Raw genomic sequence first — 55920 nt, 5'->3', positions numbered from 1 at the left:
CGCCATGAGGAAGAACAGAGCGGCGAGGGCGCTCCCGACGGCAGATCCCTTGAGGCTGATCTTCAGGAAGTGCTTCTGGAACTCGGTCGCAACGAAGGAGCTTTCGGCGCCGACGAAATGGAGAACTTCAACGATATGCCGATTACCGGATAGCGCGCCCCGTGTTGCGAACACCACGGTCAGCACCATCGCGGAAAACACCAGCAGCAGAACGCCAGTGCCGATCATGACCGTGGTATGAGCCATGGAAACCAGCCGGTCCACCCAGGTGCGGTGATCGTCCAGCGACGATTGCGGGATATTGTCTTTCAGCAGTGCGCGCATGGCATCGAAATCGGGCGGATTGTACTCGTCGATGGTAACGATGACGAGGCGCGGAACGGGCAGCTCCTTGATATCAAGCCCGGCTCCGAGCCACGGCTCCAGCAGGCGAGCGGTTGCCGCCTCGTCGACGATCTGGGCGCTCTTCGTGCCGACGAAGGTCATTGCCGTGTCGCGCGCCTGATTGAGCGCCTTTTCCATGTCGAGACCGTCGTCCGGCTTGATCTGGATGGTGATCTCGCGGGAGATCTGGCTTTCCCAGCTGGCAGCGGTCGCGCGCACCATGCTGACGCCGCCGAGCGTCAGGCAGGCGAGGAATGCCATGATCGCGATCACCACCATGAGCGCGTTGCCCTGGATATTGGCCGAGGGCAGGATCGGGGCCGTCGGCCTCACCTTCATCTCAGCGCGCTTCGGCGCCTTCTGCGCGGATTTGGGCGATTGGAGCGGAGCGGGCTCAGTCATGGATATCAAGGTGCCCTTCCGAAAGAATCATGCGGCGGGCATCGACCTGATCCATCAGCGCCAGATCGTGAGTCGCGATCACAACGGCGGTGCCGAGGCGGTTCAGTTCCAGGAACAGGTTGAGCAGCCTGCGGGCCATCGGCGGATCGACGTTGGCGGTCGGCTCATCGGCCAGCAGGATTTCCGGCCTGTCGATCAGCGCGCGCGCAATGGCTGCACGCTGCTTCTCGCCACCCGAGAGTACGGGAGGCAGCACATTGATGCGCTCGCCGAGACCGACCCACTTGAGCAGTTCGAGCACGTCGGTTTTGTAGCTGCTCTCATCCTTGCCGCGGACCCGCAACGGTAGCGCCACGTTCTCGTAGGTCGTCAGGTGGTCGAGGAGGCGGAACTCCTGGAAGATGATCCCCACTCGGCGGCGCAGCAACGGCAGCTCGGGCCTGGGAATATCGGAGATGTCGCGCCCGAACATGCGGATGAGGCCGCGCGTCGGCTGGAGCGACAGGAAAAGCAGCCTGAGCAGCGTCGTCTTGCCGGCGCCCGAGGGGCCGGTCAGGAACTGAAATGATTTCTTCGGAATGTCGAAGGTCAGATCCCGGAGAATCTCCGGTCCCATTCCGTAGCGCAAACCGACGTTCTCGAAGTGGATCAACGGGCAGCTCAGTCTTTTGTTTGTTTCACCGCAGGACTTGTTAACCAACTCCGTTAACAAGCGGTAAATTCAGCCGGAAAGACGCCTGTTTGATGGCGATCTTTGCGAAGCATTAACCATTAAAATTTACGACTGGGCAGGATTCGTTTCAATGCCGGATTTCGTTGCCGGCCCGAAACCATGTGGACACCGGAAAGGCCGTCGTCATGACTTCCTCCTCGTTCAAACGCCAGATGCCCGGTCAGGCCTACGACTATCTGCCGCCGGAGCCAGCCAAGCGCGAAATCCGTCCCAATCGGACCGATGATATAGCCGATGCAGAGTTCGTCGTCATCGAGAGAAGCAGGCCGGAAACGGTGCGCAGCCGCGCGTTCAACGACAACCGCTCGCGGGTGAAGGTTCAGACACCGCCGGCCGGTCTGGCGCGCTCCGTGGCTTCGTCAGGCGAGGCGTGGCTGCAGCGCGCATCGACACGCAGTTTCGCGGCGCTCGTCGTTGCGGCGTGCATACTGGTCTTCGGCCTCTCCGGCGGCTTTGCCGGCTTCTCCCGGGCCGATGTCGTGAGCGATAGCGCACCGCTGCATTTCAGCCATGTCACGACGCCGCCGCGCGACGCCAACGGCATGCGCGTGCTTGTCATCAACGGCATTGTCGATAACGTCAGCCGCGTGACGCAGGTCGTCCGGCCGATACGGGCGGATCTTCTGGTTGGTGAGCAGTTGACTGCAAGCGTCATCATCAACCCGCCTGCCGACGCGATTTACAGCGGCCAAAGTCGCGGTTTTTCCACGAAAATGCAGTACGCCGGCGGAAAAATCCCGGAAGTGCGCCTTTCCTTCGTACCGTAAGGGGTGCCTCGACCCGTCGTTTGTGGTAACGGCTTGTGCTTCTTTCCATGGAGCAAGCCTTTATGCCCGTCGTGCGCGGAAAAAACATCGAGCCTCTTTTCACTGCCGAGCAGATTGCCGAGCGCAATCACGCCATCGCAAAGCAGATTGCGGGCGGCCCGACCAATGATCTTCTGGTAATCGCGATCCTCAAGGGCTCCTTCATTTTTGCAGCCGATCTCATTCGCGCTCTGCATGACAGCGGTCTGGCGCCCGAGGTCGAATTCATTACGCTCTCCAGCTACGGCACCGGCACGGTTTCGCAGGGCGTTCGCATCGTCAAGGACATCGACAGCGATGTGAAGGACCGCGACGTTCTGCTGATCGACGATATCCTGGAGTCCGGGCGCACGCTGCGTTTCGCCAAGGAGCTGCTGTACGAACGCGGCGCCAGAAACGTCACGATCGCCGTGCTGCTCGACAAGAGCGTCAAGCGTCGGGAAGAGCTGGAAGCGGATTATGTCGGCTTCGAATGCCCCGATTATTTCGTCGTCGGCTATGGCATGGACGTTGCCTACGCATTTCGCGAACTGCCATTCGTCGGCGTCGTCACCGGCGACGCCTGAGCCGGTTTCAAGACGGGTTGTTAACCATCCCGTCCATCGCTTGCCGTCGTTTACCGATCGCAAAGGAAAGTCATGTGATTTCCGATGCAGGGCATGAAACGGAGCAATGCACACCATGGCAAAAATTCTGATTACGGAAGACGAGGATTCCCTGCGCTCTTTCGTAGCCCGCGCTTTGCGTCTTGATGGTCACGAGACCGCGGAGGCCGCTGACGGTGCGGAAGGACTGGAAAAGCTGAAGGACGGGGCCTACGACCTTCTTCTTTCGGATATTCGCATGCCCGTCATGGATGGCATAGAATTGGCACACCAGGCGAAGTCTGCCTTTCCGGCGCTGAAAATCCTGCTGATGACCGGCTACGCCGAACAGCGCGAACGCGCCGACGATCTGGCTGAGAAGATTGTCGATGTCGTCTCGAAGCCTTTTGCCCTGCCTGATATCCGCAAGGCGGTCGCGAGAGCACTTGCTGCCTGATTTGATCGGGTGCCCGCAGCCGTGCGGGCCAATTCTCCTCCGACTGGCTGCTGCTTCGGGCTCCCGGCTTATTTCGGAACGAATTTTCCTTCGTAGCGGACGCGGAAATTCCGGCGGTGGAAATCCTGCTGGAAGCATACGAAGATCAGCTCGATATCGGCTGCGCTGTCGCGCTTGCTGAGCAGGCTGAGAGTTACGACCACAACACCGGCATAGCCGCGCGTCAATTTGAAAGCTGCATTGCGGATGTCGTTCGAGGCGGCGTCCTGCCTGTCATCACGGCGCTCATAGATCACCCAGAAACGGCAGATATCCCAGGTCGCCCGGAGAATTTCGGTGACTTCGGCCTGAAACTGTTCGGCGTGCATGCCGGGCGCCCAGGACAAGGTCTGCTCGCCCTCGTCGGCGATGACGTTCACATATCCGTCGAAGTCGCCTGCCGGGTCGGAGAGCGCGCTCTCGATCATTTCGAAAGCGGCGTTTTCACCGATTGCTGTCTTGAAGAGAATCGCCATCGAATCGCTGTTATCACCTATCTAGCGATGCGACATTACGAATCTTCGCGCGCCTGGGAATAGTCTCATAGTCGTGATTGAGAGCGCAGACAGCAGAGTTTCTGCGCTCAGAGGGCAAGTTTTGCCTATTGGATGTCAAGCAGGCGCTCCAGATAGCGCCGTTCCATCTCCTGCGACGGATTGTTTCCGAGCTTTTCGCGGATGGCATCCAGAATTTCACGGGCACGCTGGACGTCGATCTCGTCCGGAACCTTGACCTGGTCGCCGAAGTCGGGCCCATCGGCGCGACGCGGGCGTCCGAGCGGGTCGCGGCCGTTCTGGTTGCCTTGGCCCACCTGTCCCTGCGGTCCCTGGCCTTGGCCCTGCTGGGCCTGCATCATCTGGTTCATCATATCGCGGGCGCCCTGACGAAGCGCTTCCAGCGCCCGTCCCTGGCCCTGTATCGCAGGCTCGCCGCGACCTTGGCCAAGCTCCCGACCGGCGCCTTCCATTTCGCGCTGCGCCTGACCGAAGCCAGAACCGGGCTTGATGCCCATGTCGCCAAGACCCTTCTGAAGCTCTCCGAGCTGCTTGCCGAGCTGATCCTGACGCGACCGAAGCTGCTTCAATGCCTCGCGCAGCTGGTCGGCGGTCATCTGGTCCGACGGAGACTGTCCCTGCTGGTTCTGCTGGCCTTGCTGATCCTGCTGGCCCTGTTGCTGCTGGTCGCCCTGCTGCGGATCCTGCGGCAGGCCGTCATTGTCCATCGGCATGTCGTCAAGCAGCGGGTCGTTCATGCCCATATTGGGTTCGCCGCGCTGCATGCGGTCCTTCAGCTGCTGATCCAGCTTGAAGGTCTCTTCCATCAGCTTTTGCTGGTCACGGAGAATCTGGCCGAGCTTGTCCATCTGCTGGCGCATCTGGCTGTTGTCGCGTCCCTGCTGCTGGCCTTGCTGAGGGCGGCCTGCCTGCATGTTGTTCATCATGCGCTGCAGCTCGGACAGCATCTGCTGGGCAGCGTCGCGGTTGCCCGACCGCGCAAGGTTCTCGATCTGGTCCATCATTCGCTCGAGATCCTGCTGGCGAATCATGTTCTGCGCATTCTGGTTCGGCTGCATCGGCGCATTCTGCATGCGCTGCGCCAGTTCCTTCATGTAGTCCTGCATTGCCTTGCGCAGCTCGTCCATGAGCTTCTTGACCTCGGCGTCGGGCGCGTTTCGCTGCAGGGCGTCGGCAAGGTTTTGCTGCGCGTTCCGGAGGTTGCGTTCCGCATGCGAGAGATTGCCGTCCTCAATGCCGATGGCAATGTCCCAGAGATAGTCAGCCGTGTCCTTCAGTGCTTCCTCACCCTTGGCCAGCTTCATGCGGGCAAGCGCCGATTCCAGCAGAAGGTAGTTGGTGAGGTTCGGGATCGTTTCTTCCGGACGGATCGTCAGCGCTTCGTTCAACGCGATCGCTTCCGGCATCTTGCGGGTATCGAGTGCAAAGACCTGGCGCTCTTCTGCCACCGCGCCGGCGAGCGGCTCGTTGAAGGGGCGTGCGGGCAGCGTCATCTCGTGCGGAGGGCTACGTCCCGTCTGCCCCGCCGCATCCTTCGCGACGAGCGTGACGCGGACACGTTTGCCGGCCAGCGGATGCTCGGTCAGGTTCTTGCTCGCAAGCCCTTTCGCGTCGCGGGCGTTGCGGCGCGGTACGTCGAGCTTGTATTCCGGCAGGGGATAGAGCGGCGTTGCGGTCGGGTCGGCTTCGACCGGCAGGATCTCCGCATAGGCTTCCTGAACGCCGTAATCGTCCTTGACCGTGAAGCCGATTTCGAGCGCGCCATTGACCGTCGATTTCGGCAGGCCGTTGAAGGCGATTTCCGGCGCCTTGTCGGGAATGACGTCGAAGGCCCAGCGGCGACCATTCACCTCGAGCGTGCCGTTTTCCTCGAGCTTCATTATGTGGGTGCTGGCGGCTACGGCAGCGGCATTCGGTGCAGGGGTGGCCGTGGGCGTTGCTGCGGGTGCCGGCGCCTTGGGGTTCTCTTCCGCGGCGATTTCCAGGCGCTTTCCATCCTCGCGGGTGAAGAGGACTTTCTCATCCGTCTTTGCACCGCTGACACGGACGGTCAGGCTTGAGAGTTCGGGAATTCGGATCGGCGCCTGCTCGGTTCCAGCAGCACTCAGGTAGACCGGAGCCCGCCCGGTGTAGGAGGGTGGCGTCACCCAGGCATCGATGCGCACGGCCGGATCGCTCGTCTCTGCTACCGGTCGCGGTTGCAGGGCGTCGGCGATCGATCCGCCGCTGCTGGAGAGCGAGTAACCAAAGGCAACGACAAGCAGAAGTGCCGGGACAGCGCGCAGAGCCCAGCGGTCGTGCGCGGCAATGTCAGGGCGTGGGAATCCGGCGTCGAGGGCGGCGATCTTTTCCGCCATGCGCGTCTGGTGCTCGCGCCACAAGGCACGCGCAAACGGCGTATCGAATGCCGGCTCGTCCTCCTGAACCGCCACCGGTTGATGCGGCAGACCATTGCGTTCCTCGAGCAGCCGGTCGGCGGACGCGACGCTCGGCCAGCGCAACCGACGGAACGGATAGAGGGAACCAAGCAGCGCCAACCCAAAAGCGGCAAGCAGCACCAATCGAAACCAGTCTGGAGCCGTCCGGAAAATGCCGAACCAGGATACCGTCAGGTAGAGCGCGGCAACACACAGCAGCGGCAGAAGCAGGGGCAGGATCTGCTCTGAAAGCAGGACGGCGCGCGCCAGAAAACGCTTCGCCGCCACCAGCCGCGCCAAGGACGGCCTCAGGGCAAATGCACCATGTTTCTCCCTGCTGGAGCTCTTGTTCAATCGGGTCTCCGCGAGCTGGCGTTCGAAGGCAGAGTGCACTTACAGCGATTGCCGGGGCAATTCGCGCTCGGTCAAAGATAACATTCTTTGTGGCGAAGGCGAGGGCGAGCACCCGCCAATGCCGGTTTTTCACGGTTCTTCGCCAAAAAGTGATGCCGCCGCCCGGCGCCCGTCAGTCGAGCCAGACGGGGACGGAATCGAGGCCAATCAGCTCCTCATAGGTGCGGCGAGGGCGAATCACATGGAAGTCACTGCCTTTGACCAGGACCTCTGGGACAAGCAGGCGGCTGTTGTAGGTGCCGGCCTGCACAGCGCCATAGGCGCCAGCAGAGCTCACGGCGATTAGATCGCCTGATTTCGGCATGGCCATCTCGCGGTCGAGCGCCAGGTAGTCGCCGGTCTCGCAGACCGGGCCGACGACGTCGGCCTTGATGCGCGGGGCGTTGGCTGCCGAAATCACCACGGGGCGAATCTCGTGATAGGCCTCGTAAAGCGTCGGGCGGATAAGGTCGTTCATGGCGCCATCGACGATGACGAAGGTCTTTTCGCCGCCATCCTTCACGTAAAGCACCTCGGTCACCAGGATGCCGGCATTGCCGACGATCAGGCGGCCGGGCTCCATGACGATCTTGCAGTTCAGTTCGCGCAGCTGGTTCTTGACGATCGCGGCATAGGCGTCGGGCAGCGGCGGCGGGTTGTTGTCGTCCTTGTAGGGAATGCCGAGGCCACCACCGATATCGACATGGTGGATGTCGTGGCCGTCGGCGCGCAGCGTGCTGACCAGCTCGCGCAGCAGCTTGAAGGCGTCGTCGAAGGGCTGCAGCTCGGTGATCTGGCTGCCGATATGCATGTCGATGCCGGTGGCTTCGATGCCTTCAAGGGTGGCGGCGCGTGCATAAACGACGCGGGCACGCTCCCAGGAAATCCCGAACTTGTTTTCCTTCTTGCCGGTCGAAATCTTGGCGTGCGTGCGGGCATCGACATCGGGATTGATGCGGAAGGAAACGGGTGCCTTCTTGCCTGCCTTGATGGCGCGCTGGTTGAGGATCTCGAGCTCCGGCTCGGATTCGACGTTGAAGCAGTAGATGCCGGCCTCAAGTGCGAAATCCATTTCCCGCGGCGTCTTGCCGACGCCGGAGAACATGATGCGGGATGCAGGGATGCCGGCCGCCAGTGCGCGTCGCAGCTCGCCTTCGGAAACAACGTCGATGCCGGCGCCGAGATTGCCCAGCGTCTTCAGGACAGCCTGGTTCGAATTCGCCTTCATGGCGTAGCAGACCATGGAGTCTACATCGCTGAAGGCCGCTGAGAAGACCTTGTAATGGCGCTCAAGCGTCGCCGTAGAATAGACGTAGAAAGGCGTGCCGACCGCCTTGGCAATTTCGGGAACGGGAACGTTTTCGGCGTACAGAATGCCGTCGCGATACTCAAAGTGATTCACGTCAATGGCCTCTTAGAGAAGCGGATCGAGAAGGAAGGGCTTGTCGACGGTGCCGGGCTGTTTCGTCGGCTTGGAGGAGTCGCCGCCCTTCGTTGCCTGCGCGCTCGGCGGATCGAGATCGCCTTTGCGCCCGCATCCTGCGACGGCAAGGCCGATCACGGCGAAAACAACCGTCAGGCGGACGATCTGCGGCAAGCTCTTCTGCATGGAATTCCTCTTGGGAAGCGGCACGGGTGGACACCTTCATAGCGAAGTTTATCCACCTTGTGCACCCTGATTGTTGAGGTCAGTTGCGAGCGCGCCAGTAGGCAATCTGCTTGCGCACTTCCGAGGGCGCGGTGCCGCCAAAGCTCTTGCGGCTGGCGACCGATGCCTCGACCGTCAGGACGCCGTAGACCTTGTCCGTGATCGCAGCGTTGATTGCCTGCAGATCGGCCAGCGGCAGCTCGGCAAGATCGCAGCCCTTGCTTTCGGCCAGCGCAACGGCGCGGCCGGTCACATGGTGGGCGTCGCGGAAGGGCAGGCCTGCTTCGCGCACCAGCCAGTCGGCGAGGTCGGTGGCGGTGGAGTAGCCAGAGCCCGCGGCCGCCTTCATGCGCTCGGTGTTGATCGTCAGGTCGCGGACCATGCCGGTCATCGCGGCGATGGCCAGTTCCAGGCTCTCGGCGGCGTCGAAGACCTGTTCCTTGTCTTCCTGCATGTCCTTGGAATAGGCGAGCGGCAGGCCCTTCATGATCGTCAAAAGGGCGATCAGCGAGCCGTTGATGCGGCCGGTCTTGGCGCGCACCAGTTCGGCGGCATCGGGGTTCTTCTTCTGCGGCATGATCGAGGAGCCGGTGGAGAAGGCATCCGAAAGGCGCACGAAGCCGAACTGCGGCGTCGACCAGATGACGATTTCTTCTGCCAGACGCGACAGGTGCATGGCGCAGATCGCAGCCAGCGCCAGGAACTCGATCGCGAAATCGCGGTCGGAAACGGTGTCGATCGAATTGCGGGTCGGCTCGCGGAAACCGAGCGCCTTGGCCGTCATGTGGCGGTCGATCGGATAGCCGGTGCCGGCCAGGGCCGCCGAGCCGATCGGGCTCTCGTCCAGATGTTCGATGGCGTGGCGCACGCGCGAGCGGTCGCGGCCGAACATCTCGACATAGGCCATGCAGTGATGACCGAAGGTGACGGGCTGCGCGGTCTGCAGGTGGGTGAAGCCGGGCATCACGGTGTCGGCATGCTCCTCGGCGCGATCGAGGAAGGCCGCGATCAGATTGGTCAGCAGCTGTTCGGTCTTCTGCAGCTCTTCCTTCACCCACAGCCGGAAATCGAGCGCTACCTGGTCGTTGCGCGAGCGGGCGGTGTGGAGACGACCAGCAGCCGGGCCGATCAGCGTTGCGAGACGGGCTTCGACATTCATGTGAATGTCTTCGAGCTTGCGCGAGAATTCGAAATTGCCGCTCTCGATCTCTGACAGGATCGTGTTTAGCCCTTGAACGATCTTGTCTTTATCTTCTGCCGAAATGATGCCCTGGTGGGCAAGCATGGTGGCATGGGCGATCGAGCCGCGGATGTCCTGGGCAAACAGCTTCTTGTCGAAACCGATCGAGGCATTTATCTCCTCCATGATCGCATCGGGACCGGAGGCGAAACGGCCGCCCCACATCTGGTTGGAGGATTTGGTGTCCGTGCTGTCGGCCATGAAGATGTCTGCCTTGAAGAACGCGTGTCTCGGAGAATGAAATGACGACTAGAACGCCCCTGCGCCTGCCATCCCTGAAGCTGATCGGGATCGCGGCGGTCGCAGGCATTATTGCCGGTGCGGCAGCGGTTTACATCAGTGAAGCCGGGTCTGGCAATGGCGGGACGCAAACGGCGTCGGGCGAATGCGCCGCGACGAAGGAGATCGCCACGAAGATTGCGCCACTGCTGAAGGGGCAAGTGGCGGCCATGGTCGCTCCTGACCAGCACCGGAAACTTACCACGATCGCCTTCAAGGGTGCCGATGGTCAGCCGATGACGCTCGACAGTTTCGCCGGCAAGACGGTGCTCTTCAATCTCTGGGCGACGTGGTGTGGGCCGTGCCGCGAGGAAATGCCCGCCTTGAACGCGCTTGAGAAGGAAATGGGCGGCGATAAGTTCCAGGTCGTGCCCGTCAATATCGACACGGGAGACGACGAAAAGCCGAAGGCGTTCCTCAGTGAAACCGGGGTCGATGCACTCAAACTTTATCGCGACAACACGATTGAGGTGTTCAACAGCCTGAAAAAGGAAGGCCTGGCCTTCGGCCTGCCGGTGACGCTTCTCGTCGATGGCAAGGGTTGCCTGATCTCGGCGATGAATGGTCCGGCTGCCTGGGACAGTGAGGATGCCAAGGCTCTGATCAAGGGTGCTGTCGGCACGTGAGGTTGTGACAGGGCCGAGCGGCGAGCCAGCGGCATCCGCGAGCTACGGCTCCTTTGAGGCAGGTCGGCGAAGGCCGTGTCGAGCAGAGAAACATCTCACCCCGCCTTTACGCCAAATTTACATTGGATCCGCACAGGTCCAATCGAAAAGCTATGCCGGGGTCGGTAGCCTTCCTGGTGCGGTCAATTCCTTGATCGCACGAAAACTCATGCGGTTTCCGCGGGAAGGATCAGGCGATGTACGGGCACTGGTGGTCATATCATGCGGCGGCGAGATCGCGTCAGGCGGCTCAATCCCAGCGACCTCGGAATACCGACAGGAACGACGTCGCATTCGATCGCACCGACGATCTTTGGATATTCGCCCGACTCGGACTGGTGTTGGCGGCGTTCTTCGCCGGTGTTGGCTGCATCCTTTGGATCGCCAGCTGACAGCCCACGGAGGGAGAATGCTGCTTCCGGCAACCTACCGCGTGGGGACCGGCACTTCGCCACGATAGTCGTAGAAGCCGCGGCCGGATTTGCGGCCGAGCCAGCCGGCTTCGACATACTTCACCAGAAGCGGGCAGGGGCGGTATTTGGAATCGGCCAGGCCGTCGTGCAGGACCTGCATGATCGACAGGCAGGTGTCGAGGCCGATGAAGTCCGCAAGCTGCAACGGGCCCATCGGATGGTTGGCGCCGAGCTTCATGGCGGTGTCGATCGCATCGACGGTGCCGACGCCTTCATAGAGCGTGTAGATCGCCTCGTTGATCATCGGCAGCAGAATGCGGTTGACGATGAAGGCGGGGAAGTCTTCCGCGACCGTCACCGTTTTTTCCAGCGAGGCAACGAATTCCCTGGCGGCCGAGAAGGTGCCTTCCTCGGTGGCGATCCCGCGCACGAGTTCCACCAGTTTCATCACCGGCACCGGATTCATGAAATGGATGCCCATGAAGCGCTCCGGCCGATCCGTCGAGGAGGCGAGGCGGGTGATCGAGAGCGAAGAGGTGTTGGTGGCAAGGATCGCTTCCGGCTTCAGGACCGGACAGACGAGCGAGTAGATCTTGCGCTTGACGCTTTCGTCCTCGGTCGCCGCCTCGATCACGAGATCGGAGGCGGCGAGGTCGTTGACATCAGACGAACCCGATATGAGGGCGAGCGTGTCGGCGCGCTGGTCGTCCGTCATCTTGCCGCTCGTGACGTTGCGGGCGAGGTTGCCGTTGATGGTGGCCAGACCGTGCTCGACGCGTTCGCTGGACAAGTCGTAGATTTGCACCTTGTAGCCGGCCGATGCCGAAACCTGTGCGATGCCGCAACCCATCTGGCCCGCGCCGACGATACCAATTGTCTTCAACACCGCACTCATCTCCAAATCCCCGCACGGAAACGCCCCCGCGTCGCCGCATTTTTCTAACAAAACTGCCGGGCAAATGGTCGCCCGGCAGAAGTAGTAGCCCCTAAAAAGATAATTTTCCAGTCATTCGCAAGTGCGAAAAGCCGGCATGTTGGCGATCAAAGCGCCTTTTCCAGTTCCGGCAGGACGTCGAAGAGATCGGCGACGAGGCCGTAGTCGGCAACCTGGAAGATCGGAGCCTCTTCGTCCTTGTTGATGGCGACGATGACCTTCGAGTCTTTCATGCCGGCAAGGTGCTGGATCGCGCCCGAGATGCCGCAGGCGATATAGAGATCCGGAGCGACGACCTTACCTGTCTGCCCGACCTGCCAGTCGTTCGGCGCGTAGCCGGCATCGACGGCAGCACGGCTTGCGCCGACGGCAGCCCCCAGCTTGTCGGCGACCGGCAGGATGACCTCCTGGAATTTCTCGGCCGAGCCGAGCGCGCGGCCACCGGATATGATGATCTTCGCAGAGGTCAGTTCCGGACGGTCGGAGGCCGACAGCGCATCCTTGACGAAGGTGGAGAGACCAGGATCGGAAACCGCCGGGATCGCCTCGACGGAAGCGGAGCCGCCTTCGGCTATGGCGGCGAACGAGGCCGTGCGCACGGTGATGACTCGTTTGGCGTCGGTCGACTGCACCGTCTGGATGGCGTTGCCGGCATAGATCGGACGCTTGAAGGTGTCTGACGAGACAACCTCCGTTATTTCCGAGATCTGCGCGACGTCTAGCAGGGCTGCGACGCGCGGCAGCACGTTCTTGCCGGTCGAGGTTGCCGCCGCGATGATCGTGTCATAGCTGGCCGCCAGCGAGACGATCAGGTCGGCCAGCGGCTCGGCCAGATTGTTGGCAAGCTCATCGCTTTCGGCGAGCAGCACCTTGGAGACGCCGGATAGTTTGGCGGCCGCATCGGCGGCTGCCTTTGCGCCCTTGCCGGCGACAAGAACGGTGACATCGCCACCGATTTTGGAAGCGGCCGTCAGGGCCTTCGCGGTCTGGTCGGAAAGGCTGGCATTGTCGTGGTCAGCCAGAAGAAGAATGGCCATGGTGATGTTTCCTTTCGAACCTTAGAGGACGCCGGCTTCGGTCTTGAGCTTTTCGACGAGCTCGGCCACCGACGCGACCTTGACGCCTGCCTTGCGGCCGGACGGCTCCTCGGTCTTCAGCACCTTGAGGCGCGGGGCGGTGGAGACGCCGAAGTCAGCGGGGCTCTTCTTGTCGAGCGGCTTCTTCTTTGCCTTCATGATGTTCGGCAGCGAAGCGTAGCGCGGCTCGTTGAGACGGAGATCCGTGGTGACGACAGCCGGGAGCTTGATCTCGATCGTCTGCAGGCCACCATCGACTTCGCGGGTTACCTGGGCTTTGCCGTCGCCGATCTCGATCTTCGAGGCGAAGGTGGCCTGGGCGGAGCCGAGCAGGGCTGCCAGCATCTGGCCGGTCTGGTTGCTGTCGTCATCGATCGCCTGCTTGCCGACGATGATCAAACCCGGCTGCTCGGCGTCCGCGACACCCTTGAGGATCTTGGCAACGGCCAACGGCTCGACGGCATCGTCGGTCTCGACGAGAATGGCACGGTCGGCACCCATGGCGAGCGCCGTGCGCAGCGTTTCTTCGGCCTTTGCAGGACCGATCGACACGACTACCACTTCCTCGGCCTTGCCGGCTTCCTTCAGCCGCAGCGCTTCCTCCACCGAGATCTCGTCGAAGGGGTTCATCGACATCTTGACGTTCGCGAGCTCAACGCCTGTGCCATCAGACTTCACGCGGATCTTCACGTTGTAATCAACAACCCGCTTCACGGGGACGAGGATTTTCATGGGGGTCCTTCCTTCAACTCTTTCGCCAAGAAAATGCGCGTTTCGGCGCTGCTCCGATTGTCGAATGGCGACATGGATACGCGTTTTTCCTCCAAACACAACGCTTGCCAGTCGCAGACAGGCAAATTGATCCCCGATTATCTAACGTTTACGTTCACGTCAATATTCGGTTGGTGGCTTGTCCCAGGGAAGGCGCGGACGCGGAGGCTGTCCGGGAACGAAAATCATCGTCGGATTGGGCTTCTGCCGATCGTGCACGGCCCGCGGCATCACCACCTGCCGGTCGAACAGGGGGACGCCGCGCCGACGCATGACCACCACGAGAAGCGCGCCGGCGACGATGCCGCCAACATGGGCTCCCCACGATACGTTGCCGTCAGGCTCGATCGCCAGCATGACGAACTGCTGACCAATCCAGATCACCAGGGGAACGAAGGCGGGCAGCGGTATCGGCACTCGCATGAAGACGAGCACCCAGACGCGGACGCGCGGGTGCAGGATGACATAAGCGGCGATGACGCCTGAGATCGCTCCTGATGCGCCGATCAGCGGCGATTCGGACGTCTCGCCGATAAAGCCGTGAAAAAGCGCGCCGGATACCGCGCAGAGCACATAGAACAGCAGAAAGCGAACATGCCCCATCGCATCTTCGACGTTGTCGCCGAACACCCAGAGGAACAGCATGTTCGAGGCAAGATGCCAGAAGCTGGAATGGACGAAGGCGTAGGTGACGTAGGTCAGCGGTTCGGGAACGAGGACAAGGGCGGGCTCGAGTGTCGCATGATGAAAGGCAACCGCTGGAATATAACCGAGACCGACAAAAGTGGCCTGAGACACCGTTTCGCTGGCGACGACGCCGGTGAAGAGCCAAACGGCAACGTTTGCCACTATCAGCGTCAAGGTCACCCACTGAAGCTTGATGTATTTCAGCGTATTGGCATCATGCAGCGGTATGAACAAGACGGCCCCCGGTCTTTGCCCTTGCGAAGCGAGCTTAGCGATTCTTGCCGGGAACCCAAAGAACATCTGCGTGGCCCCGGTCATTGGCATGGCGGGCGGCGACGAACAGGAAATCGGAAAGCCGGTTTACGTATTGCAGCGCGGCGTCGCTGACGATCTCGTCTTCGGTGCGCGCCAGCGAAACCATCAGCCGCTCAGCCCGGCGTGTGATGGTGCGGGCGAGATGCAGGTGGGCGGCGGCCGAATGGCCGCCCGGCAGGACGAAAGACTTCAGGGGCTGCAGATCGGCGTTCAACTGATCGATGTCACGCTCTATCCGGGACACCTGCGTTTCGATGATGCGCAGCGGCTCGTAGGCCGGTGTCTCGCCGGTGTCGGGCGTTGCAAGGTCGGCGCCGAGGTCGAAGAGGTCGTTCTGGATCAGGTTCAGCATGGTGTCGAGAACCGGCATTCCCTGCATATGCAGGCGCGCGATGCCGATTGCCGAGTTCGCCTCGTCGATCGTGCCGTAGGCCTCCACCCGCAGATCGCTTTTCAGCCGCCGCGCTCCGGAAACCAGCGCGGTCGTGCCGTCGTCGCCGGTCTTGGTGTAGATCTTGTTCAGCTTGACCATGCATTTCCCCTTTGAGCGCCGATCAGGTCGGGCGACCGCCACCGGTCAGCCACAGCGTCAGCATGATCAGAAAGATCGCAATGGCCTGCAGCAGGACGCGCAACTGCATCAGCTTGTTGGAAAGATTGGCGTCGCCGCCCTTCATCATGTTGAAGAGGCCGCGGATCAAAACAAGGGCGACAGTTGCCATGACGATGATGGCGAGAACGTAAGTGACCGTAGACATTTTCTTGCTTTCCTGGTCAGTCTACCCAGCGCATCAGGCGGTAGAAAAGGTCTGCGGGAAGCAGTCTCTTCAACACCAAGCCCTGTTTTGCCGGCGTGGTTACGGGATAATGTGGCTTGGGTCGGCGTGAGTTCAATGCGTGCTTCAGGACGGCATAAACCGCATCCGGCCCGAGCTTGTGTCGGTTAGGCGCCCCCGATCCGTCAAGACGCGCAAGCTGACGGCGATAATCTGCCGCATGCACGGAGTTGCCGACGTCGATGTTCTCGTTGATCTTGGCAAGTGCATTGGCGGTGAAACGCGAGGCGATCGGCCCGGGCTCGATCAAGCTGACGTGAATGCCGCTTCCTTCCAGCTCCATCCGGAGCGTCACGCTCAGGCCTTCGATTGCAAACTTCGAAGCCGTGTAGGCGCCGCGATATCTGTAGGGAACGACGCCGAGAATCGACGAGCACTGGACGATGCGACCGTGCCCCTGCTTGCGCATCAGCGGGATGATTCGTCGCGTCAGCTCGTGCCAGCCGAAAACATTGGTCTCGAACTGCTCCCTCAGGACCTCCGTCCTGATGTCTTCGACGGCTCCGGGTTGCCCATAGGCGCCGTTGTTGAAGAGTGCATCGATCTTGCCTCCGCTTGCTGCCGTTACCTCGTCGATGAAGTCGACGATGGACTGGGGATTGGCGTAGTCCATGCGAAAGGCTTCGATGCCGTCAGCCTGCAGGGGAGCAAGGTCGTCGAACTTGCGGACGGTGGCAAAGACGCGCCATCCATCGCTCTTCAGGGCGCGTGCGCAATAGGCACCGATGCCGGATGAGCATCCGGTGACGATGATTGCGCGCTGATCCGTCATGGAATGATTCCTGTACAAATTCGGACTCGTTTCCCATATTCGGACTGGCGAGACAATGAAGAAAGCCGAGAGACGGAATGCTGAGAATATTTCGCATCTTCTACGATGTAGTCTACGATGCGATCTATCATTTTCTTGAGGATGACGGGTTTGCGATGGCGAGTCATGTGGCTCTTTCCAGCCTTCTCGCCGTGTTCCCGTTTCTGATCTTCGGGACGACGCTTGCGAACTTTCTGGGCGCCGACCAGTTCTCGGACCGAGCGATTCATCTGATCTTCGACACTTGGCCCGAGGCGATCGCCAAGCCGCTCGTCGATCAGGTGATTCAAGTTCTGACCGTCCCGCGCGGTGGATTGCTGACGGTGTCGGTGCTTGCCGCGGCTTACTTCGCCTCCAACGGCGTCGAAGCGCTCAGGATCTCGCTCAATCGCGCCTATCGCGTGCAGGAAACCCGTCCCTGGTACATTACGCGTCTTGCCAGCCTCGGTTATGTGCTGATCGCGGTCGTCATCTTCGCAGCGGTCAGTATTTTGCTCGTGGCGGTACCGCTTGCGCTCGACTATGCGCGTCGGTGGTTTCCGCTGTTTGCCGATACGCTTGACGTCGTCTTCAGCTGGCGCGTCTATGGAACGTTGTTCATGCTGACCGTCGGCCTCTTCGTCGTGCACCTGTGGCTACCGGCCGGTCGCCGGCGCGTCTTCGACGTTCTGCCGGGGGTGCTGATGACCTTGCTGCTCTGGCTGATCGGCGCGCTGATCTTCGCCTACTATCTGGCAACGTTCGCCAACTATACCGCCACCTATGCCGGTCTGGCGTCGGTGATGATCGTGCTCATCTTTCTCTACATGGTCGGCGTGATCTTCATCATCGGCGCGGAAATCAATGCGGCGCTCCTGAAATTCCGAGTTCGGGCGATCTTCAAACACAATTTTCTGAGCGGTCAGGGCAAGACGTCAAAGCCCGACAAGATCGCGGATATCGGCCGGTGACAGGCCGCGCTGGCGCAATGCCGCAAGCCCGGTATCGCCGCGGCTCTTGGACAGCTTGCGTCCGTCGCTGTCAGTGATCAGCCGGTGGTGATGGTAGATCGGTTCAGGCAGGTCGAGCAGGACCTGCAGGAGCCGATGCACGGTGGTCGAATGGAACAGGTCGAGACCGCGAACGACATGGGTGACGCCCTGCAGCGCGTCATCCAGCACCACCGACAGATGATAGCTCGAGGGAGCGTCGGAGCGCGACAGGATGACATCGCCCCAGACCCGTGGGTCAGCCGTTATCCTGCCCCGCTCGCCGTCGCCGGTCTCGTCCCAGAAGAGCGGCGCATCCAGTTCCTCCATCGCTCTTCTCATGTCGAGGCGCCAGGCGTGCTTGAGCCCGGACGCCAGCAGTTCGCGCCGATCGGATGCCGTTCGCCGCAGGTCATCGTCCGGGTAAAGCGGGGAGCCGTCCGGATCGCGCGGCCACGGTCGGCCTTCCGCTTCTGCCGCGGCGACGCGTGCGCGGATTTCCCCACGCGTCATGAAAGAGGGATAGACGAGGCCTCTTGCAATCAAGCCGTCGAGCGCGGCCTGATATTCACCGAGATGCTCCGACTGGCGCCGCACCTGCCACTCCCAGCCAATGCCCAGCCATTCGAGGTCCGCATAGATGCCGGTTTCGAATTCGGGTGTGCAACGGGTGAGATCTATGTCCTCTATCCGCAACAGCAGGCGCCCGGCCGAGGATGTGGCCATGTCCTGGTTCAGAAAGGCCGAGAGCGCGTGGCCAAGGTGAAGCGGCCCGTTCGGGCTCGGCGCAAAACGAAAGACGGAGCTTTGACGAGGAATCGCGGACATGCTTTCTTCTGCCACGGATTCGAGGAGATCGCGAGGAAGCATGCAGATCATCCGTAACGACGCGGATGTGCGGCAGGGATTGGAGCAGCTCCTGTTGCTCGACCCGCGGCTTGTTCCGGTTGCCGAACATGCCGGTCCGATCCCGCTTCGCCTGCGGGAGCGCGGTTTTGAGGGGCTGGCCCATATCATCGTCTCGCAGATGGTGTCGAGGGCGAGCGCCAATGCGATCTGGCGGCGTATGGTGCAAGCCAACGAGGTGCTGACCCCTGAGGCCTATCTTCTGCTTCATCCCGAAGCCTGGCGGGAGTTCGGCCTGTCGCGCGCCAAGGCGGATACTCTGTCACGGATTGCCGGGGCTGCGGCAGCCGGCGAGCTTGATCTGGAGGGGCTGTCGGAGATGCCGGCGGGGCAAGCGCTTGCAGCGCTGACGGCGCTCAAAGGCGTTGGCCCATGGACGGCGGAGGTCTATCTGATGTTCTGCGAAGGCCATGCCGACATTTTTCCGGCCGGCGACGTGGCGCTTCAGAATGCGGTTGCTGCGGCATTCGGTCTCGCTCAACGTCCGACGGCGAAAGAATTGGCGGTGTTGGCCGAGATCTGGTCTCCCTGGCGGTCGGTGGCATCCCGGCTTTTTTGGGCCTATTATGCCGTAAAGCTCGGGCGCGGCGTGCTGCCCGTCGATTGACCGCGGTCACTTTCTTCAATCCGCCTTATCTACTGAATATATTGGACTTCACAATGCCGTCACAACCGGCCTAATATAAGGATGCAGATGCCGAATCGATCAGGAGAGTCCCTTGACGATTGCAGTCTCCCCACAGGCCCTGCCCGCGCTCGTTCTGAACGCTGACTATAGGCCCTTGAGTTATTATCCCTTGTCGCTCTGGTCCTGGCAGGACGCGATCAAGGCGGTATTTCTTGACCGCGTGAATATCATCGCGGAGTACGAACACTCGGTTTCTTCTCCGAGCTTTTCGATGCGGCTTCCCAGTGTCGTATGTCTCAAGACCTACGTTCAGCCTTCCCGCAACCCCGCCTTTACGCGCTTCAACGTCTTCCTCAGAGACAAGTTCGAATGCCAGTACTGCGGTGAACACGACGATCTGACGTTCGACCACGTCATCCCGCGCGCCCATGGCGGTGAAACGACCTGGGAAAACGTGGTGGCTGCATGCTCTCCCTGCAATCTCAGAAAAGGCAGCAAGCTACCGAAGCAGGCCGGGATGTTCCCGAACCAGAAGCCTTATCCGCCGACCGTTCAGGATCTGCACAACAACGGCCGGCTCTTCCCGCCGAACTATCTGCACGATAGCTGGCTCGACTATCTTTACTGGGACAGCGAACTGCAGCCCTAGTAGCAGCCCGCTTTATCGCTCAAGCCGATTTCCGCACGCCGAAGAAGGCCACGGCCGCAAGGACGAGGCTTGCGATCACATTCCAGCCAGCGAAGGAAAGGCCGAGCACGCGCAGCGCCGCGTCCGTGCAGGATGGTCCCTTGATGGTGTTGAGTTCGGTGAGCAGGTCGCCGGCATTCTGCGTCATGCTGCCGGCAGTGGTCGAGCAGGTGGCTGGACCCGGCCAGAAGTGCCATTCAACGCCGGAATGATAGACACCCATGCCGGCGCCGACGATCATCAGAAGCCCGCCGGCGAGAAGGAAGGTGCGGCCGATCCAGTTCGGCAGGCCGAACGCCGAGCATAACGCGCCGATAAGCACGATCGGAATGCCGTAGTAGTAGGGCTGGCGCTGCATAAGGCAAAGTGCACAAGGAATATAGCCGCCTATATATTGGAAGCCGAGCGCCGAGCCGACGACCACCGCCATGCCGAGCGCCAGCAGGACCGAGTAGAGGAAAGCCGGCCGGGTAAGCGAGAAGGAGGCGGTCATGCAGGGCTCCGAAGCGTTTTTAGGGGGCAAGCAGTTTGTAGGCCAGTCCAAGGGCAATCAGGATGGCCGCGACGACAGCCGCGATCTGGCCGAGCCGCTTTTCGACGAAGTGGCGAATCGGCTCACCATAGCGGCGCAGCAGCCAGGCAAGCACCAGGAAGCGCGCGCCACGGGCGATGATCGCGGAAATTACGAAGAACCAGATATTCATATGAATGACGCCGGCAAGAATCGTCACGATCTTGATCGGCGGAAGATGGGCGAAGCCCGATGTCACGAGCAGAAGAAGCAGGATTTCCCACTCGTCGTGAATGTAGAGGCGCAGATGCTCGAAGGCATCCAGCTTGCCGTAGAATTCCAGCACCGGACGGGCAACGGCATCATAGGCGTAATAGCCGAGCGTCCAGCCGGCGATGCCGCCAAGGACCGAAGCGATCGTCGCAATGAGCGCGTAGCGGTATGAGCGCTCCGGCTTCGCGAGGGCCATGGGGAGAAACAGGACATCGGCCGGCACCAGAAAGACGGAGCTTTCGACGAAGGCGATAACGGCGAGCCAGACTTCCGCCGATTTGCGGGCAGCGAGAGACATGGTCCAGTCGTAAAGTCTGCGAAGCATTCCGGTCCTTTCCGTTTGGTGCATGAGCTTTATGGGTGGCACGGCCGCGTGTAAATGCTTGCTGTGTCGTTCATGCGGCAGCGCCGAGCAAAATTCTTCGTGATTGACCGTGCTTAGGAGGCGACCTTGGAAGGCTCGCGGTCATTCTGGCGCATGACGTTTCTCGCCGTCCGCGCACGGGCCATCTCCGTGACAGCCTGGCGCAGCGCCGGATGCTTTGCCGTGAACATGTTGAAATCGCGCCGTTCCAGCACGAGGAACTGACAGAAATCGGTGGCAACGACATCGGCCGTGCGGCGTCCGCCGCTCAATAGCGCCATCTCGCCGAAGAACGATCCCGGCTCGAGCCTGATGTCTTCTTCTGCAAGCTGAACCTCGACCGTGCCGAACGACAGGAAATACATGCCATCGCCGCGATCGCCCTTGCGGATCACGCGCTGGCCCGGCAGCGCCGATTTCGGCCTGAACAGCAGCAGCAATTCTTCCTGCGAATCCTCATCGACCTTGGCGAAAAGCGGGAAGGTTTCGATGAGTTCTTCCATCTCCAGCTGGTGCTCGCGCTCCCGCGCCTCGTTGATCGCGCGCGTGCGTTCCAGTTCTCGGCTCAGGACTTCATATTTGCTATGGCCGAAACGGGCGCAAAACGCTGCCCACCTGTGGTGGACATGTCCGTGCAGGGCCTCGGCGCCCACACAGACGAGCGGATTGAGAATGATCGAGATGATGGCCGCGGCCAGAATGATAGCCTGGCCGTCTGATGGCAGCAGGCCGAGAGAGACGCCGAGTGCGGCAAGGATGAACGAGAATTCGCCAATCTGCGCCAGGCCACCCGCCACGGTCAGCCCCATGCCGATCGGATAGCGCAGCAGGACGACCACGGCAAAGGAGATGATCGACTTGCCGACAATGATGAGGGCGAGGGCGGCGATGACGGCCATCGGCTCGCGCACGAGGATCGACGGATCGAACAGCATGCCGACCGATACGAAGAACAGGACCGAAAAGGCGTTCTGAAGCGGCAAGGAATCGGCCGCGGCGCGATGGCTGAGATGCGATTCACTCATGATGACGCCGGCGAAGAATGCGCCGAGGGCGAAGGATACACCGAATATCTGCGCCGATCCGAACGCGATGCCGAGAGCAATCGCGAGGACCGTGAGCGTGAAGAGTTCGCGTGATCCCGTCCGCGCAACGAGCGTCAGCAGCCATGGAACGATCTTGGGGCCGAGAAAGATCGCCATCAAGGTAAAGGCGCCGACCTTGACTAGCGTCAGGACGATGCTTAGCCAGAGGGGCAGCCCCGCGCCGTGGGCGGCACTTTCGGCCGCATGCCCGCCAAGTAGCTCGGCAAGCGCCGGCAGCAGGACCAGCGCCAGAACCATGACGAGATCTTCGACGATCAACCACCCGACTGCGACGCGTCCGCTCGCCTGATCAAGAAGATTGTGTTCCTCCAGCGCCTTCAGAAGCACGACGGTACTCGCGACCGAGAGGCTGAGGCCGAAGACGATGCCGGCGCCGAGCCCCCATCCCCACCATTCCGCCAGCCCGATGCCGAACAGCGTCGCGATGACGATCTGGGCAATGGCGCCGGGAATGGCAATACCGCGCACGGCGAGCAGGTCCGCGGTCGAGAAGTGTAGGCCGACACCGAACATCAGCAGGATGACGCCCATTTCCGCGAGCTGGCTGGCAAGGCTGCTATCGGCAATGAAGCCGGGCGTGATAGGCCCCAACGCGATCCCCGCCACAAGATATCCGACAAGCGGCGGCAGCCGCAGGCGGTCGGCGATGTAGCCGAAGATCGCCGCACAGACAAAGCTGACGGCTACGGTGGCGATAAGCGTTACTTCCTGATGCACGTGCTCGCATTCCCTCGTTTTGCGGGCGTCACTTTGACTGAAGTGCGAGTAAAATTAAACAGATGATTTGCGGTAGGTGGTGCCCCATGCCGGAGTCGAACCAGCACTTCTTTCGAAACTCGATTTTGAGTCGAGCGCGTCTACCAATTCCGCCAATGGGGCAACGGATACCGACGAGGCGGGTGTCTAGCATGCGTTCGCCCGCGCGCGCAAGACGGCGGGCGAAGTTCTCGGCTTGATTTATTGCGGCTTTCCGGCCCCTTGCTGGCCGGAAGCGCCGGGGCATCAGTGGGCGGTGGCTGTGGCCGGCCGATGGATGCCCGATTTCTTGAGCGTGATCGCCAGGATCGAGGCCAGCAGGCAGAAGGCGCCGGCGGTAAAGAAGGCCGGAAGGTAGCTCTGCAGCTCGGTCCGCGACCAGCCGGCGCCGTAGGCGGCGGTTGCCGCTCCGAGCTGGTGGCCGGCGAAGACCCAGCCGAACACAAGGCCGGCCTTTTCGCGGCCGAAGCGGTCGGCGGCGATTTTGACCGTCGGTGGCACGGTGGCGATCCAGTCGAGGCCATAGAAGACGGCGAAGATCGAAAGGCCGTAGAAGCTGAAATCGCTGAAGGGCAGGAAGAGCAGCGAGAGACCGCGCAGGCCGTAGTACCAGAACAGCAGCCAGCGGTTGTCGAAACGGTCGGAGAGCCAGCCGGAGCCGATCGTGCCGAAGAAATCGAAGATGCCCATGACGGCAAGAACGCTGGCGGCTGCGACGGGGACGATGCCGAAGTCGCCGCACAGGGTGACGAAATGCGTCTGGATCAGGCCGTTTGTGCTCAGCCCGCAGATGAAGAAGGTGGCGAACAGGATCCAGAACGTCGAGGTGCGGGAGATTTCCCTGAGAACGGTGATCGGGGTTGCGAGCATCGTCAGCAGGCCTCCCTGAGGCGGGACGTGCGGCGTTACCTGCTCGTCACCGAAAGCCGGCAGGTTGAGGTCGGAGGGTCGGTCGCGCATGAAGGCCAGGACCACAAGGGCTGCAACCATGATCATGCCGCAGACGAAAAAGACCGTGGCGCGCCATCCATAGCTTTCCGTCAGCTGCGCCATGAACGGCAGGAAGACCAGCTGGCCTGTGGCGGAACTCGCCGACAGCATGCCGACCACCAGGCCGCGGTGCTTGGTGAACCAACGGGCCGAAACGGTCGCAGCGAGGACCATTGCGGTCAGTCCGGTGCCGAAGCCGACGACGATGCCCCAGAGCAATAGCAGCTGCCAAAGCTCGGTCATGAATAAGGAACCGACGAAGCCGCTGGCGATCAGAAACATCGCGAAGACGATGACCTTGCGGACGCCGAAATAATTCATGAAGGCGGCGGAGAAGGGGCCCATGAGGCCGAAGAGAATCAAGCGGACGGCAAGTGCTGAGGATATCTGCGAGGTCTCCCAGCCGAACTCATCCTGAAGCGGCTTGATGAGGACACCCGGCGCGCCCATGGCGCCGGCGGTCACCAGCATGGTTATGAAGGTTGCCGCGACGACGACCCATCCGTAGTGGATGTTGCGCCGCGCCAGCGTTGAGGCAAGTGCAGTGGATACCATGTGGCCGTTCCGTCTTGAGGTTGCCGGAGACTATCGGAAGCTTTTAGATGATGGTCATCATAATTATTGCATATTGATGATGGACGTCATATAAATTGTCAAGCAGCGAATTACGGAGAAGCGAATGCGGGTCAGCCGAGAGAAATTTGCCGAGAATCGTGAGAAGATCCTGCAGGTTGCGGGGGTGCTTTTTCGCGAGAAGGGCTTCGACGGTATCGGCGTTGCCGAGATCATGAAGGCCGCCGGCATGACGCATGGCGGGTTCTACGGGCATTTCGAATCAAAGGAAGAGCTGGCGCTTGAGGTCAGCCGCGCGCTGATCGAAAAGGTGAAGATCCGCTGGAACGAGATTATCGCCTCGGCGCCGGGGCGACCCCTGGATGCACTGCTCAATCACTATCTTTCGCGTTGCAGTGTCGACGATCCCGGCGGGAGCTGCGTCTTCGCCTCGCTTGCCCAGGAAGTGAGCCGCAGTCGCGGCGCGGTGCGCGAGACCTTCAATGACGGACTTTCGATGCTTGTCGATATTCTCTCCGGTATCGTTCCCGGCGCGACGCCGGAGCAGCGCCGCGAGAAGGGATTCACGACGCTTTCGGCGATGATGGGGGCGGTCATCCTCGCCCGAGCCGTCGAGAGCCGCGAACTCTCGGACAGCTTTCTCTATACCACGCGGGACGCGCTTTCCCTCGCGAACAGGGCTGACGCCTAGCCTCTGCGGGCGATCAGGCCGCCGATCTCCACGATCTCCGCAAACGTGCCCTCGGACGAAAGCCTGGCGAGTGTCTCCCGTAGCGCGGTCTCGAAGGCTGTCGCCTTGTCGCCAAGCGCCTGCGGTGAGGTCACCGAGGTTGAAAAGGCGCGGCCGACAATATCGTCGGGGCTGAGCTTGCGTTCCCTGATGACCGAAACCCGTTCGAGGTCGTTGAAGCGTGACTGAAGCAGGATACTTTCGTGCTCGACCCAATCCGGCCCTTTCCGCCGTTCGCGGTCGGCGCTGCGTTCCGGCGCATAGGTTTCAGCGAGCGCGTTGACGGCCTGCCGCCAGTCTGGCGTTGAAGCGATATGCCGGTCGCCGAACAGGACGACACAGCCGTCGGGCATGGTGATCTCATCGAGCGCTTTCAGCGTTGCCGGGCGGTCCATCCAGTGGAAGGAGCGCCCCATGACAGTCAGCTTGAGCGGTGCGAAGCGTGGGCCGAGATCGTATGACGAGCCTTTGACGAACGTCACGTTTACACCAGCGGCGGCAGCGTCCAAGGCCGCAGTCTCCAGCATTTCCGGCTCGGGATCGAGTCGGGTGACGTCGGCGCCGGCCAGTTGCGCAAAGGCGATGCCGAGTTGGCCCGGTCCGCAGCCAAGGTCAAGCACGCGTTCGCCTGACGCTAGACCCGTGCGTTCGGCAACGCGCGCTATCAGGTCATCGGGGTAGGGGACGCGATAGCGCGTGTAATAGGCAGCCGTGGATTGGAAGCGGCGTGCCTCGAAGGGGATGGTTGTCATCGTGGGATCCTTGGAAAGGTACTCGCGTTGAAGTGCCGGTCACGGGCGCGAGGCCCGGGAGCCGGCTGTCCTTCCAACCGTGGCCCTACTTGAAGCCTTCGACCCGGTGCGGCACGTAGGGCTCTTCAAGGGCCTCCACGTCTTCCGGCGTCAGCTTGACAGCCAACGCCGCCACCGCGTCGGTCAGATGCCCTGCCTTCGATCCGCCGATGATCGGGGCCGTCACTTCGCTCTTCTGGAGAATCCAGGCCGTCGCGATCTGTGCGCGAGAGACCCCGTACTTTTCAGCCAGTTTGCCGACAAGGCCGATAATGGTGCGATCGGCATCTTCCGCCTGCTTGTAGAGCGTCTTGCCGAATTCGTCGGTTTCGCTGCGCGTCGTCTTTGCATCCCAGTCACGCGTCAGACGGCCGCGCGCGAGCGGGCTCCACGGGATCACGGCGATCTTCTGATCCTGGCAGAAGGGCAGCATTTCGCGCTCCTCCTCGCGATAGAGCAGGTTGAGATGGTCCTGCATACTGACGAACGATGTCCAGCCGTTTGCGCGGGACGTGTAGACCATCTTGGCGAACTGCCAGGCGTACATGGAAGACGCGCCGATATAGCGGGCCTTGCCTGCCTTCACGACATCATGCAGCGCTTCCAGCGTCTCCTCGATGGGTGTCGTCGGGTCGAAGCGATGTATCTGGTAAAGGTCGACATAATCGGTGCCCAGGCGACGCAAGCTGTTGTCGATCTCGTCGAAGATCGCCTTGCGAGAGAGGCCTCCGCCGTTCGGCCCCTTGCGCATACCGTAGAAGACCTTGGTCGCGAGCACGATCTCTTCTCGTCTCGAGAAATCCTTGATCGCGCGCCCGACGATTTCCTCGGACGATCCCTCGGAATAGGTGTTGGCGGTATCGAGGAAGTTGATGCCGAGATCGAGCGCCTGCTTGATCAGCGTACGGCTCTCCGCCTCGCCAAGCGTCCAGCTGTGATTGCCGCGGCCGGGATCGCCGAAGGTCATGCATCCCAGGCAGATCTTCGACACTTCCAAGCCAGTGCCGCCGAATTTGACGTAGTCCATGAAATTGCTCCAAACATCCGATCGCTACCCAGCGCGCCCTTTGATCTAGCGCGGCAAACACGAAAGTGTCTGTCGCTCACACAAAAGTTTTGTGACTGTTCCCGGCGCCTACATTCGTCTCGCGCTTGCGTATCCGGAGGTCCGGGTGTTAGCTGCTGCAGCATTTGACTGGATTTCTGCCGATGAGACTACCGCAGCGCGATCGCTACGTAGACCTTTACCGTGATTTTGCGTGGGACATCCCGGACGATTTCAACATCGGTCGTGCGGTCAGCGACGAGTGGGCTGAGCGTGCACCGGAGCGCGTCTGCCTCGAGCACTTCAGCCCCGACGGCAATCACCTTTCGATGACGTACCGCGAACTGGCGGAGCGCTCGTCCTCCTTCGCCAATGCGCTGGTCTCGCTCGGCGTAAAGAGGGGCGATCGCGTCGCGCTGCTTCTGCCGCAATCGTTTGAGACTGTCACTGCGCATGTTGCGATCTACAAGATGGGCGCGATCGCGCTGCCTCTCGCCTTGCTCTTCGGCGTCGAGGCGCTGGAGTACCGGCTGACGACGGCGGGCGCCTCTGTCGTTGTCACCAATGCCTTTGGGCTCGGTCGAATCCGTGAGATCCGCGCGCGCCTGCCCGATCTCCGCGAAGTGATCTGCGTCGATGGCGAGGGGGATGGGGCTCAATCCTTTGCCGCGCTCGTTGCGGGCCATCCGCCGATTTTCGAGGTTGCCAAGACTGCGCCGCATGATCCCGCATTGATGATCTTCACGTCGGGTACGACCGGCTCGCCAAAAGGCGCCCTGCACGGCCATCAGGTGCTAGCCGGCCATATACCGGGAATGCAGTTTGCCCATGAAGGGTTTCCGCAGCCCGGCGACAAGGTCTGGACGCCCTCCGACTGGGCCTGGGCCGGCGGGCTGCTGAACGCGCTGCTGCCCAGCCTGCTTCTCGGCGTTCCCGTCGTCTCGTCGCCTGCGCAGAAGTTCGACGCGGATACGGCCTATCGTATCATGGCCGAGATGAGGGTGCGCAACGGCTTCATTCCGCCAACGGCGCTCCGGTTGCTGCGATCGGTGTCCGATCCGCTGAAGAAGTACGATCTCGTCTTGCGGACCATCGGTGCTGCTGGAGAATCGCTCGGCGCCGAAACGCATGACTGGGTAAAGCGCACGCTTGGAATTACCGTCAATGAGTTCTACGGCCAGACGGAGTGCAATTTCGTCCTGTCATCGAACGCCTCGATCGGCGTCAGCAGACCGGGTGCGATCGGTCGGCCGGTGCCCGGGCATCGCGTTGCAATCGTCAGCGAGAAAGGCGAGGAACTGCCGGTGGGCGAGGCGGGGCAAATCGCCATTTGGCGGCCGGATCCTGTGATGTTTCTCGGATACTGGAACGACGCGAAGGCCACGCAGCGCAAATTTGCCGGCGACTGGCTGCTGACAGGCGATATCGGGCGCCAGGACGCCGAGGGTTACGTGACCTTCTTCGGCCGGGACGATGACGTCATCACCTCGTCCGGTTACCGGATCGGCCCCGCTGAAATCGAGGACTGTCTGATCGGGCATCCTGCGGTGCAACTCGCCGCCGCCGTTGGTAAGCCGGATTCGGTTCGTACCGAGATCGTCAAGGCCTATGTGGTGCTGGCGCCCGGCTTCGAGCCGAGCGAGGCATTGGCATTGGAAATTAGCGAGTGGGTCAAGATGCGGCTCTCGATGCACGAGTATCCGCGCGAGGTGGAGTTCGTCTCGGAACTGCCGCTGACGACGACGGGCAAGGTGATCCGCCGCCTGCTTCGCGAGCGCGCGGCGAAGGCCGCACCTATCCGCGACCCGCAAGCGACATGATTTTCTGACGCAGCATCTTCGCGACGCTGCGCGTGCTGCTGTACATGTGAAGCTGAGCCGAGACCTGTCGCACCTCGCGGTCGCTGTTCTGCGTCAAGCCGATCACCACGGTTCCCATCTCTTCCCGCTCCTGCCAGAGGCGGCTCATGATCGGATGATCGGGAATGGCGCAGGAATCCGAGCGCTGGATGTTGGCGTCGTCGAGATGCCATTCCGTCAGCTCCGCCATCAGAAGCTTACCCGGCGAATAACGGGCATAGCTCTCGTTATAGGCGGTTTTCCAGGTGTAGGCTTCGCCGCCCATCATCAGCACGACGGTGGACGCAATCGCCTTTCCATTGAGGTCGATCGTGTGGACGCGAACGGCATCCACCTCGGCGAGGTTGGAGATCGCCTCACGGGCGAAGGCGGTGTGATAGCGGTCGGTCACAAGCGCGCTGCGCTTCTTGCCCTTCCAGCCGCCGGCTTCCAGCGCCAGGAACTCCTCGAAGCGGGTGTGGATCTCACGCGGCTGGCGGGCGACGCTGTAGACGACGTTGCCCTGCTCCTCGAGCAGGCGCCATTGACGCCGCATTTCGCGCAGGTGCGACGACGATACCGATCGACGCAGATAGACAGTCGCGTCCTCGTCGCTTTGCAGCATCGGACGCAGGTAGGGATTGGTCACGGTTATCGGCAGGTTGCGGCCGATCGCGACCGCCTTTGCCAGCCGCGCGAAGATGCCGTTCAGCCGCACATCCGGCAGCACGAGGATCGATGGCAGGCGCAGGTCGCGGGCGGCCAGTCCTTCGAGCAGATTGTCGAGCGTTTCGGCCGCGTCCTCGCCATCGACCAGTGGTGTTCCCAACGGCGCGAAATTGTTGGCCCAGATACGGATGATCGACGGCCCGACGGCGAAGCCGGGTTTCTCAACCGAGAACGGCATCAGCACGCGCAACCGGCTACGGCTTTCGCTTCGGTCCCGAAGCAATGCAAAGTTCACCTGGCGATCGTCGAGGCGCGGCATGGCCGGCGCCAGGAAGCGGCCGGTGAAGAAGACGTTCGGTTCCATCGCGCGGTTCGAGAGGAAGTCGAGTTCTTCCTGCATTTCATAGCCGAGCTTGCCGGAATAAAGGCAGAGTTCGCGACCGGGCCGACCGACATCGATGCGGGCTTCGGCTTGCGGCGTGTCGAATGCCAGCGAGGCCAGTTCATGGACCATTCGGTTCTTGGTCGCATCGGTCGTCGGAGTGGCGGAAGGAGTGCGGACCATTCTGTCAGGCTTCCATCTCGTTGTGGGCGACGGGCGGTTTGGCGAAGGCGAAGAGGGCGATGCCAAGGGCGCGGCGAACCGCAAGGTGCAGCAACACGGCTTCGACGCCCATTGCCGACGCGGTGGCGATCGCCGCGCCTTCGATGCCGAGTTGCGGGATGAGGACGATGTTTAGCACGACGTTTGCCGTTAGGGCGCCGGCGTAGAGCAGGACGCAGATCTTCTGCTTGCCGGCCATCATGAGAAGCGTTTCGGCAGGCCCGACCAGCGCCTTGGCGAGGATACCGGCGAGCAGGATCGCCATCAGCGCATAGCCGGCCGTGAAGGCGCCGCCGAACAGCGAAAGCAGGAGGTGCCCGGCCGCCAGAACGACGAGCCCGACTGCCAGGGCCGGCCAGAACGTCCATCTAGCGGCATCGATCGCGGCTGCGGCAAGCTGCGGACGGTTGCCTTCGGCGATCAGGCTCGAGAAGCGAGGTCCAGAGGCGGCCTTGACGGAGAAGTTGATGAAGTGGACGAGGGCCATTGTCTTGGCGGCGGCGAAATAGATCGCGACGTCGTGAGGTTCGAGGAAAATACCGACGACGACGACATCCGAGTTGGTGAGGAGGAAGCTGACGCCTTCGATCAGGAAGATCGGGAAGGCGACGCCCAGCCATCCGAGAAAATCGACCTTCCTCGGGCCTTCCTTGTAGTGGCGACGCAGGCGAATAAGAGTCGCGACATACTGGCCAAGCGCCGTGACATAGGTGGCGAGGAGTGCTGCCTGCATTGCAGTGACAGCCGTGCTGGGTGCACCGAGCCCGATTGCCGCCAGCATGAACAGGATGATGAGGATCGGCCTGACGATATAGACCGGGCTCAAGGCCATGACCGGCCAGTGATTGGCGCGCGACGTTCCTTCGAGGATGTCGCCCAGCGCAATCATCGGCATCGCCAACAGGCCAAGCACGATCGGGATGATGTAGTAACTCTGGACCTTGTCGCTAAAGACGTGCAGCGCGATCATGCCGATCGCCAGGACGATGGTGCCGGATACCAGGCCGAAGACGCGCGCCGTGCCGGTGAGCCCGCGAATTTCGGCGTAAGCGCCGGCGGCCTTGTATTGCGGCAGAAAGCGGACGATCGCCGTGTGAAAGCCGAGGCAGGACAGGTCTCCGAAGAGAACGATCAGCACCCAGACGAAAACGAAGATGCCGTATTCATATTCGCCCATCAGCCGAGCGAGGACGATCTGAGAGAGGAAGGCGAGGGCAGCGCTGGCAATGCGGATGGAGAATGCGGTCAGCGCCATGCGCTGGGCGGTCGCCTTTTCATCGCGCTCGGTCAGCACGGCGAGCAAAGCGCGCAGAATACGGCTACCCGCAGGGCGAAGCCCCGCAGGCAAAAGCTTTTCTGCCGTCTCTATGACTGCCATCACGAACACGCAAAACTCTCAGGCAAATCGTGCTTAGAGTAGTGGCATGACACGGTTAAGAAACGGTTGTGACGGGACCCCTTGGCTTAACCTGTCCCCAGTTCAAGGCGTCAGCCGCCACCGCGCGTCAACGCCCTTTCTATCAAGACGTCAAGGACCTCGGCATAGCTGACGCCCGATGCCGCCATCGCCTTGGCGTACATGCTGATATTGGTGAAGCCGGGGATGGTGTTGAGCTCGTTGACCACGAAGGACATGTCCTGCATCAGGAAGAAATCGACGCGGGCCATGCCGTCGCAGCCGAGCGCCTTGAAGGCCTGGCGCGCGGTCTTGCGAAGTTCGTCCTCGATCTCCTTTGGCAGTTGCGCGGGTATGCGCGGTGCCGCACCGGCCTCATCGATATATTTTGCCTCGTAGCTGTAGAAACCGTGGCTTTCTGCTGGCGCGATTTCGCCTGGCAGCGAGATGGTGATTTCGCCGTTTGCATGTTCGAGCACGCTGAACTCGATCTCGCGGCCTGCGATGAATTCCTCGGCGAGCAGCTTGGTATCGTGCCTGAATCCCTCAGCGAGGGCGGCTGCGAAGTCCTCGCGGGTCGTCACCTTGCTGACACCGACCGAAGAGCCCTGGCGGGCGGGCTTGATGAAGAGCGGCAGACCCAGTTTCTGCGCCGCTGTTTCGAAGGAGGGCACGCTGTCTTCCTCGATGCAGAGGGCTTTCGCCACGGGCAGCTCGGCCTCTCTCAGCAGGCGCTTGGCGATGTCCTTGTCGATCGCGGTGACCGATCCGAGCAGGCCGCAGCCGGCGAGCGGCACGCGGGCAACGGATGCCAGCCCCTGTATCGAGCCATCCTCGCCATGCATCCCATGCAGCACGGGAAAGAGAACGTCGATTGCGGGGACTTCATAGGGCTGTGCGCCCTGCGGGATGGCGAGCATGCGGCCTTGGCCGCCGGGCAGCAGACTGACCTCGACGGCTTCCTCTACCTTGGCGGCAGCCGACAGTGCGGTGCCCTTGGGCAGAAGCCGCCATTGTCCTTCCCGGGTCACGAAGATCGGCAAAACGTCGTAGCGCTCGGCGTCGAGGGCCGCGACGACGTTGGTCGCCGAGAGGATCGAGACGTCGTGTTCGGGTGAACGGCCGCCGAAGAGGATGGCGATGCGCGGGCGGGACGATGTCGGGCGGGCGGTCTGTGTTGGCATAGTGGATAGTCCCCTTGGATCGTTGTTATTGGCCGAGCCTGACGGCGACGCCGCGATTGGCGAAGAAGCGGTCGAAGATCTCGATCGGCAGCTCGACATCGGCTTGGCTTGCTTCGTCGTGGCCGGATGGGTTGTGGAAGCGGATGGTGTCAGCTGTTGCCGCCGTCACCAGCACGGATGGCCGCCTTTCGAGGGCGGCTGACGATCCGGCCAGCGGATCTGGCTGTTGACGGAGGCAATAAAGAAAGCACTATTCTTCAGAATATCCGCCAGATCGGCTGTCTGCAGGCTGGTGACCGTCTCCGCATCGAGACCGAAGGTCTCGCCGACATAGGTGACGAACGGCGCATAGATGAGCCCTTTGATGGACTGGTCTTCTTCGTTGACGACATAGCCGCCGAAAGCTGTGCATCCACGCGCGAGATCGATCGTGCGGTGGTCTTGACCCGTGGCGGCGAGGATCATCTTCAGGCAGGCCATGCCGCAGATATTGACCGCCCAGCGCGCATATTCCTCGACGGTATCGGCGCCGGATTGCTGCCAGAGCGGATCATCAAGCAGGGCCGGCGCACCGCGCTCCAGCACGGCGAGCGTCATCGACGCCGTTTCCCACTGGCTGAAATAAGGGGCCTTGCAAGCGGTGCCGTTCATCGAGTGTCCCTGAAATCAAACCTGATATCGGAGCAAGCTCGGTGAACAAAGCGACTGTTTTGCGGCTGAATTTCGAGCGGACTATGGATGTGCAAGTTGTGGGCGGGTTTTGACCCTTGGCGGTATGCGCGTATGAAAAAGCCCTCGCGACATCCCGGTCGCGAGGGCTTCGATCTTAATGCTCGATCAGGCCTCAGACCTGCTCGAATGCACCATGGCAGTGCTTGTACTTCTTACCGGAGCCGCACGGGCAAGCCTCGTTGCGGCCGACGCGGCCCCAGGTCGCGGGATCTGTCGGGTTGCGGCTCTCCGGGGCGACGACAACTTCGCTTGCCTGATAGAGCGCAAAATCGTCTTCACCGGTGTCCGGATCGATGTGATGCGCGTGCATGATCGGGGGTTCCGGCTCGGGCGGAGCCTGTTGCACCAGCTCGACGCGCATCAGCTGCGCCGTCACTGCTTCGCGCAGGTTGTTCAGCAGCGATGTGAAGAGCTCGAATGCCTCCGACTTGTACTCCTGCAACGGATCGCGCTGGGCATAGCCGCGGAAGCCGATGACGGAGCGCAGGTGGTCGAGGTTGACGATATGCTCGCGCCACAGGTGGTCGAGCGTCTGCATGACGACCGAGCGCTCGACGTAGCGCATGATGTCGTCGCCGAAGCGCTCGGCCTTTTCCGTGAAGGCCGCATTCGAGGCCTCGGTAAGACGCTCGCGAATATTGTCTTCGCCGATGCCTTCTTCCTTGACCCAGTCCTCGACCGGAAGATCGAGATTGAGGAGAGCGTTCGTCCGTTCCTTGAGGCCGGCTGCGTCCCACTGTTCGGCATAGGCGCGCTCAGGAATATGCTTCTCGACCAGATCCTCGATGACCTCGCGGCGCATGTCGGAGACCGTCTCGGCGATATTGGCCGATTCCATCAGCTCGAGGCGTTGTTCGAAGATCACCTTACGCTGATCGTTCAGAACGTCGTCGTATTTCAGAAGGTTCTTGCGGATGTCGAAGTTGCGGGCTTCGACCTTCTTCTGCGCGCGTTCCAGAGCCTTGTTGATCCAGGGATGGACGATCGCCTCGCCTTCCTTCAGACCGAGCTTGGTGAGCATCGAATCCATGCGGTCCGAGCCGAAGATGCGCATCAGGTCGTCCTGAAGCGACAGGTAGAACTTCGAACGGCCCGGGTCGCCCTGACGGCCTGAACGGCCGCGCAGCTGGTTGTCGATACGACGGCTTTCGTGCCGTTCCGTCGCTATGACGTAGAGGCCGCCTGCGGTGATCGCCTGCTGCTTGAGGACCTTGATTTCCTCCACAATCGCGGCAATCCGCGCATCGCGCTCAGGACCTTCCTCGACTTCGCCAAGCTCGCGCTCGACACGCATCTCGAGGTTGCCGCCGAGCTGGATGTCGGTACCGCGGCCAGCCATGTTGGTGGCGATGGTGACGGCACTGGGGACGCCGGCCTGGGCGACGATGTAGGCTTCCTGCTCGTGATAGCGGGCGTTCAGAACCTGGAAATTGGTGAAGCCCTGCTTGCGCATCATTTCGGCGAGCAGTTCGGACTTTTCGATCGAGGTGGTGCCGACGAGAACCGGCTGGCCGCGCTTTTGCGCTTCCGCGATCTCGGCGATGATCGCCTTGAACTTTTCGTCGAAGGTCCGGTAGACCTCGTCGTCTTCGTCGATACGCAGGATCGGCAGGTTGGTCGGCACTTCGATGACGTCGAGGCCGTAGATGTTGCCGAATTCCTCGGCTTCCGTCTGCGCGGTACCGGTCATGCCGCCGAGCTTGTCGTACATGCGGAAGTAATTCTGGAAGGTGATCTGCGCCAGCGTCTGGTTCTCAGGCTGGATCTGCACCTTTTCCTTGGCTTCTAGCGCCTGGTGCTGGCCTTCCGAGTAGCGGCGGCCCGGCATCATGCGGCCGGTGAATTCGTCGATGATGACGATCTCGTCGTTGCGGACGATGTAGTCCTTGTCGCGCTGGAACAGCTTGTGGGCCTTCAGCGCGTTGTTGACGTGATGGACGATCGCGACGTTCTCGATGTCGTAAAGCGACTGCCCCTTGAGCAGGCCGGCCTGGCGCAGCAGGTTTTCGAGCTTTTCCGTGCCTTCTTCCGAGAAGTTGGCCGAACGCTGCTTTTCATCGATCTCGTAGTCGCTTTCCACCAGAAGCGGAATGTAGGCGTCGATGGTGTTGTAGAGGTCCGAGCGGTCGTCGAGCGGGCCGGAGATGATCAGCGGCGTGCGCGCTTCGTCGACGAGGATCGAGTCGACTTCGTCGACGATCGCGAAGTTGTGGCCGCGCTGGACCATCTGGTTCTTCTCGTACTTCATGTTATCGCGAAGATAATCGAAGCCGAGTTCGTTGTTGGTGGCGTAGGTGATGTCGCAGGCATAAGCGGCGGCGCGCTCTTCGTCCGACAAACCATGCACGATGACACCGGTGGTCAGGCCAAGGAAGCTGTAGAGCTTGCCCATCGTGGCAGCGTCGCGGCGAGCGAGGTAGTCGTTCACGGTGACGACATGCACGCCCTTGCCCGACAGTGCGTTCAGATAGACGGGCAGAGTGGCGACGAGGGTCTTACCCTCGCCGGTCTTCATCTCCGCGATCGCGTTCGAGTGCAGGATCATGCCGCCGATCAGCTGTACGTCAAAAGGTCGCATGCCCAAAACACGGCGCGACGCCTCGCGAACGACCGCGAAGGCCGGCACGAGGATGTCATCAAGCGTCTTGCCTTCCGCGAGCAGCTTGCGGAATTCGACCGTCTGAGCTGCCAGCTGTTCATCGCTCAATGCCTTCGTTTTCTCTTCGATGGCATTGATGTCTACGACGTTCGGCTGGAACGACCGCACGCGGCGATCATTGGCAGAGCCAAATATTTTGCGGGCTATGCCGCCAAAGCTGACCATATAACTGGTCCTTTCTGAATATTCTTCCCCGGCTTTTCTTAGTCCGTTGCCCAGCCGAATTTCAGGCACACGTCTCGAAACGCCAGGAAACTGTTCTGGACGCGAGGTTGCGTGACAGATAAGAGGGGGGTCGAATGATGTCAACGGATTTGGGCGATATAGAAAGGCCACAATCCAGTGTTGATGGCTGTTTCAGGCTGGATTCATGAAGTTGAAGCCGGTGGTTTAACTGTGAAGGGTTATTTGATGTTGAACTACAACAAGATTGCCGTGCTGGCGTTCGCGACTTTTGTTGCGTTCCAGGCGCCTGTCCGTGCTGAAGACAAGCCGGATGCCGTCGTTGCCAAGGTCGGCGATGTGGAAATCCACCAGTCCGATCTGGATCTGGCAGTTGCCAACCTCGATCCGCAGCTTGCACAGCTCCCGGAAGACCAGAAGAAGGTCGCAGCCCTTTCGGCCGCCATCGACGTGAAGCTGCTTGCCAAGGACGCTGCCGTCGAGAAGCTCGACCAGACGCCTGAGTTCAAGAAGCGCATGCAATACCTCGCCGATCGCGAGCTGCACAACGCCTACTTCAAGAAGCACGTCGTCGACACGGTTACCGATGCGGAAGTGAAGGCACGCTACGACAAGGAAGTCGCAGCACTTCCGAAGCAGGAAGAAGTTCACGCCCGCCACATCCTGGTGAAGACCGAGGATGAAGCCAAGGACGTCATCAAGCAGCTCGACGCCGGCAAGAACTTCGCCGATCTCGCGAAGGAAAAGTCCACCGACCCGAACAAGGCCGACGGCGGCGATCTCGGCTATTTCACCAAGGGCCGCATGGTCAAGGAATTCGAAGATGCTGCCTTCGCGCTTGAGAAGGGCACATATTCGAAGACTCCCGTGAAGACCGATTTCGGCTACCACGTCATCCTCGTCGAGGATAAGCGCGACGCCGCTCCTCCTGCTTACGACCAGGTCAAGGACCAGGTTCGCCAGCTCGTGATGCGCGACAAGTATCTGGCGCTTCTCGCCGCGGCGAAGGAAAAGTCCAAGATCGACATCACGGACGAAGCGCTGCGCACTGGCTACGAGAATGCCAACAAGCAGCCGCAGCCGGGCGACGCGCCGGCCGCGCAGCCGCAGCAGTAATCTCGAACTCTGGGCCCGGTTCTACCGGGCCCTTCACTATCGTCTATTGTCGTATTTCCGCAGCGCGAGCCGGCTTATACTTCGCCCCGGAAATCTCCTTCAGTCATCAGGTCGATCACCATGTCCGGTTCTGTTTCTCCGCTCGCTCCGAAATCCTATGCCTCCATGCCGGCTTTGCGCGGCCTGCGGATGGCGACGGCTTCCGCCGGGATCAAGTACAAGAACCGCACCGACGTGCTGATGATGGTGTTCGACAAGCCAGCGGCTGTCGCCGGCGTTTTCACCCGCTCCAAGTGCCCCTCGGCGCCTGTCGATTTCTGCAGGGCGAATTTGCCGCACGGTTCGGCGCGCGCCGTTGTCGTCAACTCCGGCAACGCCAATGCCTTCACCGGCCTGAAAGGCCGGGAGGCGACCGCACTGACGGCGAAGTCGGCTGCAGCGGCAGTCGGTTGCGGCGAAAACGAGATTTATCTTGCTTCCACCGGCGTGATTGGCGAGCCGCTTGATGCCACGAAATTCTCCGGCGTTCTCGACCAGATGCACAAGGACGCGACCGGCGATTTCTGGTTCGAAGCCGCCAAGGCGATCATGACGACCGACACGTATCCGAAGGTCGCGACCCGCAACGCCGAAATCGGCGGTGTGACGGTGACGATCAACGGGATCGCCAAGGGCGCCGGCATGATCGCGCCCGACATGGCAACAATGCTTTCCTTTGTCGCGACCGACGCGGATATCGCTCCGGCAGCGCTGCAGTCGCTTCTCTCCGCCGGCGTTGATCCGACATTCAACTCTATGACCGTCGATAGCGATACCTCGACATCCGACACGCTGATGCTGTTTGCGACCGGCGCTGCCGCCGAGGATGGTCAGGTGCGTATCGAGAGCGGCGACGATGCGCGCCTTGCCTCGTTCCGCGCCGCGCTCAACGATCTGCTCAAGGACCTGGCTTTGCAGGTGGTCCGTGACGGCGAGGGCGCGACCAAGATGCTCGAAATCACGGTGACCGGCGCCGAAAGCGACGCCGCCGCGAAGAAGATCGCTCTTTCGATCGCCAATTCGCCTTTGGTCAAGACCGCGGCTGCCGGCGAGGATGCCAACTGGGGCCGCATCGTCATGGCCGTCGGCAAGTCCGGCGAAATGGCGGATCGCGATCGGCTGGCCATCTGGTTCGGCGATGTGCGCGTTGCCGTCAACGGCGAGCGCGATGCCGGCTATTCCGAAGAGGCGGCCAGCAACGTCATGAAGCAGCAGGACATTCCCGTGAAGGTCGAGATCGGCCTCGGAAATGGTACGGCGACGGTCTGGACGTGCGACCTCACGAAAGAGTATGTCGCTATCAACGGTGACTACCGGAGCTGATTTTTCATTGACCCAGACACTACCCAAGAAGGCAAATCTGCCGCTTGTACGAAGGCTGGAGGCCGTTGGCTTCCGGGCGTGGCCCGCATCGTCGGTGCACTATGACGGCAGCTGGCAGGTGCGCCTTACGGCGGGACATCCGTCGAACAGGCTGAACTCGATCGTACCGCTCGATCCGTCGGATCACCGCGACGTCGAGATCCGGCTTGCGAAGGCCGGCCGCAAGTTCGAAGCCTATGGCCGACCGGCCGTGCTGCGCCAGACCCCGCTTGCGTCCCCTGTTTTGATCGACCTCGTCCAATCGCTGGAGTGGAAGCCGTTCGACGAGACGGTGGTGATGACCTGCGATCTCGCCCATGCGGAGCTGCCGGATACACTGGACCACCTGCCTACGCATGATATCGGCCGGTTCGTCGATGCCAATCTCGCGACCGATGGCGTTTCCGCCAAGCTGAAGCCAGCGCTGGCCGAGATCATCAATGCGATCAAGCCGCCATCAGGGCTCTTCATGATCGAGGATGCAGAGACCGGGCCGCTCGCGACCGTGCTTTGCGTTCAGGATAACGACCTTGCCGGAATCATGTCGCTTTCGGTGGCGAGCGAACGCCGTCGTGAAGGTCTGGGGCTCGAAATCCTGACTTCGGCGCTGCGCTGGGCGCGCATGCGCAGTGCCCGCAGCGCGTGGCTGCAGGTCAAGGCGACGAATAATCCGGCGATTGCACTCTACGAGCGTCTCGGCTTCCAGGAAGCATACCGCTATTCCTATTGGCGGAAGGACATGGCGCGATGAGCGGTCAAGCGCGCAACATCCTGCTCGTGGTGGCCTGCGCATTGATCGATGCCGATGGTCGCATCCTTTTGGCGCAGCGCCCGGAAGGAAAGTCGCTCGCTGGTCTTTGGGAATTTCCCGGAGGCAAGGTCGAAGCCGGTGAAACACCGGAAGAGACGCTGGTTCGCGAACTGCATGAAGAGCTCGGCATCACGACGAAGATCGCCTGCCTCGCGCCGCTGAGCTTTGCCAGCCATACCTACGAGAAATTCCATCTCCTGATGCCGCTCTACATCTGCCGGCGCTACGAAGGCGTGCCGCATGGCAAGGAGGGACAGGCATTGAAGTGGGTGAAGCCGCAGGCACTGCGCGATTACCCGATGCCGCCTGCCGACGAGCCGCTGATCCCGGTTCTTCAGGATCTACTTTAGACATTTCTGAATATTAATCTCCTCCGTTCCAATTTGGGTGTGGATATTAATAGATCGTTTAACACCTTCTGCCAAAGATCGGCCTCAATCAAGCAACTGGCGTGTGTGTAGAAGGCTTGACGCATGGACGACGATTTCTGGAAAGCGGTTCGAGAAAAGGAACAGGCTTCGGCTGCCTCGCGCAAGACCGGAGTGCTGAATATTGCCTTGCTGTTCGGCACTGCAGTTGTCGCGCTGACGCTGATCCTGACGCCGATGCTGGCTGATAAATCGAAGTCGAGTGTGTTCGCAAGCGCACCTTCGGAATTCGATTCGATCACCACGGGCTCGATCCCGAAAACCGAGAATGGCAAGCGTTATACGATCCGTCGCAGCGTACTTCAGGAGACACCCGGTTCGGTCTGTGTCGTTCAGGGGTATGGAAGCGGCGCGGGCTGCTGAGGCCGGCATTCATAAGCTCATGTTAGCGGCGTGGCCGCAGGGTGAACCATGCGAATTTTGAAAGCATTTCTCGCAGACATCGATGGCACGACAGCAATTGAATACGGGCTGCTCGCAGCATTGATTTCGGTCAGTATCATTGCCGGCGTCGAAGCGATTGGTGGCAACCTCTCCAACGTCCTTCTCGGCGTCAGCAACCACATCGTCGCGCCGAACTGAGACAGCAGCTTACTGCTTCAGCTTGTGTTCCTGCACCTTGAGAGCGTCGGCAAGTCGCACTTTCGCGGATCCCGGACGTAGCGGTTTCTGCTGGCTCTCGTGTGGTGCCCATCCCGATACGTAAATGATCGAGAACGTTGCCCGGATGCGCCCGTCCGGATCGGCGTAGCGTTCGGCGTAGATTTCCGCGGCTTTCATGAAAAACGCCCGCGTCAGCGGCTTGCGGCTGCGTGCGGCGAGCGGATTGGTCATGCCCATCGCCCTGAGGTCGCGCATCAACGGGAAGATGGAATCGTATCGGACCGTATAGGTTTCAGCGTCGATCACCGGCAGGGCAAAGCCGGCGCGCTGCATGAGTCCGCCGACGTCGCGGACGTCAGCAAAGGGGATGACTCGCGGGCTTGCGCCGCCCGTCATCTCGATCTCCGTCGCCAGCAGCACTTCACGCAGTTCCTGCAGCGTTCCGGTGCCGGGGATGGCTGCCAGGAAAAGGCCGTCCGGGCGCAGGGCGCGGCGGATCTGGACGAAAACGCCGGGCGTGTCGTTCGTCAGATGCAGGCTGAGCGGCGCCAGGATCAGATTGGCAGACTGCGGCTCGAGTGGAACGATTTCGATCGGTGCTTCCACGAATATGTCGGATGGGTCGAGATGTGCTGGCTCGACCTCGATGCGGGTCAGACTGCCGATCTTGCCGGTCGCCTTTGCGGCACGCGCGGCGGCGCCGGTTGCGCCGTGCAGTTCCACCGCGTGCTCGAACGTGCGCTCGACAACGGCAAGGCGTTCACCAAGTTCCTCGGCCGCGATATCAAGCAGGAAGGTCGCTTTCGGGTCATCGTTGCGCAGGGCGCGATGTCGATTGGCTGCGATCCGAGCAGGGTCGAAAATTATCTCCATGGCCGACGTCCTTAGTCCTGTGGGCGATCTACGGCAAGGCGATTTTCGTGGAACGCGAAAGCGGCTATGGTCGTGCCGATGTGGCAGAAGGGGGGCTTCGTGCGGTTGCGTCAGATATTGCTCGGTCCGCTCGCCTTCGTTGCGGATCTCGTCTATCCGCCAAGCTGCGCCGTCTGCGGCGTCGAGACCGGCGGCCATCGAGGCGTTTGTCCGAAGTGCTGGTCCGCCATTCGTTTCATCGAGCGCCCTTACTGCGAGATCCTCGGTATTCCGTTCTCGCACGATCTCGGTCCTGGCATCGTCAGCGCTGCGGCGATTGCCAATCCGCCTCCCTTTGACAGGCTTCGCTCGGCTGCTTTCCACGATGATGCGGTGCGCCGCCTCGTGCATGCCTTGAAATACCGGGATCGTACTGATCTTGCGCCGATGATGGCAGGCTGGATGCGAAGGGCCGGCGGAGAGGCGATCGCGCAATGCGACGCGATCCTGCCGGTGCCCTTGCACAGAACCCGCGTGCTTTCGCGCAAGTTCAACCAGGCGGCCGAACTCGCCCGTCATCTTGCGGCACAATCGGATCGCCCGCTTCTGCCCGGCACGCTGCTTCGTACCCGCCGGACCAGGCAGCAGGTCGGTCTCGGCGCGAAGGCACGCGAGGATAACGTGCGCGGCGCCTTCGCCCTGACGCGAGGGCGCGAGGGCGATGTGTTCGGAAAAAGGCTGGTTCTCGTCGACGACGTCTACACGACGGGGGCGACGGTCGCGGCGGCAGCCAAGGTGTTGCGCAAGGAGGGGGCCGCCGACATCACGGTTTTGACCTTTGCAAGGGCCCTTGCAGAAACTATATGACACCCAGATTACTGGAACTTTCTGGAGTCCCGATGGTACCCGTCACGATTTATACACGTCAGGCCTGTGGCTTCTGTTCCCGGGCGAAGTCCCTGCTCACGGAAAAGGGCGTTGCGTTCGTCGAGCATGATGCAACCTTCTCCCCGGATTTGCGGCAGGAGATGATCGGCAAGTCGAACGGTCGTACGACCTTTCCGCAGATTTTCATCGGAGACACCCATGTCGGCGGGTGTGACGATCTCTTCGCGCTCGATCGCGCCGGCGAGCTCGATCCGCTGCTCGCGGCCTGAGGCGATACGATGACCTTTACGGCTGCTGCTATTCAGATGTGTTCCGGCGTCGATCCCGAGAGGAACGCCGCGGCGATGGCGCGGCTCGTGCGGGAAGCCGCCGGTCGGGGTGCGACCTACGTGCAGACCCCCGAAATGACTGGAATGTTACAGCGGGATCGTGCGGCCGCGAAGCTGCTGCAGCGGGATGAGACCAACGATATCATCGTTGCAACAGCTGCGTCCCTGGCAAAAGAGCTCGGCATTTTCATGCATGTCGGCTCGACGGCCATCCTGCTTGGCGATGGAAAGCTCGCCAACCGGGGATATCTCTTCGGGCCTGATGGACGCATCCTCAATCGCTACGACAAGATTCACATGTTCGACGTCGATCTCGACAATGGCGAGAGCTGGCGCGAAAGTGCTGCCTATCAGGCTGGATCGGAGGCGCGGGTCCTGTCGTTGCCGTTAGGCCAGATGGGCTTTGCCATCTGCTACGATGTCCGTTTCCCGGCACTCTTCCGTGCGCAGGCTGTCGCCGGCGCCGAAGTGATGACAGTTCCGGCAGCATTCACGAAGCAGACCGGTGAGGCCCATTGGGAGATCCTGCTGCGTGCCCGCGCCATCGAGAACGGCATGTTCGTGATCGCCGCCGCACAGGCAGGTGTTCATGAGGACGGTCGTGAGACCTTCGGGCATTCGATGATCATTGATCCGTGGGGCAAGATCCTCGCGTCGGCGGGACCGGCGGGAGAAGCCGTCATCATCGCCGAGATCGATACAACAGCGGTGAAGGCCGCCCGCGACAAAATTCCGAACCTTCGGAACGCTCGAGAGTTTTCTATCGAGAAGGTTGTGGGTGCAGCCGGAGACGTTGCAGCTTGATCCGTTATTCGCTTCACTGTGAAAACGCCGATGAGTTCGAAGGCTGGTTTTCCGAAAGTGCCGACTTCGATCGACAGATCGAGTCCGGCTTTCTGACGTGCCCCGTGTGCGGCTCAGGTTCCATTTCCAAGCTGCTGATGGCGCCATCCGTCTCGACTGCGCGCAAGAGAGATGAAATCAAGACGCTCGCCATGGACGCCTTGAAGCGCGAGGCATTCCAGAAGCTGAAAGAAGCCGTCAGCAACATCAAGGCCAATTCCGAGGATGTCGGCACCGGCTTTCCCGAGGAAGCGCGAAAGATCCACTATGGCGAAACCGATGCGCGCGCCATCATCGGCCAGACAACCCTCGACGAGGCCCAGGCTTTGGTAGATGAGGGTATCGAGATCGCAGCCTTGCCTGTTCTTCCCGACGACGTGAACTGACCGCTGATTCTCAGGCTTCGCGCCGGGCCAGCATCATGTAGTTGACGTCCATATCCTTCGACAGGTTCCATTGATTGGACAGCGGGTTGAAGAACACGCCGGTTCGCTCGATGACCGTAAGACCGCTTTCCGTCATCGGCTTTTCAAGTTCTTCCGGACGAACGAGCTTTTCATACTGGTGCGTGCCGCGCGGCAGCCAGCGCAGGATGTTTTCCGCGGCGAAGATCGCCAACGCCGCAGCCTTCATGGTCCTGTTGATCGTGGCAACGAACATCAGTCCGCCAGGGCGTACCATCCCGGCGCAGGTGGTCATGAACAGATCGACGTCCGCGACGTGCTCGACGACCTCCATGTTCAGGACGATATCGAATGTCTCGCCGGCTTCGGCAAGCTGTTCCGCCGTAACGGCGCGGTAGTCGACGGGAACACCGGATGCCTTGGCGTGGGTGGAAGCGATGCCGATGTTCTTCTCGGACGGATCGGCGCCAACGACCGATGCGCCCATGCGGGCGACCGGCTCGGACAGGAGACCGCCGCCACAGCCGATATCAAGCACCCGCAGCCCTTCCAGCGGGCGCGGGCTGCGCATGTCGCGGCCGAAATTCTCCGCCGCCTTGTCCCTGATGTAGGCCAGCCGCACCGGGTTGAACTTGTGAAGCGGCTTGAACTTGCCGGTCGGGCTCCACCATTCCGCCGCCATGGCCGAGAAGCGGTCCACTTCGCTCTGGTCGATTGTGGTCTTCGCCGCCTCGGTCATCGTCCATGCTCCTTGCTGTGTCGTGACTGAAGTCGGACGAACGGCTGCCGAAGTCAAGAGGCCCTGCCGTGACCAGCGCGCTGCGGCTACTCCAAGAGGATAAGGCGACCGGTATTATTAACATATGCTAATATAGCGATCTCTGGGGACCTCGAAACATGTTCCGCCCGTATCGCGTTCTGGCCGCCTTCCTCGGTCTTGTGCTTTCCTTCCCGCTCGCCTCGAACGCAGCAGAGGAGGTCGGACAAGCTACGCTTATCCGTACCGATGTTACCGGCGACGCCGGGCCGATCATCGTCAAGTCGCCTGTTCATCGCGACGAAAAAATCCGGACGTCGGCCAGCGGGCTTGGGCAGTTTGTGTTTCGCGACGGCACAAAGCTCGCGGTTGGTGCTGGCTCCTCCGTGGTGATCGACAAGTACGTCTATGATGACGCGAGCTCCGTCAAGAAACTGACGATCCGCGCGGCGAAGGGGACGTTTCGGTGGATCAGCGGCAGTTCGTCGTCTTCGGCCTACTCGATCGTCACCCCCGCCGGCACGATCGGCGTGCGCGGAACAGCCTTCGACTTCTACGTCGGTCCGAACGGCCAGACAGCAATGGTTCTTCTGAACGGTCAGGCCGAATTCTGCGGCGCTGGCGGCTGCAAGCAGCTGAAGCAGCCATGCGATTGTGTCATCGCCACGCGGAACGGGGGCGTGAGCGACCCAAGCGCTGTCGATCAGCAGACTCTGGACAGGCTCGGCAACCGCCGCGCTTTGCCATTCCTGTCCCGCGACCAGTTGCTATCTGGCGCTCTCGGCGGCATCCGTACCAGCTGCGGCCTTGCCAATATTCAGCCTGACCGGCGCGATCGAGATCAGCCCGCGCCTCCGAAGCCGCAACCGCTTCGTCAATCCCCCGTGCAGCCGCCGGATAAGCCCGACAAACCTGACAAGCATCATCACCACCATGACAAGCACGAGCGCCACGGCGATCGTCACCATCACGACCGCGATCATCACGGTTGGGGTGGAGACCGCGACGGTCGGCATGGCTGGAACGGGCATCATGACCGCGGCGGTGGCGGTTGGGGCCAGCGATCGGATCACAACGGCGATCGGCCGGGATGGGGCAATGGAAATCGTGATCGGCATGACCGGAGCGACAGACCGAGCCGTCACGAGCGAGCAAGTCATCAGGATCGCGGTCACGGATTCCAGAACCGCCATGAGGCGCGGCACGAACGGCCCGATACGAGCGGAGATATGTCGGCAAACTCGGGCGGCGGTGATCAACAAACGGCTGACGCAAGCTCGGATCCCGGCCGCGGAGATCGCGGCAACCACGGCGGCTGGCATAACCGTGGTTCATGGCATGACCGTCATGGCAAAGGTCGCACTGAAAATTAGCCGGCTTCCGAGATTGGTTTCTCCGCCTCGATCGGGATGTCGCGAAAATGATCCGCCCGTCGCGACAGCCGGCGATAGAAATCCGCGAGCGTCGGTGTAAACGGCGATATCTTCTGGCGGACCGCGGCCAGCCGTTTGCGACTGTCGGTCGCATGGTTCTGCAAGGCTTCCACCAAGGCCGCGTGGGCGTGCAGCAATCCATGAAACGCTTCCGAACCGCCCTCAACCTCATCACCAACGACCGCGTACAGCCGCGAGCGGCTGCTTTTGCCCTTCAGGCCGAGCGAGCCGGCATCGAGCAAGGCAAAGCCGGGAAGGGCCATGGCGGTTGTCTCCGATGCGAGGATGTCGAAGCCGACTTCCTTGCAGCAACTCTCGATGCGAGCTGCAACGTTTACCGCGTCGCCCACCGCTGAATAGTTGAACCGCGCCTCGGCGCCCATGTTGCCGACGCAGGCAAGGCCGGTGTGGATGCCGATGCCTATAGCGACCTGATATTCCGGCCCGAAGCCGAATGCATCGGCCTTGTTCAACTGCGCCATGGTTTCGCGCATCTGCAGCGCCGCCCGCATTGCCTTTCTCGGATGATCGCCGACATCCACCGGTGCATTCCAGAAAGCCATGATCGAGTCGCCGATGAACTTGTCGAGCGTGCCTTCGTTGGCCACGACATGCCGGCTGAGCGCATCAAGCAGCGTGTTCAGGAAGCGGACGACTTCCGCTGGCTGTAACCTCTCACTGAGCGACGTGAAGCCGCGAACGTCAACGAACATCACGGTCAGTTCGCGGTCATCGCCGCCGAGACGGAGCGCGCCCGGGGTATGCTCGATCCGGTAAAGAAGCGATGGAGAAAGATACTGTCCGAAGGCGCGACGAACCTCGCGGCGCTCGCGATCGATAACCAGAATGCGGAAGGATGTCGCGGAGAAGTGAACAATCGATCCGCTGACGATCAGCGCCAGGGGATCGAAGAGAAGCCCCCACTGGGAAAAGGCAAACCAGGATGCGGCGAGCGCAAGGATCGTCATCAGCATGCCGCAGAGAAGAGCGAAAGCCGGGCTGACAAAGGTGGTGACGATGACCAGAACGATACCGAGCACGGCAATCGCGAGGATTTCCAGGCCATCCGCCCAATCCGGCCGCGACAGGAATCGGCCGGAGAGAATCTGTTCGACCGTCTGGGCATGCATGGAGACGCCGGGGACATTCTGCCCGAGGGCGGTGGTGCGGATGTCCTGCAGGCCAGCGGAGGAGGTGCCGACGAAGACGATGCTTCCCTCGATCGCGGCGCTGACATCGGCTGGCGGCCCCTCCGCAGCGAGGATCTTGCCGGCGGAAATATATCGCTCGGCGACATCGGGGCTGGTGTAGAGCCAGAGTTCTCCGGTTGACGTCACCGGGACGACGAAATCGCCGACCTTCAGCGAAGTCAGCGTATTGGGAGCGTCAGGGGCGGCCGCAACCACATAGGTCGAGGCCCCCTGGGCGACGCGCAGCGCTTCGATCGCGAGGTTGGGATAGAGCTGCTCGCCATCCGTCAGAAGCAACGGTATCCGGCGAACGACCGATGAATAGGTTCCGGGGTTCAGGCTGATGTGACCAATGCCGGTCGCAGCGATCTGCAATTGCGGCCTCAAGGGGGTGGCGGCGACGAGACGTGGAGGTGCGTTGAAGGGGCTTTCACCGGTGAAGGCGAAGCCGGCCTTGACTGGTGGGCGATAGGTGCCATCGGTGGAGAGGCCGAAGCCGAGGACAACAGGGTGGCCTTCCATTGCCTCTGCAAAGGCCTCGTCGTTATCGGGCAGGCGCCGAAGCAGCGACGGATCGACGCCGGCGACATCGCGCATCACGGTGCGCGGCGACAGGCGATCCGGCTCAGAAAAAAGAATATCGAAGGCGATCGCCGAAGCTCCCATGTCCGACAAGCGCTGGACAAGGAGCGCCAACCTGTCGCGCGGCCAGGGCCACTGGCCAAATTCCCGCAGGGAAGCTTCATCGATATCGATTACCCGCACCGGCGTATTCTGAAAAGGGCGGGGCGTTATCCGCTGGTACTCGTCGAAGGTGATGTCTCTTATCTGGCGCAGGAGAGGTGGATCACTGACCCGCAGCAACGTCAGGGCCGCAACGAGTACGAGCCCGATAAGAACGCCGATTTGCTGCGTGCGCGTCATCATGGATCAGATTCCAGCAGGCCTGCGATCAGCTGATCGCCGGTCGTTGAGGCTGCCCGTTTCGAGCGCGCGATGCAACCGCCCCTTTCGGCCGTCGCACGGCAGTTCGCTTTTCAGGCTTCCTGATGGGGGGGCGGGGGCGTTGCGGATTGAAGCGATGCCGCGTGCGCTTCCAGAATTGCGGCCGTAATGACGCGCCGGAGTTCATAAACCAGCGACCGCGATCGCTTGCGATCGAGATCCTGGGCCGCCTTCGCGAGGCTCAGGCCTTCGTTGAGAACGATATGGTGGGCTCTCGTGAGCGCCCAGCTTTCGATGTCAGTATCTATCATGCGCTATCTCCGCCAAATCATTCAGCATCAAGGACAGTCGCGAATCATTTACGCCGCATACTTCGGATCAAAGAAGAATCACAATTGGATTCCGTTGAAAATAGCCCCTGTCGAGGTTTTTATATTATGGAACGGCTATTTATTCCGTCGCAAAGCTTTGTAACGTCCCTTCGCACGTGCACACCGACTGAAGAGGACTGCGATTGCTGCTTCGAGGCCTCAGCATGCCTGTTCTTCGCCATTGCCCGACGCATCATGCTTGGGTTCATTTCGGCCGCTTCGGCATGGGTGTCTTTTACCGGCGCTTGGCACCTTGCCACCCCCCCACAAACTCGCTAAGAGACGCGGCAACTTGGGCCCTGGGGCGCAAGGCTTTAGAAGGGTTCCAGAAACTCCCAATTTCCTGGCTCTTCAGCCATGCGGCTCCATCTAGGGCTCGTGATGCCGGGTCTGGCTTTGGTCTCTCTCGGCACTAGGTCGTGGTAGAGGCATATGGCACGCATCGTAATGAAATTCGGCGGAACGTCCGTCGCTGATCTGGACCGCATCAAGAACGTTGCCCGCCATGTGAAACGTGAAGTCGACGCTGGCCACGAGGTTGCTGTCGTCGTTTCGGCGATGTCGGGCAAGACCAACGAGCTGGTCGGCTGGGTGCAGAACATGCCGAAGGTCGTCGGCGCGAACTCCCCGTTTTACGATGCGCGCGAATATGATGCCGTCGTCGCTTCGGGCGAGCAGGTCACGGCCGGTCTTTTGGCAATCGCGCTGCAGGCGATGGATATCAATGCCCGCTCGTGGCAGGGCTGGCAGATCTCCATCCGGACGGACAACGCGCATGGCGCGGCCCGCATCCAGGAAATCGACGGCGCCGACATCGTCAAGCGTATGGGCGAAGGCCAGGTTGCCGTCATCGCCGGCTTCCAGGGCATCGGCCCCGACAATCGCATCGCGACGCTCGGCCGCGGCGGTTCCGATACCTCGGCCGTTGCCGTTGCTGCGGCGGTCAAGGCTGATCGCTGCGACATCTATACCGACGTCGACGGCGTCTACACGACGGACCCGCGCATCGTGCCGCAGGCGCGCCGCCTGAAGAAGATCGCCTTCGAGGAAATGCTCGAAATGGCTTCGCTCGGCGCCAAGGTTCTGCAGGTTCGCTCCGTCGAGCTTGCCATGGTGCACAAGGTCCGTACCTTCGTGCGCTCCTCTTTCGAAGATCCCGATGCTCCGGGCATGGGTGACTTCTTGAATCCGCCCGGAACGCTGATTTGTGACGAGGATGAAATCGTGGAACAGGAAGTAGTCACCGGCATCGCCTATGCCAAGGATGAGGCTCAGATCTCGCTTCGCCGTCTTGCTGACCGGCCGGGCGTTTCCGCGGCGATCTTCGGACCGCTGGCCGAAAGCCACATCAATGTCGACATGATCGTCCAGAACATCTCCGAAGATGGCTCGAAGACCGACATGACCTTCACGGTTCCGTCGGGCGATGTCGACAAGGCGATCAAGGTTCTCGGCGATAACAAGGAAAAGATCGGCTACGACGTCGTTCAGAACGAATCGGGCCTGGTAAAGGTGTCGGTCATCGGCATCGGCATGCGCAGCCACGCGGGCGTTGCGGCAACTGCGTTCAAGGCGCTGGCCGACAAGGGGATCAACATCAAGGCGATCACCACCTCGGAAATCAAGATTTCTATCCTGATTGACGGTCCTTATGCGGAACTCGCTGTCAGGACTTTGCATTCCTGCTACGGTCTGGATAAGAACTGATTCTAAGCAGGCCCGCCGCGCGTTCAAGTTGTGAAGTCACGCGGCGATCGTCTGTGTGACTTTGACCTTTGTTTTGGAGCTTGAGACGCAATGAGAGACCTTTCCGGCGGTCCGCGCGTGCTGCTCAAGCGGCTGCGCGAGTTGATGGCGGAGCCGCTGGAGCCGCAGGAGCGTCTCGACCGGATCGTTCGGCAGATCGCGGGCAACATGGTGGCGGAGGTCTGTTCCGTCTACGTGCTGCGTGCTGACGGCGTTCTCGAGCTCTATGCAACCGAGGGTCTGAACAAGGAAGCGGTCCACCTTTCCCAGCTCAAGATGGGCCAGGGTCTGGTCGGTACGATCGCCGCATCGGCGCAGCCGCTCAATCTTTCCGACGCGCAATCGCATCCGGCCTTCCGCTACCTTCCGGAAACCGGCGAAGAAATCTATCACTCGTTCCTCGGCGTGCCGATCCTGCGCACCGGACGTTCGCTCGGCGTCCTCGTCGTGCAGAACAAGGCAAGCCGCACCTACCGCGAAGAAGAGCTCGAAGCGCTCGAAACGACGGCGATGGTGCTTGCAGAGATGATCGCTACCGGCGAGCTGAAGAAGATCACCAAGCCGGGCCTCGAACTCGACCTGACGCGTTCGGTGACCATCGACGGGGACACCTACAACGAAGGCATCGGCCTCGGTTACGTCGTCCTGCACGAGCCGCGTATTGTCGTCACCAACCTCCTGAACGAGGATTCCGAGAAGGAAATCCGCCGTCTCGGCGAATCGCTCGGATCGCTTCGCATTTCGATCGACGACCTTCTGTCGCAGCGCGACGTCTCGATGGAAGGAGAGCACCGCGAGGTTCTGGAAACCTATCGGATGTTTGCCCACGATCAGGGCTGGGTGCGCAAGCTCGAGGAAGCGATCCGCAACGGTTTGACAGCGGAGGCCGCTGTCGAGAAGGTGCAGAGCGACACCAAGGCCCGCATGATCCGCATGACCGATCCCTATCTGCGGGAACGGATGCACGATTTCGAGGATCTGGCGAACCGCCTCTTGCGGCAATTGACCGGTTATACCGGCCGCACCGCAGGCGACGGTTTCCCAAGCGACGCCATCATCCTGGCGCGTGCGATGGGCGCGGCCGAGCTGTTGGACTATCCTCGTGCCAATGTGCGAGGGCTCGTTCTGGAAGAAGGCGCGGTGACGAGCCATGTGGTGATTGTCGCGCGTGCGATGGGCATTCCCGTGATCGGCCAGGCGGCCGGCGTCGTGGCGCTTGCCGAAAATGGCGACGCCGTCATCATCGATGGCGACGGCGGGCATGTGCATCTGCGTCCGCTGCCGGAGCACCAGCGTTCCTACGAGGAAAAGGTCCGGTTCCGCGCGCGCAGGCAGGAGCAGTTCCGGGCCTTGCGCTCGGTCGAGCCGCGTACCAAGGACGGTCAGCGCATTTCGCTGATGATGAATGCCGGCCTGTTGGTGGATCTGCCGCAACTGGCGGATTCGGGTGCGGAAGGTATCGGCCTTTTCCGCACCGAGCTGCAGTTCATGATTGCCTCCACCATGCCGAAGGCGGAAGAGCAGGAGCTGTTCTATCGCAATGTACTGAAGCAGGCGGCCGGACGCGTCGTGACCTTCCGTACGCTCGATATCGGCGGCGACAAGGTCGTTCCCTACTTCCGCGGCCATGAGGAAGAGAACCCGGCCCTCGGCTGGCGGGCAATCCGCCTGTCGCTCGATCGCCCGGGTCTGTTGCGCACGCAGTTGCGCGCCATGCTGAAGGCGGCCGCCGGGCTTGAGTTGAAACTCATGGTGCCGATGGTGACCGAGGTTTCCGAGATAGCGGCCGTGCGCGAGCTTTTGCAGAAGGAAGTGCAGCATCTCTCGCGCTTCGGCCATGGCCTGCCGCGCAAGCTGCAGTTCGGCGCGATGCTTGAGGTGCCGGCGCTGCTCTGGCAGCTCGACGAGCTGATGTCGGCCGTTGATTTCGTTTCGGTCGGGTCGAACGACCTGTTCCAGTTTTCGATGGCGGTCGATCGCGGCAATGCGCGTGTGTCCGATCGCTTCGATCCGCTCGGAAAGCCGTTCCTCAGGATCCTGCGTGACATCGTCCGTGCAGGCGAGCGTAACAATACCCAGGTCACGCTGTGCGGCGAGCTTGCCGGCAAGCCGATCTCGGCGATGGCGCTGTTCGGTATCGGTTTCCGTGCGGTGTCGATGTCGCCGGCGTCTATCGGTCCTGTTAAGGCGATGCTGCTCGGTCTCGATGCATCGGCTCTTGCGAATGTGATGAACGAGCTGCTGGATGATACGAAGTCCACGGCTTCGATGCGCGAAGTGCTTGCCAGCTTCGCCGACGCTCACAATATTCCTCTATAGTTCAAGACAAGCAGAATTGGAGTGAGGGTGGCGAAGCTTCCCGTTGAAAAGATGCGCGAGCTGGAACGCCGTTTCGGCGAGATCGAGGCGCGCATGTCGGCCGGCCCTGCGGCCGACGTCTACGTCAAGCTTGCCTCCGAATATTCCGAGCTGCAGCCCGTCGTGATGAAGATCCGCGCCTATGAGAAGGCGCTTTCGGAGCTTGCCGATCTCGAGGCGCTGCTTGAGGACAAGTCCGTCGACCGCGAGATGCGCGACATGGCCGAGATGGAGCTTCCCGAGGTCAAGGAGCGGATCGAGGCGCTGGAGCAGGAAATCCAGGTCCTGCTGCTGCCCAAGGACGCGGCCGACGAGAAGAGCGCCATCCTCGAAATCCGCGCCGGCACCGGCGGCTCGGAGGCGGCGTTGTTTGCTGGTGACCTGTTTCGCATGTACGAGCGCTATGCGGCGGCGCACGGCTGGAAGGTCGAGGTTCTTTCTTCCAGCGAGGGTGAAGCCGGCGGCTTTAAGGAAATCATCGCGACGATCACCGGCAAGGGCGTGTTCGCCAAGCTGAAGTTCGAATCCGGCGTGCACCGCGTGCAGCGCGTGCCGGAGACCGAAGCGGGCGGGCGTATCCATACGTCGGCGGCGACCGTGGCCGTGCTGCCCGAGGCCGAGGAGATCGACATCGAGATCCGGGCGGAAGATATCCGCATCGACACGATGCGCTCGTCGGGCGCCGGCGGCCAGCACGTCAACACGACCGACTCGGCTGTTCGTATCACCCATTTGCCGACGGGTATCGTCGTCACCAGCTCGGAAAAATCGCAGCACCAGAACCGCGCCAAGGCGATGCAGGTCCTGCGGTCGCGTCTCTACGACGCAGAGCGCCAGCGCGCCGATAGCGAGCGCTCCGCCGACCGCAAGAGCCAGGTCGGCTCCGGCGACCGCTCCGAGCGCATCCGCACCTATAATTTCCCGCAGGGCCGCGTGACCGACCACCGTATCAACCTGACGCTCTACAAGCTGGACCGGATGATGGTGGGCGAAATCGACGAGATCGTCGATGCGCTGATGGCCGACTACCAGGCGAGCCAGCTGGCGCAGCTCGGCGAGCAGCAATGAGTGATCGAGGGAAACAGGCCATGCGTACGGTTTCCCAGATTCTCGCCGAGGTACGCCGCCGCTTCGCCGAAGGCGGGATCGAAGAGGCCGCAACGGATGCACGCGTTCTGACAGCCGGGCTGCTTGGGCTCTCTTCCACCGAGCTGATTATCCGTGGCGGCGAGGCGGCAGACGAGGAGAGGGCACGATTGGTCGATGCCGCGATTGTCCGTCGTCTCGCCCATGAGCCGGTCCATCGCATTCTCGGAGAGCGCGAGTTCTACGGCTTGTCGCTGTCTCTCTCGCCCGAGACGCTCGAGCCCCGTCCTGATACCGAAATTCTCGTCGATACGGTCGCTCCCTATCTGCGTCGTCTTGCAACCGACGGAGAGCGTATCCATATCCTGGACATGGGCACCGGAACGGGCGCGATATGTCTCGCACTGTTGAACGAGTGCCCGGAAGCATCAGGCATCGGGAGCGATATATCCGTGGATGCCTTGAGGACGGCTCAGGCGAATGCCGAGCGGAACGGACTGCAAGGTCGGTTCCAGGCGGTCAGATCGAACTGGTTCGAGAATATTGCTGGTCCCTTTCACGCGATTGTCTCAAATCCGCCCTACATTGCTTCTAGTGTTATTCATAATCTCGCTCCCGAAGTGACGAAATTTGATCCGGTTGCTGCATTGGATGGCGGCGCGGATGGGCTTGACGCCTACACGGCCATCGCGAAGGATGCGGCCAGGTTCCTGCAGTCAAACGGTATTGTCGGTCTCGAAATTGGTTACGACCAGCGTGCCAGCGTGACGGCACTTTTCGAGCATGAAGGCTTCACGCTGCTGGAATCCGTCAAGGATTATGGTCTTAACGATCGCGTTCTGGTGTTCGCACTTGCTCGCTGAGCAGCAAACCGCGGAATTGGGTAGGTCATTAATTCTACTGCGAAGAAAAGGCTTGGATTTCCAAGGGAAGCAAGATAGGTTGCCCCCACGCGTTGGACAGGTAGTAACGGCGTCGATTCGTTCGATACTAGCTCGGCCTTGGGGGTCCACTCTTTTAAACGAGAGTTTTGAAGGTTGAACACGACCCAATGCGTGAATCAGTCAAACTGACTTGAGAACAAGCGGCAGGTCGGCGCGAAGGCGCAGTATGCCAGCGGCACGAGAGCCTGAGGCGGATTTTCCTCCATGGCGGTTGGTGCCATCACTCCACACAAACAGAGAATTCAGGTGATCGATCTATGAGGCCAGGACAGCAGAACAAGCGCGGTCGCGGGCGTGGCAATAATAACAACGGCGGCGGCGGCGGTGGCGGAAGCAACAACAACAACAATTTCAACCGCAAAGGTGGAAATCCGCTGACGCGGACGTACGACAGCTCTGGCCCCGATGTTAAGATCAGAGGCACCGCTCAGCATATCGCTGAGAAGTATGCGCAGCTCGGCCGCGACGCGCAGAGCTCGGGCGACCGGGTTATTGCGGAAAACTACCTGCAGCACGCTGAGCACTATTACCGCATCATTGCCGCCGCACAGGCGCAGATGCAGGAACGCTTCCAGCGTGACGAACGCAACGAATTCGGCGAAGGGATCGAAGGCGACGACGTCGACGGCAACGATGGCGATAACGATGATGTCGTCGTTGTTCAGCCGCCGCGCCAGCAGCAGGCTCCTCAGCAGCAGCGCCGCTCCGACGAGCAGCAGCAGCGTCGTTCGGAAGATCAGCCGCGTCGTAACGATGATCGTCCGCAGCGTCAGCGCCGCCAGGAAGAGCAGCCGGCCCCGGTTGCCGCCGAAGAGGCGCCGCAGCCCGAGGTGATCGACGGAACCGGTCCGCAGCCGGAGATCGAAGGCATTCCAGCTGAGGTTTCCATGGACGAAGAGAGCGCTGCAGCGCAGCCGCGCGAACGTCAGCCGCGCCGCCGTAGCGCCACCCCTCGCCCGCGCCGCCCGCGTCGCGGTGCCGATGGCGAAGCTTCCGGCGATGCCGCCGAAGGTGAAGCGCCTGCTCTGGCGGATGCTGCTTCGGAATAACGATTTCGCTCCATTGGAGTGACAGGGGAGGCCGCTTCGTCGAAGCGGCCTTTTTCTTTGCGCAGAAGACAACGGCGTTGCGTGTGGGCGACGCCCAACCCAAACGGGGGCGGTGTCGCACTTTGAGGTGGCTTCGGCAGCCTCAGCATTGTCGATGCCGACTAGCAAGGTCGGTTTCCGTGCCCGTCTGGAAGCGATGCGTTCGAGGCTGGTTCCGATACCGCCTTGGCGAGTGGCCGTGTAGCCGTTCGCCGCCCAGAGGTTGGTTTTCTGCTATCAGTCGTTTGACTACAGGAAATCAACCACAACTTTTAAGACATAACGCATATTAAATTAGATATTTCTTTTATACCAATCGTTAACCTTC

At 61.3% G+C, this 55920-nt stretch carries 54 protein-coding genes, 1 tRNA gene and 1 pseudogene (1 of these 56 running past the window's edge); 25 read left to right on the top strand and 31 right to left on the bottom strand.

Going from position 1 to position 55920, the window contains the following annotated elements:
- On the bottom strand, positions 1-786 hold the 5' portion of the coding sequence (locus tag ASE04_RS00540; RefSeq protein ID WP_056810268.1) for a cell division protein FtsX. Its footprint begins 225 nt before the window's first position; only the first 786 of its 1011 coding nucleotides appear in the window; its start codon is at positions 784-786; its stop codon lies off the left edge, out of view.
- Positions 779-1438, bottom strand: a complete 660-nt coding sequence (gene ftsE, locus ASE04_RS00535; RefSeq protein ID WP_056810266.1) for a cell division ATP-binding protein FtsE — start codon at positions 1436-1438, stop codon at positions 779-781. Before ftsE ends, ASE04_RS00540 begins: the two co-directional genes overlap by 8 nt.
- A 206-nt stretch (positions 1439-1644) precedes the next feature.
- Here ftsE and ASE04_RS00530 point away from each other — a divergent pair, with 206 nt between their 5' ends.
- The 3 genes from ASE04_RS00530 to ASE04_RS00520 all read left to right on the top strand — a co-directional run bounded on the left by ASE04_RS00530 (position 1645) and on the right by ASE04_RS00520 (position 3366).
- On the top strand, positions 1645-2286 hold the full coding sequence (locus ASE04_RS00530) for a hypothetical protein (protein ID WP_056811265.1): 642 nt from the start codon (positions 1645-1647) through the stop codon (positions 2284-2286).
- Positions 2287-2348: 62 nt separating this feature from the next.
- A complete protein-coding gene (hpt, locus tag ASE04_RS00525) occupies positions 2349-2891 on the top strand; it encodes a hypoxanthine phosphoribosyltransferase (protein ID WP_056810263.1) in 543 nt (180 codons plus the stop codon).
- Positions 2892-3006: 115 nt separating this feature from the next.
- Positions 3007-3366 carry a response regulator gene (locus ASE04_RS00520; protein WP_056810260.1) on the top strand — a complete coding sequence of 120 codons (360 nt, stop codon included), beginning with the start codon at positions 3007-3009 and terminating at the stop codon, positions 3364-3366.
- Between the two features lie 68 nt (positions 3367-3434).
- Here ASE04_RS00520 and ASE04_RS00515 read toward each other — a convergent pair whose 3' ends face one another.
- The 5 genes from ASE04_RS00515 to argH form a co-directional block, all read right to left on the bottom strand.
- Complete coding sequence (locus tag ASE04_RS00515) at positions 3435-3881, bottom strand: hypothetical protein (RefSeq protein WP_056810257.1); 447 nt, start codon at positions 3879-3881, stop codon at positions 3435-3437.
- Between the two features lie 125 nt (positions 3882-4006).
- Positions 4007-6691, bottom strand: coding sequence for a TIGR02302 family protein (locus tag ASE04_RS00510; protein ID WP_056810254.1), 2685 nt, complete (start codon positions 6689-6691; stop codon positions 4007-4009).
- A gap of 172 nt (positions 6692-6863) precedes the next feature.
- The gene (gene lysA, locus ASE04_RS00505; protein ID WP_056810252.1) at positions 6864-8132 is read right to left on the bottom strand and encodes a diaminopimelate decarboxylase; all 1269 of its coding nucleotides are present in this window, start codon (positions 8130-8132) and stop codon (positions 6864-6866) included.
- Between the two features lie 12 nt (positions 8133-8144).
- Positions 8145-8339 (bottom strand): LPS translocon maturation chaperone LptM, encoded by a 195-nt coding sequence (gene lptM / locus ASE04_RS00500; RefSeq protein WP_056810249.1) that lies wholly within the window; start codon positions 8337-8339, stop codon positions 8145-8147.
- A gap of 79 nt (positions 8340-8418) precedes the next feature.
- A complete protein-coding gene (gene argH, locus ASE04_RS00495) occupies positions 8419-9819 on the bottom strand; it encodes an argininosuccinate lyase (RefSeq protein ID WP_056810247.1) in 1401 nt (466 codons plus the stop codon).
- A gap of 41 nt (positions 9820-9860) precedes the next feature.
- Here argH and tlpA point away from each other — a divergent pair, with 41 nt between their 5' ends.
- On the top strand, positions 9861-10523 hold the full coding sequence (gene tlpA / locus ASE04_RS00490) for a thiol:disulfide interchange protein TlpA (protein WP_056810244.1): 663 nt from the start codon (positions 9861-9863) through the stop codon (positions 10521-10523).
- Positions 10524-10988: 465 nt separating this feature from the next.
- Here tlpA and ASE04_RS00480 read toward each other — a convergent pair whose 3' ends face one another.
- The 7 genes from ASE04_RS00480 to ASE04_RS00450 form a co-directional block, all read right to left on the bottom strand.
- Positions 10989-11870, bottom strand: coding sequence for a 3-hydroxybutyryl-CoA dehydrogenase (locus tag ASE04_RS00480; RefSeq protein ID WP_056810238.1), 882 nt, complete (start codon positions 11868-11870; stop codon positions 10989-10991).
- A gap of 146 nt (positions 11871-12016) precedes the next feature.
- A complete protein-coding gene (locus tag ASE04_RS00475; protein ID WP_056810236.1) occupies positions 12017-12946 on the bottom strand; it encodes an electron transfer flavoprotein subunit alpha/FixB family protein in 930 nt (309 codons plus the stop codon).
- A gap of 21 nt (positions 12947-12967) precedes the next feature.
- Positions 12968-13717 carry an electron transfer flavoprotein subunit beta/FixA family protein gene (locus tag ASE04_RS00470; RefSeq protein ID WP_056810234.1) on the bottom strand — a complete coding sequence of 250 codons (750 nt, stop codon included), beginning with the start codon at positions 13715-13717 and terminating at the stop codon, positions 12968-12970.
- A 159-nt stretch (positions 13718-13876) separates the two neighbouring features.
- Complete coding sequence (locus tag ASE04_RS00465) at positions 13877-14677, bottom strand: rhomboid family intramembrane serine protease (RefSeq protein ID WP_056810231.1); 801 nt, start codon at positions 14675-14677, stop codon at positions 13877-13879.
- 34 nt (positions 14678-14711) lie between these two features.
- Complete coding sequence (locus ASE04_RS00460) at positions 14712-15290, bottom strand: cob(I)yrinic acid a,c-diamide adenosyltransferase (protein ID WP_056810228.1); 579 nt, start codon at positions 15288-15290, stop codon at positions 14712-14714.
- 22 nt (positions 15291-15312) lie between these two features.
- On the bottom strand, positions 15313-15516 hold the full coding sequence (locus tag ASE04_RS00455; protein WP_056810224.1) for a twin transmembrane helix small protein: 204 nt from the start codon (positions 15514-15516) through the stop codon (positions 15313-15315).
- 16 nt (positions 15517-15532) lie between these two features.
- Entirely contained in the window at positions 15533-16366 is an 834-nt protein-coding gene (locus ASE04_RS00450; RefSeq protein WP_056810220.1) for an SDR family oxidoreductase, read from the bottom strand.
- Positions 16367-16443: 77 nt separating this feature from the next.
- Between ASE04_RS00450 and ASE04_RS00445 the strand changes: the two genes are divergently transcribed.
- On the top strand, positions 16444-17355 hold the full coding sequence (locus ASE04_RS00445) for a YihY/virulence factor BrkB family protein (protein ID WP_056810217.1): 912 nt from the start codon (positions 16444-16446) through the stop codon (positions 17353-17355).
- Here the strand turns inward: ASE04_RS00445 and gluQRS are convergent.
- A complete protein-coding gene (gluQRS, locus tag ASE04_RS00440) occupies positions 17320-18201 on the bottom strand; it encodes a tRNA glutamyl-Q(34) synthetase GluQRS (RefSeq protein ID WP_056811262.1) in 882 nt (293 codons plus the stop codon). The two genes, ASE04_RS00445 and gluQRS, sit on opposite strands and share 36 nt — an antisense overlap.
- Here gluQRS and ASE04_RS00435 point away from each other — a divergent pair.
- Positions 18200-18886, top strand: coding sequence for a DNA-3-methyladenine glycosylase family protein (locus ASE04_RS00435; RefSeq protein ID WP_082597216.1), 687 nt, complete (start codon positions 18200-18202; stop codon positions 18884-18886). The genes gluQRS and ASE04_RS00435 overlap by 2 nt on opposite strands.
- A gap of 112 nt (positions 18887-18998) precedes the next feature.
- On the top strand, positions 18999-19556 hold the full coding sequence (locus ASE04_RS00430; protein ID WP_056810210.1) for an HNH endonuclease: 558 nt from the start codon (positions 18999-19001) through the stop codon (positions 19554-19556).
- 19 nt (positions 19557-19575) lie between these two features.
- On the opposite strand, the gene ASE04_RS00425 is transcribed toward ASE04_RS00430, so the two are convergent.
- The 5 genes from ASE04_RS00425 to ASE04_RS00405 all read right to left on the bottom strand — a co-directional run bounded on the left by ASE04_RS00425 (position 19576) and on the right by ASE04_RS00405 (position 24150).
- Positions 19576-20088 (bottom strand): disulfide bond formation protein B, encoded by a 513-nt coding sequence (locus ASE04_RS00425; protein ID WP_056810207.1) that lies wholly within the window; start codon positions 20086-20088, stop codon positions 19576-19578.
- A 19-nt stretch (positions 20089-20107) separates the two neighbouring features.
- Complete coding sequence (locus tag ASE04_RS00420) at positions 20108-20704, bottom strand: YqaA family protein (protein WP_056810204.1); 597 nt, start codon at positions 20702-20704, stop codon at positions 20108-20110.
- Between the two features lie 113 nt (positions 20705-20817).
- On the bottom strand, positions 20818-22566 hold the full coding sequence (locus ASE04_RS00415; protein ID WP_056810201.1) for a cation:proton antiporter domain-containing protein: 1749 nt from the start codon (positions 22564-22566) through the stop codon (positions 20818-20820).
- Positions 22567-22643: 77 nt separating this feature from the next.
- Positions 22644-22728: transfer RNA gene (locus ASE04_RS00410), tRNA-Leu, on the bottom strand.
- Positions 22729-22851: 123 nt separating this feature from the next.
- The gene (locus ASE04_RS00405) at positions 22852-24150 is read right to left on the bottom strand and encodes an MFS transporter (protein ID WP_056810198.1); all 1299 of its coding nucleotides are present in this window, start codon (positions 24148-24150) and stop codon (positions 22852-22854) included.
- Positions 24151-24274: 124 nt separating this feature from the next.
- On the opposite strand from ASE04_RS00405, the gene ASE04_RS00400 reads away from it, so the two are divergent.
- Positions 24275-24859: a TetR/AcrR family transcriptional regulator gene (locus tag ASE04_RS00400; protein ID WP_056810194.1), complete on the top strand. Its 585-nt coding sequence runs from the start codon at positions 24275-24277 to the stop codon at positions 24857-24859.
- Here ASE04_RS00400 and ASE04_RS00395 read toward each other — a convergent pair.
- Positions 24856-25650, bottom strand: coding sequence for a class I SAM-dependent methyltransferase (locus ASE04_RS00395; RefSeq protein WP_056810191.1), 795 nt, complete (start codon positions 25648-25650; stop codon positions 24856-24858). The genes ASE04_RS00400 and ASE04_RS00395 overlap by 4 nt on opposite strands.
- Before the next feature lie 85 nt (positions 25651-25735).
- Positions 25736-26716: an aldo/keto reductase gene (locus ASE04_RS00390; RefSeq protein WP_056810188.1), complete on the bottom strand. Its 981-nt coding sequence runs from the start codon at positions 26714-26716 to the stop codon at positions 25736-25738.
- Positions 26717-26898: 182 nt separating this feature from the next.
- Between ASE04_RS00390 and ASE04_RS00385 the strand changes: the two genes are divergently transcribed.
- On the top strand, positions 26899-28554 hold the full coding sequence (locus ASE04_RS00385) for an AMP-binding protein (protein WP_056811258.1): 1656 nt from the start codon (positions 26899-26901) through the stop codon (positions 28552-28554).
- Here ASE04_RS00385 and ASE04_RS00380 read toward each other — a convergent pair.
- From ASE04_RS00380 to secA, 5 genes and pseudogenes are all read right to left on the bottom strand, one after another.
- On the bottom strand, positions 28529-29806 hold the full coding sequence (locus tag ASE04_RS00380; protein ID WP_056810186.1) for a GNAT family N-acetyltransferase: 1278 nt from the start codon (positions 29804-29806) through the stop codon (positions 28529-28531). The genes ASE04_RS00385 and ASE04_RS00380 overlap by 26 nt on opposite strands.
- Before the next feature lie 4 nt (positions 29807-29810).
- Positions 29811-31223 carry a lipopolysaccharide biosynthesis protein gene (locus tag ASE04_RS00375; RefSeq protein WP_056811255.1) on the bottom strand — a complete coding sequence of 471 codons (1413 nt, stop codon included), beginning with the start codon at positions 31221-31223 and terminating at the stop codon, positions 29811-29813.
- Between the two features lie 110 nt (positions 31224-31333).
- Entirely contained in the window at positions 31334-32425 is a 1092-nt protein-coding gene (locus ASE04_RS00370; RefSeq protein WP_056810184.1) for a D-alanine--D-alanine ligase family protein, read from the bottom strand.
- Between the two features lie 25 nt (positions 32426-32450).
- Positions 32451-33076: pseudogene (locus ASE04_RS00365) on the bottom strand (C39 family peptidase).
- Positions 33077-33269: 193 nt separating this feature from the next.
- Positions 33270-35981 (bottom strand): preprotein translocase subunit SecA, encoded by a 2712-nt coding sequence (gene secA, locus ASE04_RS00360; RefSeq protein ID WP_056810181.1) that lies wholly within the window; start codon positions 35979-35981, stop codon positions 33270-33272.
- 246 nt (positions 35982-36227) lie between these two features.
- Between secA and ASE04_RS00355 the strand changes: the two genes are divergently transcribed.
- The 6 genes from ASE04_RS00355 to ASE04_RS00330 all read left to right on the top strand — a co-directional run bounded on the left by ASE04_RS00355 (position 36228) and on the right by ASE04_RS00330 (position 40337).
- A complete protein-coding gene (locus ASE04_RS00355; RefSeq protein ID WP_056810178.1) occupies positions 36228-37115 on the top strand; it encodes a peptidylprolyl isomerase in 888 nt (295 codons plus the stop codon).
- A 120-nt stretch (positions 37116-37235) separates the two neighbouring features.
- Positions 37236-38477, top strand: coding sequence for a bifunctional glutamate N-acetyltransferase/amino-acid acetyltransferase ArgJ (gene argJ / locus ASE04_RS00350; protein WP_056810173.1), 1242 nt, complete (start codon positions 37236-37238; stop codon positions 38475-38477).
- The gene (locus ASE04_RS00345; RefSeq protein ID WP_056810171.1) at positions 38446-39267 is read left to right on the top strand and encodes a GNAT family N-acetyltransferase; all 822 of its coding nucleotides are present in this window, start codon (positions 38446-38448) and stop codon (positions 39265-39267) included. The genes argJ and ASE04_RS00345 overlap by 32 nt, the downstream gene beginning before the upstream one ends.
- The gene (gene mutT / locus ASE04_RS00340) at positions 39264-39677 is read left to right on the top strand and encodes an 8-oxo-dGTP diphosphatase MutT (RefSeq protein WP_056810168.1); all 414 of its coding nucleotides are present in this window, start codon (positions 39264-39266) and stop codon (positions 39675-39677) included. The genes ASE04_RS00345 and mutT overlap by 4 nt, the downstream gene beginning before the upstream one ends.
- Positions 39678-39800: 123 nt before the next feature.
- A complete protein-coding gene (locus tag ASE04_RS00335) occupies positions 39801-40118 on the top strand; it encodes a hypothetical protein (RefSeq protein ID WP_056810164.1) in 318 nt (105 codons plus the stop codon).
- Between the two features lie 48 nt (positions 40119-40166).
- Complete coding sequence (locus tag ASE04_RS00330) at positions 40167-40337, top strand: Flp family type IVb pilin (RefSeq protein WP_056810161.1); 171 nt, start codon at positions 40167-40169, stop codon at positions 40335-40337.
- 9 nt (positions 40338-40346) lie between these two features.
- On the opposite strand, the gene ASE04_RS00325 is transcribed toward ASE04_RS00330, so the two are convergent.
- Positions 40347-41231, bottom strand: a complete 885-nt coding sequence (locus tag ASE04_RS00325; RefSeq protein WP_056810159.1) for a class I SAM-dependent methyltransferase — start codon at positions 41229-41231, stop codon at positions 40347-40349.
- 105 nt (positions 41232-41336) lie between these two features.
- Here ASE04_RS00325 and ASE04_RS00320 point away from each other — a divergent pair, with 105 nt between their 5' ends.
- From ASE04_RS00320 to ASE04_RS00305, 4 genes are read left to right on the top strand one after another with little or no spacing between them, the layout of a single operon-like run.
- Entirely contained in the window at positions 41337-42077 is a 741-nt protein-coding gene (locus tag ASE04_RS00320) for a ComF family protein (RefSeq protein WP_443216834.1), read from the top strand.
- Between the two features lie 32 nt (positions 42078-42109).
- A complete protein-coding gene (gene grxC / locus ASE04_RS00315) occupies positions 42110-42367 on the top strand; it encodes a glutaredoxin 3 (RefSeq protein ID WP_056810155.1) in 258 nt (85 codons plus the stop codon).
- A 9-nt stretch (positions 42368-42376) separates the two neighbouring features.
- Positions 42377-43231 carry a carbon-nitrogen hydrolase family protein gene (locus ASE04_RS00310; RefSeq protein ID WP_056810151.1) on the top strand — a complete coding sequence of 285 codons (855 nt, stop codon included), beginning with the start codon at positions 42377-42379 and terminating at the stop codon, positions 43229-43231.
- Positions 43228-43656, top strand: coding sequence for a DUF1178 family protein (locus tag ASE04_RS00305; RefSeq protein WP_056810148.1), 429 nt, complete (start codon positions 43228-43230; stop codon positions 43654-43656). Before ASE04_RS00310 ends, ASE04_RS00305 begins: the two co-directional genes overlap by 4 nt.
- A gap of 10 nt (positions 43657-43666) precedes the next feature.
- On the opposite strand, the gene ubiG is transcribed toward ASE04_RS00305, so the two are convergent.
- Positions 43667-44413 carry a bifunctional 2-polyprenyl-6-hydroxyphenol methylase/3-demethylubiquinol 3-O-methyltransferase UbiG gene (gene ubiG, locus ASE04_RS00300; RefSeq protein WP_056810145.1) on the bottom strand — a complete coding sequence of 249 codons (747 nt, stop codon included), beginning with the start codon at positions 44411-44413 and terminating at the stop codon, positions 43667-43669.
- A gap of 158 nt (positions 44414-44571) precedes the next feature.
- Between ubiG and ASE04_RS00295 the strand changes: the two genes are divergently transcribed.
- On the top strand, positions 44572-45804 hold the full coding sequence (locus tag ASE04_RS00295; protein WP_082597215.1) for a FecR family protein: 1233 nt from the start codon (positions 44572-44574) through the stop codon (positions 45802-45804).
- On the opposite strand, the gene ASE04_RS00290 is transcribed toward ASE04_RS00295, so the two are convergent.
- Both ASE04_RS00290 and ASE04_RS00285 read right to left on the bottom strand, forming a co-directional pair.
- A complete protein-coding gene (locus ASE04_RS00290; RefSeq protein WP_056811248.1) occupies positions 45801-47978 on the bottom strand; it encodes a CHASE2 domain-containing protein in 2178 nt (725 codons plus the stop codon). The genes ASE04_RS00295 and ASE04_RS00290 overlap by 4 nt on opposite strands.
- Positions 47979-48091: 113 nt before the next feature.
- Complete coding sequence (locus tag ASE04_RS00285; protein ID WP_056810142.1) at positions 48092-48310, bottom strand: hypothetical protein; 219 nt, start codon at positions 48308-48310, stop codon at positions 48092-48094.
- A 492-nt stretch (positions 48311-48802) separates the two neighbouring features.
- On the opposite strand from ASE04_RS00285, the gene ASE04_RS00280 reads away from it, so the two are divergent.
- From ASE04_RS00280 to ASE04_RS00260, 5 genes are all read left to right on the top strand, one after another.
- A complete protein-coding gene (locus ASE04_RS00280) occupies positions 48803-50077 on the top strand; it encodes an aspartate kinase (RefSeq protein WP_056810138.1) in 1275 nt (424 codons plus the stop codon).
- Positions 50078-50167: 90 nt separating this feature from the next.
- A complete protein-coding gene (ptsP, locus tag ASE04_RS00275) occupies positions 50168-52435 on the top strand; it encodes a phosphoenolpyruvate--protein phosphotransferase (RefSeq protein ID WP_056810135.1) in 2268 nt (755 codons plus the stop codon).
- 27 nt (positions 52436-52462) lie between these two features.
- Positions 52463-53542 carry a peptide chain release factor 1 gene (gene prfA, locus ASE04_RS00270; protein ID WP_056810132.1) on the top strand — a complete coding sequence of 360 codons (1080 nt, stop codon included), beginning with the start codon at positions 52463-52465 and terminating at the stop codon, positions 53540-53542.
- Entirely contained in the window at positions 53539-54423 is an 885-nt protein-coding gene (prmC, locus tag ASE04_RS00265) for a peptide chain release factor N(5)-glutamine methyltransferase (protein WP_056810129.1), read from the top strand. Before prfA ends, prmC begins: the two co-directional genes overlap by 4 nt.
- A 338-nt stretch (positions 54424-54761) precedes the next feature.
- Complete coding sequence (locus tag ASE04_RS00260; protein ID WP_056810127.1) at positions 54762-55553, top strand: DUF4167 domain-containing protein; 792 nt, start codon at positions 54762-54764, stop codon at positions 55551-55553.
- Positions 55554-55920 lie beyond the last annotated feature (367 nt).

It is taken from the genome of Rhizobium sp. Root708 (assembly GCF_001429725.1).
Taxonomy (GTDB): Bacteria; Pseudomonadota; Alphaproteobacteria; order Rhizobiales; family Rhizobiaceae; genus Rhizobium.
Note: the sequence above shows the minus strand (reverse complement) of the source record. Positions and strands in the feature narration are given on the sequence as shown.

What these genes read in the sequence shown, in the direction of transcription:
- ASE04_RS00530 (WP_056811265.1), top strand. Translation starts at nt 1,645, where the DNA reads ATGACTTCCTCCTCGTTCAAACGCCAGATGCCCGGTCAGGCCTACGAC.
- hpt (WP_056810263.1), top strand. Translation starts at nt 2,349, where the DNA reads ATGCCCGTCGTGCGCGGAAAAAACATCGAGCCTCTTTTCACTGCCGAG.
- ASE04_RS00520 (WP_056810260.1), top strand. Translation starts at nt 3,007, where the DNA reads ATGGCAAAAATTCTGATTACGGAAGACGAGGATTCCCTGCGCTCTTTC.
- ASE04_RS00515 (WP_056810257.1), bottom strand. Translation starts at nt 3,881, where the DNA reads ATGGCGATTCTCTTCAAGACAGCAATCGGTGAAAACGCCGCTTTCGAA.
- lptM (WP_056810249.1), bottom strand. Translation starts at nt 8,339, where the DNA reads ATGCAGAAGAGCTTGCCGCAGATCGTCCGCCTGACGGTTGTTTTCGCC.
- argH (WP_056810247.1), bottom strand. Translation starts at nt 9,819, where the DNA reads ATGGCCGACAGCACGGACACCAAATCCTCCAACCAGATGTGGGGCGGC.
- tlpA (WP_056810244.1), top strand. Translation starts at nt 9,861, where the DNA reads ATGACGACTAGAACGCCCCTGCGCCTGCCATCCCTGAAGCTGATCGGG.
- ASE04_RS00480 (WP_056810238.1), bottom strand. Translation starts at nt 11,870, where the DNA reads ATGAGTGCGGTGTTGAAGACAATTGGTATCGTCGGCGCGGGCCAGATG.
- ASE04_RS00475 (WP_056810236.1), bottom strand. Translation starts at nt 12,946, where the DNA reads ATGGCCATTCTTCTTCTGGCTGACCACGACAATGCCAGCCTTTCCGAC.
- ASE04_RS00470 (WP_056810234.1), bottom strand. Translation starts at nt 13,717, where the DNA reads ATGAAAATCCTCGTCCCCGTGAAGCGGGTTGTTGATTACAACGTGAAG.
- ASE04_RS00460 (WP_056810228.1), bottom strand. Translation starts at nt 15,290, where the DNA reads ATGGTCAAGCTGAACAAGATCTACACCAAGACCGGCGACGACGGCACG.
- ASE04_RS00455 (WP_056810224.1), bottom strand. Translation starts at nt 15,516, where the DNA reads ATGTCTACGGTCACTTACGTTCTCGCCATCATCGTCATGGCAACTGTC.
- ASE04_RS00450 (WP_056810220.1), bottom strand. Translation starts at nt 16,366, where the DNA reads ATGACGGATCAGCGCGCAATCATCGTCACCGGATGCTCATCCGGCATC.
- ASE04_RS00445 (WP_056810217.1), top strand. Translation starts at nt 16,444, where the DNA reads ATGCTGAGAATATTTCGCATCTTCTACGATGTAGTCTACGATGCGATC.
- ASE04_RS00435 (WP_082597216.1), top strand. Translation starts at nt 18,200, where the DNA reads ATGCTTTCTTCTGCCACGGATTCGAGGAGATCGCGAGGAAGCATGCAG.
- gluQRS (WP_056811262.1), bottom strand. Translation starts at nt 18,201, where the DNA reads ATGTCCGCGATTCCTCGTCAAAGCTCCGTCTTTCGTTTTGCGCCGAGC.
- ASE04_RS00425 (WP_056810207.1), bottom strand. Translation starts at nt 20,088, where the DNA reads ATGACCGCCTCCTTCTCGCTTACCCGGCCGGCTTTCCTCTACTCGGTC.
- ASE04_RS00420 (WP_056810204.1), bottom strand. Translation starts at nt 20,704, where the DNA reads ATGCTTCGCAGACTTTACGACTGGACCATGTCTCTCGCTGCCCGCAAA.
- ASE04_RS00405 (WP_056810198.1), bottom strand. Translation starts at nt 24,150, where the DNA reads ATGGTATCCACTGCACTTGCCTCAACGCTGGCGCGGCGCAACATCCAC.
- ASE04_RS00400 (WP_056810194.1), top strand. Translation starts at nt 24,275, where the DNA reads ATGCGGGTCAGCCGAGAGAAATTTGCCGAGAATCGTGAGAAGATCCTG.
- ASE04_RS00395 (WP_056810191.1), bottom strand. Translation starts at nt 25,650, where the DNA reads ATGACAACCATCCCCTTCGAGGCACGCCGCTTCCAATCCACGGCTGCC.
- ASE04_RS00390 (WP_056810188.1), bottom strand. Translation starts at nt 26,716, where the DNA reads ATGGACTACGTCAAATTCGGCGGCACTGGCTTGGAAGTGTCGAAGATC.
- ASE04_RS00385 (WP_056811258.1), top strand. Translation starts at nt 26,899, where the DNA reads ATGAGACTACCGCAGCGCGATCGCTACGTAGACCTTTACCGTGATTTT.
- ASE04_RS00380 (WP_056810186.1), bottom strand. Translation starts at nt 29,806, where the DNA reads ATGGTCCGCACTCCTTCCGCCACTCCGACGACCGATGCGACCAAGAAC.
- ASE04_RS00375 (WP_056811255.1), bottom strand. Translation starts at nt 31,223, where the DNA reads ATGGCAGTCATAGAGACGGCAGAAAAGCTTTTGCCTGCGGGGCTTCGC.
- ASE04_RS00370 (WP_056810184.1), bottom strand. Translation starts at nt 32,425, where the DNA reads ATGCCAACACAGACCGCCCGCCCGACATCGTCCCGCCCGCGCATCGCC.
- secA (WP_056810181.1), bottom strand. Translation starts at nt 35,981, where the DNA reads ATGGTCAGCTTTGGCGGCATAGCCCGCAAAATATTTGGCTCTGCCAAT.
- ASE04_RS00355 (WP_056810178.1), top strand. Translation starts at nt 36,228, where the DNA reads ATGTTGAACTACAACAAGATTGCCGTGCTGGCGTTCGCGACTTTTGTT.
- argJ (WP_056810173.1), top strand. Translation starts at nt 37,236, where the DNA reads ATGTCCGGTTCTGTTTCTCCGCTCGCTCCGAAATCCTATGCCTCCATG.
- ASE04_RS00345 (WP_056810171.1), top strand. Translation starts at nt 38,446, where the DNA reads ATGTCGCTATCAACGGTGACTACCGGAGCTGATTTTTCATTGACCCAG.
- mutT (WP_056810168.1), top strand. Translation starts at nt 39,264, where the DNA reads ATGAGCGGTCAAGCGCGCAACATCCTGCTCGTGGTGGCCTGCGCATTG.
- ASE04_RS00335 (WP_056810164.1), top strand. Translation starts at nt 39,801, where the DNA reads ATGGACGACGATTTCTGGAAAGCGGTTCGAGAAAAGGAACAGGCTTCG.
- ASE04_RS00330 (WP_056810161.1), top strand. Translation starts at nt 40,167, where the DNA reads ATGCGAATTTTGAAAGCATTTCTCGCAGACATCGATGGCACGACAGCA.
- ASE04_RS00325 (WP_056810159.1), bottom strand. Translation starts at nt 41,231, where the DNA reads ATGGAGATAATTTTCGACCCTGCTCGGATCGCAGCCAATCGACATCGC.
- grxC (WP_056810155.1), top strand. Translation starts at nt 42,110, where the DNA reads ATGGTACCCGTCACGATTTATACACGTCAGGCCTGTGGCTTCTGTTCC.
- ASE04_RS00310 (WP_056810151.1), top strand. Translation starts at nt 42,377, where the DNA reads ATGACCTTTACGGCTGCTGCTATTCAGATGTGTTCCGGCGTCGATCCC.
- ubiG (WP_056810145.1), bottom strand. Translation starts at nt 44,413, where the DNA reads ATGACCGAGGCGGCGAAGACCACAATCGACCAGAGCGAAGTGGACCGC.
- ASE04_RS00295 (WP_082597215.1), top strand. Translation starts at nt 44,572, where the DNA reads ATGTTCCGCCCGTATCGCGTTCTGGCCGCCTTCCTCGGTCTTGTGCTT.
- ASE04_RS00290 (WP_056811248.1), bottom strand. Translation starts at nt 47,978, where the DNA reads ATGACGCGCACGCAGCAAATCGGCGTTCTTATCGGGCTCGTACTCGTT.
- ASE04_RS00285 (WP_056810142.1), bottom strand. Translation starts at nt 48,310, where the DNA reads ATGATAGATACTGACATCGAAAGCTGGGCGCTCACGAGAGCCCACCAT.
- ASE04_RS00280 (WP_056810138.1), top strand. Translation starts at nt 48,803, where the DNA reads ATGGCACGCATCGTAATGAAATTCGGCGGAACGTCCGTCGCTGATCTG.
- ptsP (WP_056810135.1), top strand. Translation starts at nt 50,168, where the DNA reads ATGAGAGACCTTTCCGGCGGTCCGCGCGTGCTGCTCAAGCGGCTGCGC.
- prmC (WP_056810129.1), top strand. Translation starts at nt 53,539, where the DNA reads ATGAGTGATCGAGGGAAACAGGCCATGCGTACGGTTTCCCAGATTCTC.
- ASE04_RS00260 (WP_056810127.1), top strand. Translation starts at nt 54,762, where the DNA reads ATGAGGCCAGGACAGCAGAACAAGCGCGGTCGCGGGCGTGGCAATAAT.